Annotated in this window: 50 protein-coding genes (1 of these 50 cut by a window edge); 13 read left to right on the forward strand and 37 right to left on the reverse strand. The window is 48.1% G+C overall.

Annotated features, from left to right (window positions below; all coding sequences use genetic code 11):
- Positions 1 to 172: 172 nt before the first annotated feature.
- Positions 173 to 2,641, forward strand: a complete 2,469-nt coding sequence (locus tag SY83_RS23140; RefSeq protein WP_157279887.1) for a fibronectin type III domain-containing protein — start codon at positions 173 to 175, stop codon at positions 2,639 to 2,641.
- A gap of 108 nt (positions 2,642 to 2,749) precedes the next feature.
- Positions 2,750 to 3,322, forward strand: a complete 573-nt coding sequence (locus SY83_RS18150; protein WP_068609096.1) for a hypothetical protein — start codon at positions 2,750 to 2,752, stop codon at positions 3,320 to 3,322.
- 27 nt (positions 3,323 to 3,349) lie between these two features.
- Here SY83_RS18150 and SY83_RS18155 read toward each other — a convergent pair whose 3' ends face one another.
- Together SY83_RS18155 and SY83_RS18160 are read right to left on the reverse strand one after the other, a co-directional pair.
- Positions 3,350 to 3,547 (reverse strand): hypothetical protein, encoded by a 198-nt coding sequence (locus SY83_RS18155; protein WP_068609098.1) that lies wholly within the window; start codon positions 3,545 to 3,547, stop codon positions 3,350 to 3,352.
- A gap of 24 nt (positions 3,548 to 3,571) precedes the next feature.
- Positions 3,572 to 4,468, reverse strand: a complete 897-nt coding sequence (locus SY83_RS18160) for a sensor domain-containing diguanylate cyclase (protein WP_068609100.1) — start codon at positions 4,466 to 4,468, stop codon at positions 3,572 to 3,574.
- Positions 4,469 to 4,686: 218 nt separating this feature from the next.
- On the opposite strand from SY83_RS18160, the gene SY83_RS18165 reads away from it, so the two are divergent.
- Positions 4,687 to 5,550 carry a class I SAM-dependent methyltransferase gene (locus tag SY83_RS18165; RefSeq protein WP_068609102.1) on the forward strand — a complete coding sequence of 288 codons (864 nt, stop codon included), beginning with the start codon at positions 4,687 to 4,689 and terminating at the stop codon, positions 5,548 to 5,550.
- A gap of 2 nt (positions 5,551 to 5,552) precedes the next feature.
- Positions 5,553 to 6,278: an RluA family pseudouridine synthase gene (locus SY83_RS18170; RefSeq protein ID WP_068609104.1), complete on the forward strand. Its 726-nt coding sequence runs from the start codon at positions 5,553 to 5,555 to the stop codon at positions 6,276 to 6,278.
- Here SY83_RS18170 and SY83_RS18175 read toward each other — a convergent pair.
- The 15 genes from SY83_RS18175 to leuC all read right to left on the reverse strand — a co-directional run bounded on the left by SY83_RS18175 (position 6,248) and on the right by leuC (position 27,718).
- Positions 6,248 to 6,655 carry a MarR family winged helix-turn-helix transcriptional regulator gene (locus SY83_RS18175; protein WP_068609106.1) on the reverse strand — a complete coding sequence of 136 codons (408 nt, stop codon included), beginning with the start codon at positions 6,653 to 6,655 and terminating at the stop codon, positions 6,248 to 6,250. The two genes, SY83_RS18170 and SY83_RS18175, sit on opposite strands and share 31 nt — an antisense overlap.
- Before the next feature lie 249 nt (positions 6,656 to 6,904).
- Positions 6,905 to 9,346 (reverse strand): DNA gyrase subunit A, encoded by a 2,442-nt coding sequence (gene gyrA, locus SY83_RS18180; protein WP_068609108.1) that lies wholly within the window; start codon positions 9,344 to 9,346, stop codon positions 6,905 to 6,907.
- 21 nt (positions 9,347 to 9,367) lie between these two features.
- Positions 9,368 to 11,344: a DNA topoisomerase IV subunit B gene (gene parE / locus SY83_RS18185; protein WP_068609110.1), complete on the reverse strand. Its 1,977-nt coding sequence runs from the start codon at positions 11,342 to 11,344 to the stop codon at positions 9,368 to 9,370.
- A gap of 93 nt (positions 11,345 to 11,437) precedes the next feature.
- Entirely contained in the window at positions 11,438 to 12,421 is a 984-nt protein-coding gene (locus SY83_RS18190; protein WP_068611186.1) for an ABC transporter permease, read from the reverse strand.
- Position 12,422: 1 nt separating this feature from the next.
- Entirely contained in the window at positions 12,423 to 13,433 is a 1,011-nt protein-coding gene (locus SY83_RS18195; RefSeq protein ID WP_082882608.1) for an ABC transporter ATP-binding protein, read from the reverse strand.
- Positions 13,434 to 13,456: 23 nt separating this feature from the next.
- Entirely contained in the window at positions 13,457 to 14,281 is an 825-nt protein-coding gene (locus tag SY83_RS18200) for a GDSL-type esterase/lipase family protein (protein ID WP_068609112.1), read from the reverse strand.
- A gap of 206 nt (positions 14,282 to 14,487) precedes the next feature.
- Positions 14,488 to 16,344, reverse strand: a complete 1,857-nt coding sequence (locus tag SY83_RS18205) for an ABC transporter ATP-binding protein (RefSeq protein WP_068609114.1) — start codon at positions 16,342 to 16,344, stop codon at positions 14,488 to 14,490.
- Entirely contained in the window at positions 16,341 to 18,107 is a 1,767-nt protein-coding gene (locus SY83_RS18210; protein WP_068609115.1) for an ABC transporter ATP-binding protein, read from the reverse strand. Before SY83_RS18210 ends, SY83_RS18205 begins: the two co-directional genes overlap by 4 nt.
- A gap of 347 nt (positions 18,108 to 18,454) precedes the next feature.
- Positions 18,455 to 22,132, reverse strand: a complete 3,678-nt coding sequence (locus SY83_RS18215; RefSeq protein ID WP_068609117.1) for a dynamin family protein — start codon at positions 22,130 to 22,132, stop codon at positions 18,455 to 18,457.
- A gap of 63 nt (positions 22,133 to 22,195) precedes the next feature.
- A complete protein-coding gene (locus tag SY83_RS18220) occupies positions 22,196 to 22,468 on the reverse strand; it encodes an NAD/NADP transhydrogenase alpha subunit (RefSeq protein ID WP_068609118.1) in 273 nt (90 codons plus the stop codon).
- A gap of 59 nt (positions 22,469 to 22,527) precedes the next feature.
- Positions 22,528 to 23,172 (reverse strand): endonuclease III, encoded by a 645-nt coding sequence (nth, locus tag SY83_RS18225; protein ID WP_068609120.1) that lies wholly within the window; start codon positions 23,170 to 23,172, stop codon positions 22,528 to 22,530.
- A 271-nt stretch (positions 23,173 to 23,443) separates the two neighbouring features.
- Positions 23,444 to 23,989: a GerMN domain-containing protein gene (locus SY83_RS18230; protein WP_068609122.1), complete on the reverse strand. Its 546-nt coding sequence runs from the start codon at positions 23,987 to 23,989 to the stop codon at positions 23,444 to 23,446.
- Positions 23,990 to 24,005: 16 nt separating this feature from the next.
- Positions 24,006 to 25,424, reverse strand: a complete 1,419-nt coding sequence (locus tag SY83_RS18235) for an N-acetylmuramoyl-L-alanine amidase family protein (protein WP_068609124.1) — start codon at positions 25,422 to 25,424, stop codon at positions 24,006 to 24,008.
- Positions 25,425 to 25,661: 237 nt separating this feature from the next.
- On the reverse strand, positions 25,662 to 26,267 hold the full coding sequence (gene leuD / locus SY83_RS18240) for a 3-isopropylmalate dehydratase small subunit (RefSeq protein WP_068609125.1): 606 nt from the start codon (positions 26,265 to 26,267) through the stop codon (positions 25,662 to 25,664).
- Positions 26,268 to 26,296: 29 nt separating this feature from the next.
- A complete protein-coding gene (leuC, locus tag SY83_RS18245; RefSeq protein WP_068609127.1) occupies positions 26,297 to 27,718 on the reverse strand; it encodes a 3-isopropylmalate dehydratase large subunit in 1,422 nt (473 codons plus the stop codon).
- A gap of 134 nt (positions 27,719 to 27,852) precedes the next feature.
- Between leuC and SY83_RS18250 the strand changes: the two genes are divergently transcribed.
- Entirely contained in the window at positions 27,853 to 28,788 is a 936-nt protein-coding gene (locus SY83_RS18250; protein WP_068609129.1) for a LysR family transcriptional regulator, read from the forward strand.
- Here SY83_RS18250 and SY83_RS18255 read toward each other — a convergent pair.
- Complete coding sequence (locus SY83_RS18255; protein WP_068609131.1) at positions 28,785 to 29,591, reverse strand: carbon-nitrogen family hydrolase; 807 nt, start codon at positions 29,589 to 29,591, stop codon at positions 28,785 to 28,787. The genes SY83_RS18250 and SY83_RS18255 overlap by 4 nt on opposite strands.
- A gap of 154 nt (positions 29,592 to 29,745) precedes the next feature.
- Between SY83_RS18255 and SY83_RS18260 the strand changes: the two genes are divergently transcribed.
- From SY83_RS18260 to mtnB, 7 genes are all read left to right on the forward strand, one after another.
- A complete protein-coding gene (locus SY83_RS18260) occupies positions 29,746 to 30,933 on the forward strand; it encodes a pyridoxal phosphate-dependent aminotransferase (protein ID WP_068609133.1) in 1,188 nt (395 codons plus the stop codon).
- A 409-nt stretch (positions 30,934 to 31,342) separates the two neighbouring features.
- Positions 31,343 to 32,440 (forward strand): glutamate 5-kinase, encoded by a 1,098-nt coding sequence (gene proB, locus SY83_RS18265; protein WP_407944597.1) that lies wholly within the window; start codon positions 31,343 to 31,345, stop codon positions 32,438 to 32,440.
- Between the two features lie 22 nt (positions 32,441 to 32,462).
- Positions 32,463 to 33,710, forward strand: a complete 1,248-nt coding sequence (locus tag SY83_RS18270; RefSeq protein ID WP_068609136.1) for a glutamate-5-semialdehyde dehydrogenase — start codon at positions 32,463 to 32,465, stop codon at positions 33,708 to 33,710.
- A gap of 22 nt (positions 33,711 to 33,732) precedes the next feature.
- Entirely contained in the window at positions 33,733 to 34,584 is an 852-nt protein-coding gene (gene proC, locus SY83_RS18275) for a pyrroline-5-carboxylate reductase (protein WP_068609138.1), read from the forward strand.
- 3 nt (positions 34,585 to 34,587) lie between these two features.
- Positions 34,588 to 35,856 (forward strand): 2,3-diketo-5-methylthiopentyl-1-phosphate enolase, encoded by a 1,269-nt coding sequence (locus SY83_RS18280; protein ID WP_068609139.1) that lies wholly within the window; start codon positions 34,588 to 34,590, stop codon positions 35,854 to 35,856.
- 1 nt (position 35,857) lies between these two features.
- A complete protein-coding gene (locus SY83_RS18285) occupies positions 35,858 to 36,568 on the forward strand; it encodes a 2-hydroxy-3-keto-5-methylthiopentenyl-1-phosphate phosphatase (RefSeq protein ID WP_068609141.1) in 711 nt (236 codons plus the stop codon).
- 24 nt (positions 36,569 to 36,592) lie between these two features.
- Positions 36,593 to 37,237 carry a methylthioribulose 1-phosphate dehydratase gene (gene mtnB, locus SY83_RS18290; protein ID WP_068609144.1) on the forward strand — a complete coding sequence of 215 codons (645 nt, stop codon included), beginning with the start codon at positions 36,593 to 36,595 and terminating at the stop codon, positions 37,235 to 37,237.
- Positions 37,238 to 37,330: 93 nt separating this feature from the next.
- Here mtnB and SY83_RS18295 read toward each other — a convergent pair whose 3' ends face one another.
- The 10 genes from SY83_RS18295 to SY83_RS18340 form a co-directional block, all read right to left on the reverse strand.
- A complete protein-coding gene (locus SY83_RS18295; RefSeq protein WP_068609146.1) occupies positions 37,331 to 38,602 on the reverse strand; it encodes a molybdopterin-dependent oxidoreductase in 1,272 nt (423 codons plus the stop codon).
- Between the two features lie 137 nt (positions 38,603 to 38,739).
- On the reverse strand, positions 38,740 to 38,964 hold the full coding sequence (locus SY83_RS18300) for a hypothetical protein (RefSeq protein WP_068609149.1): 225 nt from the start codon (positions 38,962 to 38,964) through the stop codon (positions 38,740 to 38,742).
- Between the two features lie 86 nt (positions 38,965 to 39,050).
- Positions 39,051 to 39,746 carry a DnaD domain-containing protein gene (locus SY83_RS18305; protein WP_068609151.1) on the reverse strand — a complete coding sequence of 232 codons (696 nt, stop codon included), beginning with the start codon at positions 39,744 to 39,746 and terminating at the stop codon, positions 39,051 to 39,053.
- Between the two features lie 24 nt (positions 39,747 to 39,770).
- Positions 39,771 to 41,066 carry an asparagine--tRNA ligase gene (asnS, locus tag SY83_RS18310; RefSeq protein WP_068609153.1) on the reverse strand — a complete coding sequence of 432 codons (1,296 nt, stop codon included), beginning with the start codon at positions 41,064 to 41,066 and terminating at the stop codon, positions 39,771 to 39,773.
- Between the two features lie 66 nt (positions 41,067 to 41,132).
- Positions 41,133 to 42,341: an acetate/propionate family kinase gene (locus SY83_RS18315; protein WP_068609155.1), complete on the reverse strand. Its 1,209-nt coding sequence runs from the start codon at positions 42,339 to 42,341 to the stop codon at positions 41,133 to 41,135.
- Complete coding sequence (locus SY83_RS18320) at positions 42,338 to 43,210, reverse strand: 3-hydroxyacyl-CoA dehydrogenase family protein (RefSeq protein ID WP_068609157.1); 873 nt, start codon at positions 43,208 to 43,210, stop codon at positions 42,338 to 42,340. Before SY83_RS18320 ends, SY83_RS18315 begins: the two co-directional genes overlap by 4 nt.
- A gap of 217 nt (positions 43,211 to 43,427) precedes the next feature.
- Positions 43,428 to 44,930 (reverse strand): AAA family ATPase, encoded by a 1,503-nt coding sequence (locus tag SY83_RS18325; RefSeq protein WP_068609159.1) that lies wholly within the window; start codon positions 44,928 to 44,930, stop codon positions 43,428 to 43,430.
- Positions 44,923 to 45,456, reverse strand: a complete 534-nt coding sequence (locus SY83_RS18330; RefSeq protein ID WP_068609161.1) for a hypothetical protein — start codon at positions 45,454 to 45,456, stop codon at positions 44,923 to 44,925. Before SY83_RS18330 ends, SY83_RS18325 begins: the two co-directional genes overlap by 8 nt.
- 182 nt (positions 45,457 to 45,638) lie before the next feature.
- Complete coding sequence (locus tag SY83_RS18335; RefSeq protein ID WP_068609163.1) at positions 45,639 to 46,130, reverse strand: cell wall elongation regulator TseB-like domain-containing protein; 492 nt, start codon at positions 46,128 to 46,130, stop codon at positions 45,639 to 45,641.
- 4 nt (positions 46,131 to 46,134) lie between these two features.
- A complete protein-coding gene (locus SY83_RS18340; RefSeq protein ID WP_068609164.1) occupies positions 46,135 to 47,433 on the reverse strand; it encodes an amidohydrolase in 1,299 nt (432 codons plus the stop codon).
- Positions 47,434 to 47,614: 181 nt separating this feature from the next.
- Between SY83_RS18340 and SY83_RS18345 the strand changes: the two genes are divergently transcribed.
- The gene (locus SY83_RS18345; RefSeq protein ID WP_068609167.1) at positions 47,615 to 48,238 is read left to right on the forward strand and encodes a DUF47 domain-containing protein; all 624 of its coding nucleotides are present in this window, start codon (positions 47,615 to 47,617) and stop codon (positions 48,236 to 48,238) included.
- Between the two features lie 57 nt (positions 48,239 to 48,295).
- On the opposite strand, the gene SY83_RS18350 is transcribed toward SY83_RS18345, so the two are convergent.
- The 9 genes from SY83_RS18350 to bshA all read right to left on the reverse strand — a co-directional run.
- On the reverse strand, positions 48,296 to 48,934 hold the full coding sequence (locus tag SY83_RS18350) for a redox-sensing transcriptional repressor Rex (protein ID WP_068609169.1): 639 nt from the start codon (positions 48,932 to 48,934) through the stop codon (positions 48,296 to 48,298).
- A gap of 29 nt (positions 48,935 to 48,963) precedes the next feature.
- Positions 48,964 to 51,819, reverse strand: a complete 2,856-nt coding sequence (gene dinG / locus SY83_RS18355; protein WP_068609171.1) for an ATP-dependent DNA helicase DinG — start codon at positions 51,817 to 51,819, stop codon at positions 48,964 to 48,966.
- 65 nt (positions 51,820 to 51,884) lie between these two features.
- Positions 51,885 to 52,556 carry a tetratricopeptide repeat protein gene (locus SY83_RS18360; protein ID WP_082882610.1) on the reverse strand — a complete coding sequence of 224 codons (672 nt, stop codon included), beginning with the start codon at positions 52,554 to 52,556 and terminating at the stop codon, positions 51,885 to 51,887.
- Between the two features lie 110 nt (positions 52,557 to 52,666).
- A complete protein-coding gene (gene panD, locus SY83_RS18365) occupies positions 52,667 to 53,047 on the reverse strand; it encodes an aspartate 1-decarboxylase (protein ID WP_068609173.1) in 381 nt (126 codons plus the stop codon).
- A gap of 3 nt (positions 53,048 to 53,050) precedes the next feature.
- Positions 53,051 to 53,935 carry a pantoate--beta-alanine ligase gene (gene panC / locus SY83_RS18370; protein WP_068609175.1) on the reverse strand — a complete coding sequence of 295 codons (885 nt, stop codon included), beginning with the start codon at positions 53,933 to 53,935 and terminating at the stop codon, positions 53,051 to 53,053.
- Positions 53,932 to 54,777 carry a 3-methyl-2-oxobutanoate hydroxymethyltransferase gene (gene panB / locus SY83_RS18375; RefSeq protein ID WP_068609180.1) on the reverse strand — a complete coding sequence of 282 codons (846 nt, stop codon included), beginning with the start codon at positions 54,775 to 54,777 and terminating at the stop codon, positions 53,932 to 53,934. The genes panC and panB overlap by 4 nt, the downstream gene beginning before the upstream one ends.
- A 274-nt stretch (positions 54,778 to 55,051) precedes the next feature.
- Positions 55,052 to 56,056, reverse strand: a complete 1,005-nt coding sequence (locus SY83_RS18380) for a biotin--[acetyl-CoA-carboxylase] ligase (protein ID WP_068609182.1) — start codon at positions 56,054 to 56,056, stop codon at positions 55,052 to 55,054.
- Complete coding sequence (locus SY83_RS18385; protein ID WP_068609183.1) at positions 56,053 to 57,423, reverse strand: CCA tRNA nucleotidyltransferase; 1,371 nt, start codon at positions 57,421 to 57,423, stop codon at positions 56,053 to 56,055. The genes SY83_RS18380 and SY83_RS18385 overlap by 4 nt, the downstream gene beginning before the upstream one ends.
- A protein-coding gene (bshA, locus tag SY83_RS18390; protein WP_068609185.1) for an N-acetyl-alpha-D-glucosaminyl L-malate synthase BshA crosses the window boundary here: on the reverse strand, positions 57,416 to 57,671 show its 3' portion. It continues 905 nt past the right edge of the window; only the last 256 of its 1,161 coding nucleotides appear in the window; its start codon lies off the right edge, out of view; the stop codon is at positions 57,416 to 57,418. Before bshA ends, SY83_RS18385 begins: the two co-directional genes overlap by 8 nt.

Raw genomic sequence — 57,671 nt, forward strand, 5'->3', positions numbered from 1 at the left:
ATTGTTGCAATTGTTCCGACATCGCCGTGATCCCCTTGGTGTTTTTAACACTACAAAAAACTATAAATAGCGGAATTATCTTATAGAAGAGAACTAAGTTAACGTTTAAGATCTACTTAAGCGCTTACAACAAATAATGGAAGCGCTAAACCAAATCTGAAAGGATGAAATTATGATGATTTCTAAAAAGTTCTGGTCAGTAACAGTCGGAGGATTATGCACTCTCGGTCTATTGACTGTTTCCGCGGAACCCGTACAAGCAGCGAGGGATCCATGGCTCCAACCATTTGCACAGGGCAGTATATGGAATTTACCGCTAGGTTCCGGCGCTGATTATCAATCCAAAGGGCATTTCCCTGTAGGCTCTTACGTTCATGCGGATCCTGAATTTCATGTCAAAACTTCAGCAAGCGACCCGGTGCGCAATATATACGGCGTTCCGAATTGGACCAGCCGCTGCAGTGACACTTCCACTCCCCAAGGCACTATTAATATCCCGGATGACTTTATAGTTCCGGATGCCATCACTACCGGCGGTGTATATGAAACTCCGAATAATGTGGCCGCTTTTCTGAAGCCTGACGGAAGGTATCTGATTCAGTTAGAACCGCTTACCCGTTGTACAGCAGGTGGAAATGTATTCGGTTACCGCTGGCAAGAGGATCTGGATATACAAGGACCGGGCATTGGCGGCACGCATTGGGGTTCTGGCCTTTCAGCGATCGGCGGCTCGATACGCCACGGTGAACTGACAGGAACTACCCCCATCAAGCATGCATTGAAGCTTAACGTATGGGGAAATTATTTGCACTACAACGCGGCGGACGCCACGAAAGGTTACCGCTGGCCTGCGGACCGGTCGGACGCGAAATCAGCCAACACTTATTTTGGAGCAAATCCGCGTATTGAGATGGGAGCACTCATGGCTTTGCACCCGACAGAAACGGAATCAAGCTTGGGACTGCAAACAGAGGCCGGCAAGAAGCTGTTTCATGCCTTGCAAGACTACGGAGCCTATATTGCTGATGACACAGGTTGGGATGCCTATGCCTTCTCCCTTTCCAACGAAGCGATGTTTGAATTTCAAGAACATTACGGATATTCCTTTAATCAAAGTTCCGGGGCTTCAGGCGAAGCTAAGAAATACTTCGATGACTTTAATAAATTAATTACGAGTCTGTATGTCGTTGATAACAATACATCGGGGAACATCGGCGGCGGCGGTACAAGACGCGCGGCATTGGCGGATCCCGTCTTTGGGGCTATGGATACGACAGCTCCGACCGTACCGACGAATGTAGCCGTCACAGGTCGTTCCACAAGCAATGTATCCCTTTCGTGGACGGCTTCGACGGATAACGTTAGAGTGATGGAATACGAAATCTATAACGGAACCACTTATCTAGGCTCCACCTATGGAAACACAACGTTCACCGCATACAATCTTGCCCCCAATTCAACTTTTTCCTTTAAAATTCGGGCTAAAGACACGAACACGAATCGATCCGCTTTCAGCAGCATTGTGAACACGAGCACATATGACGGGTACACGGAAAATTTCGATGACGGAGCCGCTCAGAACTGGGTGCTCAGCAGCGGCAGTTCCGTTGAGTACGGCCGGTTAAAGATGGTGAATTGGGGAGGTTCCGAATCAGGCATCTATAATAACCGCACATTCTCCGCACCGAATACTGGCAACAACTATGTATACCGTGTGAGGCTTCAAACCGATTCAGCCGATAACTACGGCAAGACCAAGGTATATTTTAACTGGGGAGACGCTTCCAACACCTACTTTGTTCAATTCGGGGGCGGAACTTCGAACTCAGTGGAATTGAAGAAGTTAATTAACGGAACGGAAACAACGCTGGCAACCTATAGCGGCTCCTACGAAATTAAAAACGGGAGCTATCCTGTCATTGAAGTGAAATATGAGAACGGCGGTTACATTAGCGTATCCGGGAATCGAAACGGCACGGCTACAACTTTGTTTAACCGTATTCAGGATTCGGCCCGCACTTCCGGTAAAGTGGGAACGGGTGTTCAGGGAACTCAGTCTTTCGCGGAAGATGTTGAAGTGGTGATCAACGCCGGTTCAACGGGGTCTGGCTCCATCATTCCTTATGCCGAAAATTTCGACGACGGCGCCGCTCAAAATTGGTCACTGACCGGATCAATCATCGAATACTCCCGGCTCAAAATGACCAACTGGGGAGGTACGGCTGGGGGCCATTATACCGGAGCAAGCTATTCAGGTAATTATAGTTATAAAGTGGCGCTTCAAACCGACGCAGCTGACAATAACGGCAAAACAAGAGTTTACTTTAACTTTACAGATGCAAATAATACGTATTATGTAGAGTTTGGCGGGGGCACGACCAACACGGTCTCATTGAAAAAAGTCGTAGGCGGCACGGTAACCACAATCGCCACGTACGCTGGAAACTATACCATTAAAAACTGGGATTGGCCTGTTATTGAAGTACTGTACAGTTCAGGTACAATTACAGTAAAAGGTACTAGGGGCAGTACGGTAACCACTTTGTTTAACCAGTTGTCAGATGCTTCGCACACTTCAGGTTACATTGGCGTTGGCGTGAATAACACTCAATCTTTCGCTGATGAAATTTCAGTTAATTAACCTCTTCCCGTCGAATTCGTTCGGCGGGTTTTCTTTTTTCACTATGTTGGTGGTATAAAATGGATTGAAACTTCTCACAATATAGCGACTACTGTGAAGAGGTGAATTATGAAATCGAAATGGAAACAAACCCTGTGTACGGTATTTCTGGGTGTAAGCATGCTAATGTTGACTGTAACAAGCGTTACTGGAGCACCCCAGGAAGCCGGTAGTGTTATTCTAGATGACGCCAAGGCCGCCACACCTTCCCAACTGGAGGCACAGTCGGCTATTATCGCTCTCGGGAAGTTTGAACCAGGGTTGCGGGAATATCCTACTTTACGGAACGTACCGGGTGGTAAACTTGTTAACTATGTTCAAAAATTTCGGATTTTGAAATCTTACAAAGGCACATCCGTTACCGTTGTGAACGTAATCAATACTGGCGTATTTCCGAGACCGGCCACCACCAACCCCTTAAACCTGATTTATCCCGGCGCTTTTGCGGAGAATGAGGACTATATTGTCTTTCTTAAGCCTATTAGCGGTACGAATTATTACTCGATAGCCGGGATCCTGCAAGGGATCTATCCCATTGTCAGTGGACGTTCCATAGCTTTTGAAGGTTTTGGTTTCAAGGAATTTCAAGACTTGCCTCTGCAGCAAATGGAACAACGAATCCGGGGACTGTTAACCCGGTAAAAAACCGGAAAAAGCTAGAAAAAACCTCTACGGATGATCCGTAGAGGCAATCACATATATTCTAGAGCAAAACTTGCACTGCACCTTCAGCCCTCTGGCGTCCGTTGTTAATTTGAAACGGTCGTCATCTTCGATTTCGACCCATTCCGCGCGATCTTCGGTTTCCTCTCCGGCAGAGAAGAATCCGGTTGTGTTTCCGCACTCGCAAGTCATAGATATATTCATTAGAAGCACCTCCCCAATCGGCAATTATACCACAATCGGAGAATAATAATGATACTGGTTTCCGCCTCTCTGCTTCGACCGATACATAGCTATATCCGCGTGTTTGATTAACGCCTTCGCTTCCTTCCCGTGGTGGGGAAACACGGCGATGCCAATGCTTGGAGTAAGGCTAATCTGCGCGCCGTCTATGCTCCAAGCATCCCGCAAGGAGTGTACGATTCTCTGTACAACAAGATCCACAGCTTCCAAGGAATCCATTTCTGTAAGCAAAATAATAAATTCATCTCCGCCCACCCTGGCAAGGGTGTCCGTTTCTCGTATACAATGCCGCACCCGCTCTGTGAAAGCTTTAAGCAGCTCATCACCGATATCATGACCCATGGAATCATTTACGAGTTTAAAATTATCGCAATCCATATAAATCACGCTCACCAGGTGTTCTTTGCGTTTGGCTAGAGCTATCGCTTGAGCGGCCCTTTCATCAAAGAGCCTGCGGTTCGGCAAATCCGTCAGAACGTCATGTAACGCCAAGTGTGTCCATTCATTTTCAATTTTCTTGCGAGTGGTGATGTCACGGACTACGGCCACCACCCTTTCTAATTGGTTGGACTCTTCAAACACCGCGTTCAAAGATGCCTCCATCCAACGAGCTTCTTGATTCGATGAGATCGGCTCCAATTGAAATTGAACCACGGTATGCTTGTTTACAAGAGACAGTTCCCTCACAGCTCTTGTTACACGGGAGCGGTCTTCTTTAACGATCGATTTAAGCATTCCATGATGTGTTAAAGGAAAATCGCAGAACAATTGCTTGCATGAGGAGGATATATAATCAATTCTCCCCTTTTTGTTTATCGAAATAACCGCATCCGAGATTTGTTCAAGTAAACATGCCGTAAGGGTGTTGTTATTGAATGCCATGCGCTTCCCTCTTCCGAATCAGTTATCACCGCAGGTACTTGTTCATCTATGAATGAATCAATGATACATATGTATTTGGGAAATATTATATTCGTTTTCGGTAAATATATCCAGTTCATATTCCTCACTGGCGCAACTTAAGGCACAAAACTGGATAAGTAGCCCGAAGGTGTTGTAAAATAGATAGAAATCATCTCAAGGAAGCAGGTACATACCGTATGTTTGCAGCTAAAGATTGGATCGATTATGAATTGTTAGACACAGGTGACGGTGACAAACTCGAGCGATGGGGCGATATTATTCTTCGCAGACCCGACCCTCAAATCATCTGGCCGATTAGTCAGGAACGTCAACATTGGAAGGCAGCGGATGCTCACTATCACCGTAGTTCTTCGGGCGGCGGACAATGGGATTATAATAAAACACTGCCTGAACGATGGAAAATATCTTATAAAGAACTTTCCTTTCATATAAAACCTACTAACTTTAAACATACAGGGCTGTTCCCTGAACAAGCTGTAAACTGGCAATGGATGATCGACAAGATTCAAAGCGCGGGACGTCCGATTAAAGTATTGAACTTGTTCGCATATACAGGTGGGGCGACTGTAGCTTCCGCTTATGCCGGTGCCGAGGTTTGCCATGTGGATGCCGCCAAAGGCATGGTGCAATGGGCGAAGGAGAATGTGCAGCTATCTGGATTGGAAAGCAGACCGGTACGTTACATCACGGATGATGTATTTAAGTTCGTGCAACGTGAACAAAGACGCGGCAGTAAGTATGATGCCATCATCATGGATCCTCCTTCATACGGACGCGGACCAAACGGAGAAACATGGAAACTTGAAACCAGCTTGTATCCGTTCGTAGAGTCATGCCTGAGCATTCTCTCTGACAATCCCCTGTTCTTCCTGATTAATTCCTATACAACAGGCATCTCGCCGACCGTATTAAAAAACATTATGAATATAACCTTGAAGCAAAAATGGGGCGGAACCATTACCAGCGGTGAGATCGGCTTGCCTATTACGAAGTCGGGATTGATGTTGCCTTGCGGAATCCTTTCCCGTTGGGAGGCTTAACGATGTCAGGAACCTCACCGCACATTCAGGTGATCTATGAAGACAATCATGTATTGGTCGTGGATAAACCTGTGAATATACCTTCCCAGGAAGATGATTCAGGCGATCTGGATATGTTGCGGTTGTTGAAGCAAGATTTGAAGATTCGTTATGATAAGCCCGGAAATGTATATCTGGGCTTGGTTCAACGGTTGGACCGCCCCGTCGGCGGCGTTATGGTATTTGCCAAAACCTCCAAAGCCGCTTCGCGGCTTTCCGACCAGGTCCGCACACGTGTCCTGCACAAAGAATATGTAGCGGTTGTGCACGGGCTACTCCCCCAACAAACCCAATTGAAAGTAACACACAGCTTACTAAAGGACACTTCTGTTAATACAGTTAAAGTGGTACCTGCAGGAACTGAAGGCGCCAAAGTGGCGGTGTTGGACTACATGGTACTCGGGGTTTCTGATGGGTTTAGTTTAGTAAAAATTACGCTGCACACAGGTCGTCCACATCAGATTCGCGTTCAGATGGCAGCCCTCGGTTGTCCTTTGTACGGAGATCAGAAATACGGAGCAAGCGTCAATAAACCAGGTCAACAAATCGCATTGTGGTCCACCTTGCTCTCATTCCCTCATCCGGTAACGAAGGAACAGCTTGTACACCGGTCATACCCCCCTCAAGAACATCCTTGGCGACTATGGAAACCGGATATTTATAAATTCGAGACTTTTCCCAATAAATAAATAAGCAACTGCTGGTTGTGTGACGAAATCCGGTTCAGGTAAGACTCAATAAACTTGTCCCGGATTTCCATCCCCCGGCGGGTTTCACTTTCCCCCTTGGGTGTTACATGAATCCATACAATTCTTCGATCGTTAGCATCTCTTTCCCTGCGTATCAAATCATTCTTTTCCATGCGATCCAAGATGGTCGTGATCGCGGCAGGTGTAGTCGCAAGGTGATGAATTAAGTCCGATGGCTTAACACTAGGCTTTGTAATCAAATATTCCAATACATGAAGCTGGCCCTCCGTAATAGAAGGAGCGAGTTGATTTTCCATATGTGTTTTTAGGTCTTTAGATAATTTAAACCAGTGCTTGGCAAACTCTTTCGAGAACATTTGACACCTCCGACTGTTTTTCGAAACCCCTTACATTTACTAAATTATACCACTTCCTTAAAGCTTAATACAATTAATAGTTTAAGACATTAATCGCTAATATAGTGAGCGTTTAGACAACAATCTACAATCTAAACTAAAGGATAACCCGATTTCGACAACATAAAAAAAGACCCGGAGAGGTAATCACTTATTAAAGCGATTTTTATCCGCGGGTCTTTCTTTAACTCACTACTCGGTTTTCTTGGATTAGGTAGGTCTAACCGCCATGATTTCTAGCACTTTCTCTGATTTCTCCAACGAAACCATCGACTTTCCGAAAGATTTACGATCTTCAATTGGAGATTGATCGGTTGAGAATGAAACTTGTTTACCTGTATTGGTCAGCAACGTTACGTTCATTGCTTCTTTGCATGCGAACATACCGATTAGGGATATCCCGTTCGATTTTACGCGCTTGCCTTCCTTGAATTCGAAGGTAATGATTCCTTTACCCCCGCGTCCTTGAATCGGATAATCAAACAAGAACGATCGTTTGGCATAACCCGTATCGGAAACAACCATAATTTCACCTTCATCGCCTGCTACCCACTCCGCCGCAATCACTTCATCGTCTTCCTTTAATTGAATGCCTCGTACACCGCCGGAGACACGGCCCATCGGATTCACTTCGGCTTCATGGAACCGGATGCTCATGCCTGAACGGGTGGCGATCAACAGATCATTAATGGAATCACTCAGCATGACGCGGATAATTTCATCCCCTTCGCCAACTTTACAAGCAACAATACCGTTGGAACGAGTTGTGAAGTATTCTTTAAGTTCCGTGCGTTTCACTTGACCTCGCTTCGTAATAAACACCAAGCATCGTTCAGGCTGTTCGAAATCCTTCACAGGAATCACGGAAACAATACGGTCTTCCTTGGCGATCGGAATAATATTAACGATGGCCGTACCGGTTTCTTTCCACTTGTACTCCGGTATCATATGAACCGGCAACAGGAAATACTGTCCCTTCTGCGTGAAAATCAGCAGTTTCTCAATGGTGTTCACTTCTCGGTGATACTTGAGACTGTCGCCCTCTTTTAGTCCTGTGCTTTCAATCTCACCGCCGGAACGAGTAAAGGATAACAAGCTTGTCCGTTTAACATAACCCTCTTTGGAAAGAGTCACATAAACGTCTTCCGGGGTAAATGTAACTTCAGGATTCAGCTTAATTTCTTCAACTTGTCCCTGAATAACAGATCGGCGGTCTACTCCGTATTTCGCGCGAACTTCACCGAGCTCCTCTTTAATGACCGCGATCAGCTTCTTCTCGCTGGATAAGATGCCTCTTAGGTAAGCAATTAACTTATTCGCTTCTTTAAGTTCCTTCTCTAGCGAGGTAATTTCCAGGTTCGTCAGGCGATACAATTGCAATGTCAGAATAGAGTCGGCTTGACGCTCGGAGAATTGGAACTGTTGAACCAGATTGTTCTGAGCATCCGCTCGGTTCTTGGATGCTCTGATGGTTTCAATGACCGCATCCAATATATCAAGCGCTTTAACTAAGCCTTCGAGCACATGCGCGCGATCTTCAGCCTTCTCCAAATCATACTGGGAGCGGAAAGTGACTACTTCCTTCTGATGCTCGATATAAGCCTTCAACATCTCTAATAGGCCAAGCTGCATCGGCGTTTTATTTACAATCGCGACCATGTTGAAGTTATACGTCACCTGAAGATCTGTTTTCTTCAAGAAGTACGCCAGAATACCCTGGGCATCGGCATCTTTCTTGAGTTCAACCACAATGCGCAGACCGTTCCGTCCACTCTCATCCCGAACTTCTGCTACCCCTTCAACCTTCTTCTCCAAGCGAATGTTTTCCATGGCTGTAACCAAGCGGGACTTCACGATCTGATAAGGCAATTCGGTAATCACGATCTGTTGCTTACCGCCCCTTAGCTCTTCAATCTCGGTTTTGGAGCGGATATAAATTCGGCCTTTACCCGTCTTATAGGCATCTCGAATACCGTCTTCTCCCATAATGATACCGCCGATCGGGAAATCCGGACCTTTGACAATATGCATGATGTCTTCGACGGTTAGATTAGGCTGTTCCATAAGACGGATACATGCATCAATGACTTCTCGAAGATTATGCGGAGGAATTTCAGTAGCGAAACCCGAAGAAATTCCGCTAACACCGTTTACGAGTAAATTCGGGTATCTGGAAGGCAAGACGACAGGTTCTTTGGTTGTATTATCGAAATTATCCTTAAACAACACAGTCCGTTTCTCGATATCCCGTAACAATTCAAGCGCGATCGGAGACAACCGCGCCTCAGTATAACGCATAGCGGCAGCGGGATCATCATCCATGGAGCCCCAGTTTCCGTGACCGTCTACCAGCATATGACCCATCTTCCAATATTGGGCCATACGCACCATACCTTCGTAAATGGACGCATCCCCGTGAGGATGGTAGTTACCCATTACGTCACCGACCGTCTTCGCCGATTTACGGTAAGGCTTGTCCGGTGTATTCCCGGCATCGTACATAGCGTACAAGATACGCCGTTGCACCGGTTTAAGTCCGTCCCGAACGTCAGGAATGGCACGGTCTTGAATAATATATTTGGAGTAGCGGCCGAATCGGTCCCCTACGACTTCTTCTAAATAGGCGGGAAGAAAATTCTCCAGCACGTCCATGCTTTCACCTTCTATACGTTTCTATTCTACATATTCGGTAAAATCTACATTCTCGATAATCCAACGTTTCCGCGGATCTACTTTATCCCCCATCAGGGTAGATACTCTTCTCTCCGCTTTAGCCGCATCTTCAATCTGCACATGAAGTAAAATACGCGTTTCAGGATCCATAGTCGTTTCCCATAGCTGGTCAGGATTCATTTCCCCTAAGCCCTTATAGCGCTGAAGTTCAATGTTCTTACCCATTTCCTTAGAGTACTCTTTCAATTGATCATCCGTGAAAGCATACTTCATTACGCTATTTTTGCCTGCTTTTTTTGTCATTTTGTATAAAGGCGGCTGTGCGATATAAATTTTACCGGCATCCAGCAGAGGCTTCATATATCTGTAGAAGAAAGTAAGGAGCAGTACCTGAATATGCGCACCGTCCGTGTCCGCGTCTGTCATTATGATGATTTTGGAATAATTGCTTTCTTCCACTTCAAATTCAGAACCGACGCCTGCGCCGATTGCGGTAATGATTGCGCGATATTCTTCATTCTTCAAGATGTCCGGCAACTTTGCTTTTTCGGGATTCATCGGTTTCCCCTTCAACGGCAGAATCGCCTGATGCTTGGAATCCCGGCCTTGCTTAGCCGATCCTCCCGCTGAATCACCCTCAACGATGAACAGTTCGTTCTTAGTCCGGTCCTTGGATTGCGCCGGAGTCAGTTTGCCGCCAAGATTAGAACTTTCACTCTTGCCTTTCTTGCCGGTTCGCACTTCTTCCCGCGCTTTACGAGCCGCTTCTCTTGCTCTGGAGGCTTGCACGGCTTTCTTTACCAACGTCTGGGCCACCTGCGGATTCTCTTCCAGAAATACCGACATCCGGTCGGTTACAATGGAGTCCACAGCGCTTCTCGCGGCCGCGCTGCCCAATTGGTCCTTCGTCTGTCCGACGAATTCCACTTCGGACATCTTGACGTTAATAACCGCCATCATCCCTTCGCGTAAATCGCCGCCGTCCAGATTTTTATCTTTCTCTTTAAGAAGCCCCGTCTTTCTCGCGTATTCATTCATGATCCGGGTATATGCAATCTTAAAACCCGTTTCATGCGTACCGCCGCCACGGGTGGGGATCGAGTTCACGAAAGAAGCGATCGTCTCAGTATAGCCGTCGTTATATTGCAGTGCTACTTCAGCCTCAATATCGTCTTTCTCCGAATGAAAATGAATGACTTCATGCAACACCGCTTTATCTTCGTTTAAATACTGAACGAAATGGCGTGCTCCGCCGTCATATTTAAACGTCTCTGCCTTGTCCGAACGTTCGTCTTTCAAGTTAATCAGAAGACCCGAATTCAGAAATGCGAGCTCTTGCAAGCGTTCATACAACGTGTCGTAGTTCATTGTGATTCCGCCTTGAAATACGCGAATATCGGGTTTAAACGTAACTTTCGTACCGGTCTTATTCGTATTACCGGCTATCTCAAGTCCTGTGACCGGTTCTCCGACATGTTCTTTACCGGCATCATCTACCCAGTATTCGAAGCGCTGCTTATGAATTTTACCATCCCGGTATATTTCAACTTGAAGCCATTCCGACAACGCGTTCGTGACGGATGCGCCTACCCCGTGCAATCCTCCGGATTTCTTATATCCCGATCCTCCGAATTTCCCGCCCGCATGCAGGATGGTAAAGACAACCTGAGGGGTTGGAATCCCGGTTTTGTGCATACCTGTAGGAATTCCGCGGCCGTTATCCGTGACGGTAACGGATTGATCTTTATGTATAGTGACATCTATGCGGGAACCATGTTTGGCTAAGTGTTCATCCACCGCATTATCGACAATCTCCCACAACAAGTGGTGCAAACCGGATGTACTGGTACTGCCTATATACATTCCCGGACGTTTGCGTACCGCTGTTAAACCTTCAAGGACCTGGATATCATCCGCATCGTAGTCGGTTTTTTGCTGTGGCGTTTGGTTTGTAAACAAGTCCATGTGCTCGACCATCCAAGCGCCTCCTTTAGGCTCATTATAAACTTCATCATTATAACATGGTTTTTTAAAGTTGCACTTATTCTTTTGCGAACGGTTGTACCCAGATTAGTTCAGTATATCCTGCTTGGTAAATACGCGGTACGCAATCACCAATGCCGCGACAGACCATACAGACAGTACCGTGACGGAAAACATCAGGTTCATCCCTTCAATCGGCGGCGGTGAACCCTGCAAGTAATTGGCCAGGTTTAAATTGACCATAAATAAATATTTAGCGCTGGTCCAGGCCGAAGCCATATTGGTCAAAATCGTTCCCGCAATGATCACCGCCATCATGGTGACTATGCTCGCAGCCGTACTGCGAACCAATACGGAAACCATTAACGCAAGACACCCTACCGACAAGGCCGAGAACCATATTAAACCGGATTGCATGATCATGTAAAGCCATTGGGGTACCGCATGGACATTGGCCGTATCCACCGATGCGCCGACGGTCTGGAACCCGGTAAACACAGGCTCGGTCCATCCTTTATATCCAAATACCGCACCGGAAATCACATAACTCATAACCGCGGCAATGGTGACAATCAAAGAAATAAACAATGTCGTTGCGATCAACTTGGAAGTCAGAATCTTCCACCGTCGAACAGGACGGGTCAGCAGCATCTTGATGGTCCCTCCCGAACGTTCGGAGGACACGATATCCGAAGCGACAGCCATGACCAATAAGGGGAAGAAGAGGGTGACCGAATTACTCATAAATTCGCGGGCAAACGTTACACCGTTCGGCGAATTGGGATTTACATCATGATCAAGGTAATATTGCAGCTGCTGAACGGCTACTCTGCGCCATTTTTTAAACTCTTCGGGCGTTCTGTTGCTGCTTAACGTATTTTGATAATCTGTAATTTGCTGTTGAATCTCCAATCGCCAATCCGATCCGATTTTCTCAAGCGCATTCTGCGCGACAACCATCCTAGCATATGTGAAGATTGGGATCAATACACCAAGGATCAAAACAATGACCAGGATCCGCTTTTTTTTGAGCATTTTGATAACTTCATTCCGAACTAAAGCAACCATCATGTTATGCAATACCCTCACTCTCCGTCAATTGCAGGAATAATTCTTCAAGTGATGGATGAATCAGCTGAATGGAACCCACACGAATTCCGGATTTCACCAGGGCATCGTTGATTTCAGGTATCAGTTCCGGGTTCATTTGTGTAATCATGCCTTGTTTACCCGCGAGAACAGCTTCATCCATCATCGGATGATGGTCTGGCACAAATTGAACACCAGGCGTCTGCTCCAGAATATATCTGCCTTCACCAGCAGGATCGATATCCCACACCACATAGGTTTCGGCGCCTTGAATCAGCGTTTCCACTTCGCCGACGGCAATCACTTCACCCTTGGAGATAATGGCCACGCGGTCACACATCAGTTGAATTTCACTCAATAGGTGGCTGGATATAAACAAGCTCATGCCTTCATCCGCAAGTTTGCGTATAAATTGACGCAGCTCTTTAATTCCCTTGGGATCCAACCCGTTGGTAGGCTCATCCAGGATCAGCAACTTCGGTCGGCCCAATAAGGCTTGCGCGATCCCTAGCCTTTGGCGCATACCCAGAGAATAGGTTTTTACTTTATCATGAATACGTTGGTCCATTCCGACAATATCTACAACTTCCTGTATTCTAGCTTGTGAGATACCTGGCTGCATATCCGCAAAATGTGCTAAATTCTCCCAACCGGTAAGGTATGGATACATTTCAGGATTCTCTACGATACAACCCACATGGGTTAATGCTTTCTCGGGCTCCTTCTGAACATCATGACCACAAATGTAAACTTCGCCCTCACTGGGTTTGATCAAATCTACCAGCATACGGATCGTTGTCGTCTTACCTGAGCCGTTAGGACCCAGAAACCCGAAAATCTCACCTTCCCTGACGTCAAAAGAAATGCCTTTAATGATCGTCTTCCCGCCTATGCGTTTCACCACATTTCGTACCTCCAGAACGGGCTCTGCTGTTGCCGTTGACTCAGTAACATCAGCGAGAGGAGCACTCGATGCCTGACGTTGATTTCTCATCTGTTAAACCTCCTTTGGTTCGCTTATTCGAGTGCCTGAACTACACGATCCGCTATTCGCTCGTAGCCGGCCCCGTTCGGATGAAATTGATCTCCTGCTAAATATTCAGTGGGTTGACCTTCAAATAAATCTTGGGTAGGCACTAATGTCATATTAGGGAACTGATTCAGCGTTTCAAATACTCCGCTGTTCCATTGCTGAATAACAAGCGAGCTGCGTTTGCTCTCGTCCGCCTCGTAATAAGGGTTATAAAGTCCGATGTAAACAATCTTCGCCCGCGGATTGATTTTGCCGATTTTTTCAATAATTTTTTTCACATTCTCTTTCGGTTCCTTAAGTTGCTTCTCCAGCTTTTTGGGATCAATATCGGACACTTCATTAAGGTTATTACCTCCTCCGCTTTGCTCCAATGCCGCATAGGACAAATCATTGCCTCCGATCGTCAGCAACACAAGATTGGCTTGCTTTAGCGCGTAGGCTTCACCTTTTTTGTTATGCAGGTCATAGAGTAACTGATCGCTTCGATAGCCGTTAACTGCCAAGTTCCCAACCAGCTTCACCTTTTTTCCCGAAGCTTTGGCTAACTTCTCCAACAGATGCCCCACATAACCTTTGCCCGTTTCATCCCCGGTGCCACGAGTTAAAGAATCGCCGAGCGCGACAATATGAATCTCTTCTTTTGTTACCAAAGGTTCCTCAAGTACATTTAATTCAGGACCATCACCCACGGATACGGCTGTCGGATTTAGTATATCTTTGACTGCGTACCCAAAACCGAATATAAAAATAAGTGTGGATAAAAGTGAAATGATGCCTACCAGGCCCCACATCCATCGCGATTTTCCCATATTTGCTGCATCCTCCTGCGGAAGCCCATGCCATAAGTATTTACGGCATTCAGGCAATATTAGTTAATACTTAGAGTAATTCTTATGCAATCAATTTGCAAATGAAGAACTTGATTAAGAACATATGTTTGGATTATAATCTGTAAAGAGGCATATAAATAGGCCCAAGCATCTGTTAAGATACCTGGGCTTTTCTATACATCGTATTAAGCTGAAAGGAATTTAAACTGAGCATCAATTAATCCCCGATAAATGCCCGCGTGCCGCATTAACTCTTCATGATTCCCCTGCTCCATAATCCGGCCGTGATCCATAACCACAATATTATCCGCATGACGAATGGTAGACAGGCGATGGGCGATAATGAAGGAGGTTCTTCCGAACAAGAGAGTTTTCAAAGCTTCTTGTATTTTCAACTCTGTCTCCGTATCGATGCTTGCTGTCGCCTCATCCAGGATCAGAATTTTCGGATCCGCCAACAGAGCCCTCGCAAACGATATTAACTGTCGCTGTCCCATGGAGAGTACGTTGCCTCGCTCCTGTACTTCCGTTTCATAGCCGTCCGGTAAACCGGCAATGAAGTCATGCGCATTGACCGCTTTTGCCGCGATCTCTACTTCCTCATCCGTGGCGTCCAATCGTCCGAAACGAATGTTATCGCGAATCGTTCCCGAGAAGATGAAGGTATCCTGCAACACGATACCAACCTGTGAACGCAGGCTTTCCAGCCGGATATCCCGGATATCATGTCCGTCGATCAGCACCCTGCCCTGGACAGGATCATAGAATCTGCACAGCAAGTTGATCATCGTGCTTTTACCCGATCCCGTGTGACCGACAAACGCGATCGACTGACCTGCTTGAACATCCAAGGATATTCCTTTCAATGCTTGGCGGCCTTTCTCATACTCGAACACAATCTGATCAAAGGTAATATCGCCTTCAATGTTCGACAGGGACACCGCTTCCTTCCGGTTATCGACTAAAGGCTCAATATCCATAAATTCGAAGATGCGCTCCGATGAAGCCATGGCGACCAGCACCTGTGAATACATTTGTCCTAGCCTGTTGATAGGTTCCCAGAAATTCCCTACATAGCTGGCAAAGGCCACGAACAAACCAATAGTAATTTCTTTGGATTCAATTAAGTGAGCTCCATAGAAGAACAAGATAAAGGCGCCGATCGCCCCGGTTATTTCAATAACGGGACCGAAGGATTGATTCATCATTGATGCCTTGTTCCAAGAAAGCCGGTTGAACATATTCATCTCGTCGAAGAATCCGATGTTCTCCTTCTCTTGGGTGAACGCTTGCGTTACGCGTATTCCCTGGATACTCTCACTTAAATGAGCGTTAAGTCGCGCCTGTTTCGTGCGAACATCCTGCCAGGCTCTGCGGATGTGTTTACGCAGCGAGGTAGAGACAATAAACATTAAAGGTACAGTTATCATCACGGCTAATCCAAGCTTAAAATTCAACGTGAGCAAGATGATAATAATCCCTACCAGCTGTACACAATCAATGAGGACATTGACAACACCGTTTGTGAACAAATCCTGTAGCGAATTGACATCATTCGTTACCCGCACAAGCACGGAACCCGCGGGGCGTTTATCAAAGAAATTAAAGGAGAGTTTTTGAATATGCTTAAATATATCATGCCTGATGTCATAAATTACACGTTGTCCGATAATATTGGTGTACCGGATTCGATAGGTGTTAGCTCCCCACTGAATCAAGTAAAGTACCATCATCGTAATCGCATAAATCCATAGGAGTCTTACATTCCCCCCGCCACCGGCAACAGGTTCAATGGCTTTATCAATCGCCTGGCTGATGATAAACGGCACGGCAAGCCGTGTAATCGTTCCAAGGACCATCATGATAATGATAACAGGCAGAAGTTGTTTAGCGTAAGGCTTCAGGTAGACACCAAGACGTCTTAATTGTCCCCAGTCAAACGGTTTCTCCATAATTTCATCATCCTGATAAACGAAACGATCTTGATTTGTTATCGGTTCTGCTTGATCCTGGTCTTTAGGTTTCTGGTTCTTGTCGCTCAATTCGCCAACCTCCTGGCCGCCGCGGCTGCGTCGGGCGCATCAGCATATTGGATTTCATAAGTTTTTCGGTAAGGACCTTCCATAGCGAGCAGTTGCTCATGCGTCCCTCGCTGCACCGTGCGTCCTTCATCCAGAACGATAATTTCATCAGCATGGCGGAGAGAGGAGATCCGATGGGCGATAATGAAGGTTGTGCGCCCTTTCATCAGTTCCTTGAAACCTGCTTGGATTTCATGTTCAGTTTCCATATCCACCGCGCTTGTCGCGTCGTCAAGAATCAATACTCGAGGATTCTTTAACAGAGCTCGGGCAATCGCAATTCGCTGCTTCTGTCCGCCGGACAAACCCATACCTCGCTCACCGACTACCGTGTCATAGCCGAGCGGCAACTCCATAATAAATTCATGCGCTTTGGCCAGCTTGGCGGCATACATAACTTGCTCATCGGTCACATGGCGCAAACCGTAAGCAATGTTGTTACGAATCGAAGAAGAGAAAAGAAAGGTTTCTTGGAACACCGTCGCGATCTGTTTGCGTAAACTGTGAATGGTTACGTCATCAATGGCATGACCATCCAACGTGATCGAGCCGGCTTGAGGGCTGTAGGCCCGCATTAACAATTGGATAACGGTTGATTTACCTGCACCCGTTCCCCCTAACAATCCAATGACACTGCCGGGTTTGGCGTCCACATGGAATTGACGTAGCGCGGGCTTTTTATCCGGATAGGCGAATGTTACATCAGTGAATACTACATGACCTTGAACATCTTCATCCGAGAGCTCAGTCGCGTTCTCTTTATTCTTCACATGGATATATTGGTTTAAGATCTCAAGTATACGTTCACCTGAAGCTTTGGACTGTGTATAGTTGTTAATGTGGAACCCAATCTGCCACATAGGCCCGATAATGTACCAGATTAAACTAAAGAATGCGACCAGTTCGCCCAGCGTCAAGCTGCCGTTAATGACCATCGTCCCGCCGGAAGCCAACAGGATTACGACGCACAGACACGCGAACAGCTCCATGACCGGGAAATATTTGCCCCATATTGAAGCCGCTTCAATCTGATTCGCTTTATAGTTTTCATTCCGGGAGGAGAACTTTTCTACCTCGTAAGGCTCGCGGGCGAACGATTTTACGGTTCGAACACCTGTGATATTTTCTTGAACTGCTGTGGTTAGATTACTCATCGCGAGCCGCATTTCCCGAAAGGCCGGATGAATCTTCTTCTCAAAACGTATAGCCGTATATGCAAGCAACGGAACAGTTACAAATGTGATGAGGGTAAGTTGCCAGTTCATATACAGCATAAGGGCCGAGCCAAACGTAAACATCAGGAACATGTTTAGAACTTGTGCAAATCCAAAGCCTATAAACTGTCGAATGGCCTCCAGGTCTGCCGTTAATCTGGACATCAAGTCACCGGTTTTGGCAGTATCATAATACTGAAACGATAAATATTGCAGTTTCTCATATAACGCATTTCGCATTGAATAAGCTACACGATTGCCAACGCGTCCCCCGCTTAATCCATGGAGAAATTGAAAAATTCCCTTTACCGTTGACACTACAAAAACCCCGATGGCCAGAGCAGGTACAATGGCGTAATTTTCTTGCTTAATGACATCGTCAATTAAAATTTTTAACAGATAAGGATATACAAGCCCTAATGCCGTTGCGACCATCAGACAAAAAATCGATACGGTGAGCAGCCTCTTCTCAGACCAGTAAAACTGCTTCAATTGCCTGAATACTTCCACCCTAGTACCTCCCAGTTGTGAATCCGGTTACAGCCGGACTTCTTAGCAATATAGTTACCCCTGTGATTCTCTACACACTATTCCCGTCTAAAGGCGAAAATCAAGATCTCCTTCCCCTTTACTATTGAATCTTTTATGAATATTAGCACCATAGAATTTATCCTTCAATCAGTGGAATAACGCATATTTCCTCATATAACCACCTCTGCCTTCATAAGGAGGAACTAATCCTCTGAAATCACTTAAATCATCGAAAATCATTCCATTTGTTACCTGTACGAAAAAAAGCCCTTTCTCCACGGGAATTCCCGTATTTGAGAAAAGGCTAATGTCTGCTAAAAAGAGGCTTATAAAGGTTTACTTAAGGCGATAAGTTCCCGATGTCTCGACAGAATGTCAGGCAGATCGAGCTTCATCTCTAAAGATTCCTGCATACCTTGAGCATATTCGTTCCACTCTCTAAGCTGTTGTTCCGCCAAAGAGGCAATCGTGCGCTGTAGCTGACCGTGATATGCATCCATCAGCAAGAGTTGATGACGCTCCGTGAACGCATCTAACATGCTCATCAGAATGGTTTCCAACTCCGCCTTCAACCGTTCCTTGCCCGCACCCTCAAAAAATTGTTTGGCATTACGGAAGTGCTCAAGGAGAACCTTCTCAACGTCGGGTGAATCCGGTAAAGACTCCTCCACAGCAGGCGTAGCAAATGCCTGTGGGGCATAGGGTTCCGCATGGAAGCCTTCCATCTGTTGTTCCAGCAGCCTTGCAAACTCCGTATACAACCCTTCCGCTTCCCGGTTCAGGAAGTTTTCAATTCGTAACGTCGTTGCTAACACTTCCTGTGACAAATCATAAGAGATCGAGCGCGACAGCTCCTTCCAGGAAGCGCGCAACGCCTGTTTGCGGTCCCTGCCGTCATCCTGCAGGGACGCCGGATTAAACGCGGCGTTATAGAAGCCGCCGAAGCGGAAGACGGCCCGTTGCTTCACATAGTGAAGCAATTCGCCGACTTCCTGGCGCAGCTCGCGTTCCCGCGAACGGCCGCTGAGTTCCGCCAGCAGCCGCTCGCCTCCCGCCCGCGCCTCGCTCAGCGCGGCGAGCTTGCTCTGGCGCGCATCGTCACCTATGCGCGCATCGTCCAGCCATTGGCCGAGCCGCGTCGCGCCGCGACGAATCTCGGCCTCGGCCGCGCCGACGGCGAGCGACGCCAGCTCGCCGAACGCGAAGGCATAGAACGCGCGCTCGAACGCGGATAAGCCGGAGCGGCTGATGAGGCTCTCGTCATCAGCCGTCTTCGCCTGCACGCCAAGCTTGCTCGACAGCGGGAAGATCCGCGGCTTACGGATCCCGTACTGCAGGAGATTGTCTTTCACGTGCGTGACAACACCCGTGAGTTCCTCTTGGGAAGCGGCCAAGTCAGCCGCGTTGACGATAAAGAACATTTTGTCCAGCTCAAAGCTTTCTTTCACCCTACCCAGCTGCAGCAGGAATTCACGGTCCGCTTGGGAGAACGCATGGTTGTAATAGGTCACAAACAGAATCGCGTCCGCGTTCTTGATATAGTTGAAGGCAACCCCAGTATGCCTTGCATTAATGGAATCCGCTCCCGGTGTATCCACCAGCACGATCCCTTGGCGGGTTAGAGCGCAATCATAATGTAGCTCAATCCACTCCACGAAGCAGGATTGCTCCTCTAGCGCCACATAGGCCTCGAAATCGGGAAGAGTCTCGGTACGCAACTCCATGCCCAACTGCTTCTCCGCAGCTTGCCAGCCCCGTTCCACAGCCTTTAAGAAGGCATAATGAGGCTTACCTCTCGGTGTAAGTCGATCCGGTGTCAGGCGGGCAATCGTTCTCAACCAATCTTGTGTATCCGAAGCCTGATATCCCAGCGTTTCCAAAGAGAAGCGAACGTCATCCAATACAGCCTCTCTGGTTTTTAGCTTTACTTTAGCTGTACCATGAGGGAAACCGACTACTGGCGGAACAATCTTGTTAATGGCGGCTGTTGTCGGATTGGGGGATACCGGCAATACCCTTTCTCCGACTAGCGCATTTGCGAAGGAAGACTTTCCTGCGGAGAAAGCTCCGAATAAAGCAATCGTGAAGCGATTATCACGCAGCTGTGCCGATTTCTCCCTCATGGAACGAGCAAGAGAACCCATGGAGGTGATCCCGTCGATCAGTTCGCCCGCCCGATTCAGTTTCTGTACTGTCTCGTCCAGACGTTCACGGATCTGGGTTTGATCGGTCGCGTCGTCGGTTCGGTCTGCTATTCCCGTGTCAGCCGCTACAGTGAAATCTACGGGAGCTGCTTGTGTACCGCCAGTAACCGCTTCTTTCCATGAATCCGCTCCAGTCTGCTGTGCCTTCTTCATAAACAATCCGAGATCCGGCAGTGTAAGCACATTCATGGACGGGGTCGGATGGAGCCGGTTATCATCTAACAAGGTCTTCACATACGCTTGCTCCCGCTTTTCTAAATCATGCAATCTTTGGTACGCTTCCAGTTGAGTTCTTAGGGAATCCAAACGAAGCCTCTCCGCCTTTAATTCCGCTTCCACGTGATCCTCGGTATGCCGGATAAGATGTTCCAGAATCTCCATCCCGGCTTTGCGATACACACCCTTCATATCGTCGCTAAGCTTCCGCGAATAAGTCATCGTATACTCCGAAGTAAAGCTTGCGCCGGTTTGGATCAAGTCCGCCAGCTTGGCTACAGTTACTTCGTCCCGCGCTTCATCCAACAATGTTAGGTAATCTTCATAAGCTACCGACGCCTCTTCGCTGCTTTTCCGAAGCCAGTCTCTCATATGCCAATCCACATTCGCTGTGACCTGCTTCAACACATCCTGATAAAACGCGTTTTCTCTGCGTTCCTTCTCGGAAGCCGTCTTTCCGCTTGCAAAAAACAGTCCTGTCTTAAACCCCGGCTTTCGGCTTTCTAAATAGGCTTCGGCTAACTCACGAGTGGATGCAGGCGTCAAGTTAGCATTATCCAAAATCAATGACATTTCTCTCTTCCATCGCTGTCCCATTTGTGAAGGCTGTTGTGCTAGTTCATTTAACTGAAACTCAGCCTTCTCGACCGCCTTCATCTCGGCCTTTGCCTCCGAAAGATTGCCGACCTCAAGCAGTAACCGTTGTTTTAAACCAATATTACGCGATTCAAGCAGCTTCCCGTGCTCGCCGATCAGATGCGCAGCGGACCGCTCCATACTAAACATCCTCAACTGTTCACCTTTTGTCTTCAATTCCTCTAGTAGCCACACCAACCTCTCCCAGTCGTTATGCATATGGCTAAGGTCTCGCAATGAAGTAAACAGAATGCCGTTCGGATGGATGTTCCAGCCGGCAAACGCTTCTTCCACACTTTTTATGTAGTCTTCGAATCGGAGTTCGTCTTCCGAGTGCTTGTCAATTTGATTCACAATTAAATAAAGAGGTTTTCCCCAATCCTGTAACTGCTTTGTAAACTCGAAATTCACCTCGGACTGAACATGGTTGTAATCCATAACGTAGAATACAACATCGGCCAAGTGCAAGGCGGACTCTGTCGCCAGCTTATGGGCATCGTCTGTGGAGTCAATTCCCGGCGTGTCGAGAAACATCATGCGTTCTCCGAGCAATGGGACCGGATAATGAATCTCAACGGCTTCGATATCCTCCCCATTCTTGCAATAAGATTCCAATTGTTCCAACGGAACAGAATGGACTATGGAACCGTAGCCTGTTGTATGCCGTCTTACCTGTGCTTCCGCCTCGCCACTGCGGATGGTGACCAGATTCGCGCTTGTTGGAATAGGCGAAGAGGGCAGTAATTCAGCACCGCATAACCGGTTCACCATCGTCGATTTCCCTGCGGAGAAGTGACCGCAAAACGCCACAGCCAAAGGCTCGCTATTCAATTTATGTAATAATTGCTCTATTTTGTCCGCATGTACGCGATCGTCCGCGTCTAGCATTACCCGCTGCAATTGGATCAGAGATTGTTGCAGGGGAGTTGTCGTTAACTGTGCCGCCATATGTCGATATCCTCCCGAAATGAATCAAAAATGAACAAAAAAAAGAACCGATAGACTCGGTCTTTAGTTTAACACATTTTCTTTTTCGGGAATAAGAATTTCGAACAAATTCCCGTGTTGCAGAATCGTGATATCGGAATCCTTTACTTTCATAACTACTACTTCAAGCTTCGAACGCATACGCTCCAAATAATTTTCAGGCACTTCGCCGGATTCGGTTACCGTGATGCCTTCCATGACTTTCTCTTCATTCTCTTCCAGTTTGGTATTAAGAATTTCTTCAAACAAGTCGGAGAATACTTCAAAGTTGCTTGTGTATACAGATACGCATTTCATATTAATCCCATCCTTCTGATTCTATAGTTTTAAATCCGCTATTTCTAATCATTTCTAAATTAGCGCTTTTTCATTCGTTTCTGTCCTTCACGACACATCGGAAGCAAAGGGCAGATTTCACATTGCGGGTTCTGAGCCTTGCAGTGATATCTTCCGAAGAAAATAAGACGATGATGCGTTAAAGTCCATTCCTCACGAGGAACTTGCTTCATCAGCTTACGTTCAACTTCAAGTACGGAATCTTTCCAATTCGCCAGCGCTAATCGTTTGGAAACACGTTCAACATGAGTATCCACAGCGATAGCGGGTTCATCAAACGCGTTGGATACGACTACATTCGCCGTCTTGCGTCCTACGCCCGGAAGCTCTACCAAGCGTTCATGCTCTCTGGGAATTTCACCATTATAACGTTCTAGAAGAATTCGGCATAGTTGTTGAATATTTTTGGCTTTGTTACGGAATAACCCAATGCGTCTGATGTCCATCTCTAGTTCTTCCAAGGGGACAGCGATATAATCTTCGGGTTTCTTATACTTGTGAAATAAATCTGCAGTCACCTTGTTCACCGTTTCATCTGTGCATTGTGCAGAAAGCAGCACAGCGATCGTCAGTTCAAAAGGGTTCTCGTGCCGCAGCTCACAATGAGCGTCCGGAAACATGGTGCCAATAGTGTCCAGCACATGCCGGACTTGTGTTCGATTCATGGCTTAACGGACCCCACTTCGACAAGAACGTTAATGCTTTCTAATTGCTTAAAAAACATTCGAAACCCAGTGTAACCAATCTGGAAACATTAATCAATCTGTTCCTGAATGTTTTTGCGAACTTTTTAAGAACAATTGCCGGAGAAGAACAACTTGTAATTCAGTTTCCATAAAAAAACCGCCTAGCCCAGTGGTTGTCCACAAAGGCTTAGACGGTATGTTTTCGAAAAAGTTACAAAAAAAGCATGTCCAATTGTTACTAAATATTTTTTTATTTTCTCATGATCGGCTGTTGTAAATCAACATGGCCCAACAACGTTTCGACCGCTTTTCCTTCTTTCAGTAACGAAATCGACGTAACTTCATTGAACTGAAAAAGGGTTTTTTGAAGAGACTGGATCGCTAATTGCTCTCCGGGTGCTCCGAGTCCCGCGAAGTCCTCCCCCATTCTAAGGTCAATCGTTAATTGTCCGTTCTCAAACTTGGTAATCGAGAACTCCACATCTCTCCACAAAGCGAAATCAGCGGATTGATCCGATTGTTTCAACGTGTTAAGTGCGGCAAGATATTTATCCTTCTCAGACTTAAAGGTAATGTTACTGTCGCGCTCTACAAGCTCCAGAATCTCATCATCCGTATAATAGGATTTAATCGTTAATTCTGTATTTTTCGCATTGGGAGAAGTGGTCTGGCTACCGCTTACAGCCTTATTGTTTGAATCGGCTGATGCGCTGTTTTCATTCGCCGGCTTGTCCCCGCATGCTGTCAACAATAGGGTGCTAAGAGACAACGCTATACCTAGGTTTCGCTTGTTCATTGGACATCCCTACCTTCTATAGTTTGTAGTACTCTTTAATGGATTTAACAATTGCCGCCGCGCAACGTTGTTGATATTCTTCGTTGAACATCTTGCTTTCATCCGAGGAGGATGACAAGAACCCAAGCTCCAACAATACAGACGGCATCTTGGTCTCGCGTACAACGTGGAAATTTTCTACGCGCACCTTACGATCTTTAATATTGGTAGCGGAAAGTAGATTCTTATGAACAATGTTCGCGAATTCAGCTGAATTCTTATGCAAGTAATATGTCTCTAGTCCATTGGCGGAACTCCCTTTGAGGCTGTTTCCGTGAATGGAAATAAATAAATCCGCATTGACATTGTTCGCCAAACTGCTGCGATCGCTCAATGAAGGATAGGTATCTCCGGTCCGTGTCATGACTACTTCAATCTTCGATTCCTTCAACAACAGTACGTTCACCTTCGATGCGACCGCCAGGGTAAAGTCCTTTTCCCTGCGTCCGTTAATACTCGGGGCGCCGGGATCGGTTCCGCCGTGACCCGCATCGATGATCACCTTATACCGGGCATCAGCCGGCGGGCTTACAACGCTTGTCAAGGAAATCAGCACCTGCTGCAAATTGCTGTCATACGTAACCGAATACCCCGAAGCACTCTTCAAATCTACCACGACGCGGATTGTCTGATCTTCGCTGGAGAAGAGCGAATACCTTACTTTAGAAATTACCGGGTGATCCGCAAGCATCTCGCCGGACAGCGGCGCTAGCTGAACTCCGGAAGTATTCTGTTGAAAGAAATCCGGCATGAAATCCGCCGCAGGCAAATCGACAACAATCCGATCAGGAGAAGTTAACAGGAAGGAAGTCGGTGACAAAGCACCATCGGTTTGAATCACTACGGAATCATCCTGCAAATAGATGGAATGAATCTTGGCTGTTCCGGCTTCCGGATTGGCAGGCTCTCCCGGTTCCACGGGCTCAACGCCTTCTCCTTCTCCAGTTTCAGGAGGCGCAGGTTCAACAGTCACAGGCTTGGACAACATCACCGAACGATTCGGTTGGTCCCAGTACACATCCAACCCCATACTTTGTCCGATGAAGCGTAATGGTAACAGCAGTGAACCCTTGTCCGCTACCGGCGCAGTAGGAAGCGTGACAGCTTGTCCGTTGAGAGTTGCCCCCTTCTTACCGATATTCAGAATGATTTCAAGACTTTCATTGTAAATACTCACGGTATTCGCGCTCTTGTTCCAGATCACGTCAGAGCCGAGTTCTTCCCCGACGACGCGAACAGGAACCAGAACCGAATTATTCACGACTTTAGGCGGAACGTTCGATTGAAGCTCTGTACCGTCCAAGTACAATTTGATTGGCGTGTTTGCGCCGGCCATGACAGGCATCAGCATAAACAGCATGGACATAAAGAAAAATACAGCAACTACTTTTTTCATGATGCACCTCTTCTTCCTGTTTGGTAGGTCACTGTCCCTTCTGACTTGAGTAGTGTTTCGAATCTGCAGATAAAGGGTAAAATTAGACAGTAAAACCATTCTTTCGACTTGTCAGCCTTTTAGTTAGACGTATAGGGATGTAAAAAGTTGCGGAAAATGATAGAAAAAAAGAGTCTTCCCTCTTTCCTGTGATCAGGTTAGGAGATAGACTCTTTTTTTGTTACTGAACTACGAAAGTTATTTATAGGCCAATCGAGATTGATGCTGTTCTTCATATGCCGTAATTGCATCCGTGTGTTGCAGAGTAAGACCGATATCATCCAGACCTTGCAGCAGGAATTGACGGCGATGCTCATCCAAGTCAAACGGAATTTCAAGACCTAGGCTGTCTGTCAGCTTCTTGCCTTCCAAATCTACCGTCAATTGGTAGCCTGGATTTGCCGAAGTCCGCTGGAATAATTCTTCCACTTGCGCTTCCGAGAGTTTAATTGGGAGGATCCCGTTTTTAAAGCAATTGTTATAGAAAATATCCGCATAAGACGGAGCGATAATGACTTTAAAGCCGTAATCGAGAATAGCCCACGGCGCGTGTTCTCGCGAAGATCCGCAACCGAAGTTGGCTCGCGAAAGCAGAACGGATGCGCCCTGATATCGTTCCTTGTTCGGTTCAAAGTCAGGGTTTACATTCCCCTCTTCATCAAATCGCCATTCATAAAACAGAAACTGTCCGAACCCGGTACGCTCAATCCGTTTCAAGAACTGCTTCGGTATAATGGCATCTGTATCCACATTCACCCGGTCTACGGGTGCGGCTAATCCTGTATATTGCTTAAATGGTTCCATCTGTGCAGCCCCTCTCCCTCTATCCGGCCTTATGCCGTAACCTCAGTTTTAAATTCCCATTCACGCACATCGACGAATCTGCCGTGGATGGCTGCAGCGGCGGCCATTGCCGGTGAGACGAGATGCGTGCGTCCTCCGCGCCCCTGACGACCTTCAAAGTTCCGGTTCGAGGTGGATGCACAACGCTGACCTGGCGTCAGTACGTCGGGATTCATGGCAAGGCACATGGAACAACCGGCGTCACGCCATTCAAAACCCGCTTCGATGAACACTTGATCCAGGCCTTCCTTCTCCGCTTGCAGTTTCACGCGGCCGGAGCCGGGTACAACCATCGCCTGAACGCTCGGGTTAACTTTATGCCCTTTGGCAACAGCTGCCGCTGCGCGTAAATCTTCGATACGTCCGTTTGTACAAGAGCCGATAAACACAACATCAATCGAGAGCTCCGTCATCGGAACGCCTGGTGTTAACCCCATATATTCAATGGCTTTCTCAGCGGCTTTACGCTCGTTCTCTGTAGTAAAGGATGCAGGATCCGGTACATCGGCGGTAACATCTGTACCCATACCCGGACTAGTTCCCCAGGTCACTTGAGGTACGAGTTTCTCGGCATCAAATTCGATAACGGTATCGTATACCGCGCCTTCATCCGTGTTCAGCTGTTTCCAATCCTCAACGGCTTGTTCGAATGCCTCGCCTTGCGGAACATATTCGCGACCGCGTAAATAGTCGAAAGTCGTTGCGTCCGGCGCAATTAGTCCCGCTCTGGCTCCGCCCTCAATGGACATGTTGCAAACCGTCATTCGTTCTTCCATAGTCAGACTGCGAATCGCTTCGCCTGTGTACTCAATAACATAGCCTGTCGCGAAATCCGTGCCGTATTGTGCGATGACGCCCAGTATTAAGTCCTTCGCGGTAATGCCTGGCTTCAGAGCGCCGTTAATGCGCACTTCCATCGTCTTCGCTTTGGATTGTTGCAGACATTGCGTAGCCAACACATGCTCTACTTCACTCGTGCCGATCCCAAATGCCAACGCGCCGAAAGCGCCGTGTGTAGACGTATGGCTGTCGCCGCAAACGATGGTCTTACCCGGATGAGTTAATCCGATTTCGGGACCCATCACGTGCACGACACCTTGATCAATGTGATTCAGATCGAACAGTGTTACACCGAAATCCGCACAGTTCTGTGCGAGTGTGTCAATCTGTTGCTTGGAAATCGGGTCTGTGATGTTAAAGCGGTCTTTCGTGGGCACGTTGTGATCCATCGTAGCGAACGTCAAATCCGGACGGCGTACTTTGCGACCTGTCAGACGGAGACCTTCAAACGCTTGCGGCGAAGTCACCTCATGCACCAATTGAAGATCAATATAGATAATGCTCGGTTTGCCTTCTTCCTGATGGATAACGTGTCTGTTCCAAATTTTCTCGAATAATGTTTGTGCTGACATCTTCATCACCTCATGTAAAGTGATACGCTCACTTTAAAATTATTAAACTTAATGTAACATTCCTTTCTTCATTGATCCAAGATATAATATCTATAAGCATGATAGGTATTAACTATAATATTGCGAGGTGCATCATGGAATTTCGCCAACTACAGTATGTCATTCAAATTGCCGCCGAAAAAAACTTTTCCCGCGCCGCCGAGAAACTGCATATCGCCCAACCTTCCCTGAGCCAACAACTTTCCAAACTGGAGAAAGAAATCGGCGTGCTTCTCTTTAGAAGGAGCACTAACTCCGTAGAACTTACCCACGCCGGTGCAGCATTCGTGGAACAAGCGCAAAAAATCATAGATGCCGCCGAGCAGCTTAAACTTGCGATGGCGGACATTTCGAATATGCGCAAAGGCAAGCTCGTAGTCGGTTCGCTGCCGATTACAGGTTCTCACATTTTGCCGCTGGTATTGCCCGTGTTCGCACGTAAATACCCCAATATCGAGATTGCTCTTGTCGAGGATACAACCAACAATCTGGAAGCCCTCACTTCCGCCGGCAAAACGGATTTATCGCTTTTGACCTTACCATTGCTTGAACAATCATTGACATACCAAACCTTGATCCAGGAAGAAATATGTTTAGCGGTACCCCATTCCCATCCCTTGGCCGAAATCGCGAATAGGCTGCCCGTGGATGTAAGCAGCCTTAAAGATGAACCGTTTATCGTTCTGAAAAGAGGTCAAGGCTTCCGCCAAATCACACTGGATCTCTGTGAAGAAGCCGGATTCTCTCCCCGTGTGGTGTTTGAAAGCAGCAATATCGAAACCGTGCAATCCCTGGTTGCCGCCGGAATGGGCGTTGGTTTCGTGCCTCATATGATGACACGTTCCCAGAGCGGCGATTTCATCCCCGCGTACCTGAGATTAGCAAGCCGAAACGGCTCAGCCCCCTCCAGAACGCTGGTTATCGCCTCACGTAAAGGACGTTATCTGTCCAAGGCGGCCGAGGCGTTCATCGCAACCCTGATGGATGTCATGAAAGAATACGAAACAGATCGGTTAGGAGGGAACCCTTAATACAGCGTAGGACGGCGATCTTCAAAGACGGGAATCCGCGCGCGTACTTCATCGACTAATGAAACATCAATGGAGGCGCGAATAATCGCCTCCTCTTCTCCGCCTTCCGCAATGACTTCGCCCCATGGATCAATGATCATGGAATGTCCAAAGAACGCGGTTGTTCCGCTGACCCCGACGCGATTACAGGCAATAACGTACATCTGATTTTCAATAGCTCTCGCGGTCAACAATGTTCTCCAGTGATGCAGACGGGGGTGCGGCCATTCCGCGGGAACAAATACCAGCTTCGCACCGCCCAAAGCCAGTTTGCGCGACAGCTCGGGGAAACGAATGTCATAGCAAATCATCGCTCCTGCCTGCACACCTTCAACTTCGAACGTTCCCTCCTTTTCGCCGGCTGTCAGATACTTTTCTTCTTCCATTAATCGGAACAGATGAATTTTGGAATAATCCGCGATCCGCTTCCCTTTTCGATCAAATCCGTACACTCTGTTCTTTACATCTTCCCCGTCCGTATCCGCTACGGAACCCGCGATGATATTCACGTTATGCTTCAGGCAAAATGCGGAGATTAGCTTTGACGTCTGCTCTCCGTCTCGGTCCGCCAAATCATGAATCCGATCTAAAGCATACCCCGTGTTCCACATCTCGGGCAGGACGATCACATCCGGCATAACAGCTCCCGAGACGGCCTCCTCCAGCAATTGCCCTGCTCTCTTAATATTCAATTCCGGTTCACCAATGGCAATATCCATTTGCAGCAACGCAATTTGTAATCTTTGTTCAGTCAACGACATCATTCCCCCTGTGTGCAACCTGATACTTTCTATCTTAAACTGTTGACGCCTCATGTCAATAAACAAGCGGCCCAGCAAGAGATAAGGCTCTATACTTTGCCGGTTTTTCATGATACATTGATTCTAATATTTTGCCAAGAAAACGGAGTGAACCTATATGAATACTTCCCATTTTCCCATCTCGCCTGCCAAACGCATGCAGCACTTGCCTTCGCAATTTTTTGCGGGTCTGGTTCGTAAAGCCAACGCTCAGATTGCGCAAGGTCATGATGTGATTAACCTGGGTCAAGGCAATCCGGATATGCCTACCCCTTCGCATATCGTAAGCAAGCTGCAGGAAGCTGCCACGAATCCTCTTTACCACAAATATCCCCCGTTCAGCGGATACAGCTTTCTGAAGGAAGCCATCGCCTCTCGATATAAGGCTGATTACAATGTGGATCTCGATCCGGAGACCGAAGTCGCTATCTTGTTCGGAGGAAAGACTGGTCTCGTTGAAATCAGTCAATGCTTGTTGGATCCGGGAGATGTTTGCTTAGTTCCCGATCCGGGATATCCGGATTATTGGTCCGGTGTCGCTCTTTCCGGAGCCGAAATGGTAACGATGCCGCTCAAGGCAGATCATGCCTTCCTTCCGGACTATTCAGCGTTGTCCGTGTCCGCGTTGGAACGGGCCAAGCTCATGTTCATCAATTACCCGAACAACCCTACAGGGGCGGTCGCGGACCGCGGCTTTTATGAAGAGACAGTACGCTTCGCGGAAAAGAACGGTATCGTTGTGGCCAGTGATTTCGCGTACGGCGCAATCGGCTTTGACGGACACCGCCCCGTATCGTTTCTGGAAACGCCGGGCGCGAAGGAAGTGGGCGTGGAATTCTACACGCTTTCAAAAACCTACAACATGGCCGGTTGGCGCGTCGGCTTCGCGCTGGGCAACAAAGAAGTGATCCGGTTGATCAATCTGATGCAGGATCACTACTATGTTTCGCTGTTCGGCGGCATTCAAGCCGCCGCAGCGGAAGCGTTGACCGCTTCGCAAGTCTGCGTGACGGAGCTGGTCGGGGTGTACGAACAGCGCCGGAACGCGCTGTACGGTGCGCTCGGACGCATCGGCTGGGATGCCAAGCCGTCGCCGGGTTCGTTCTTCACGTGGTTGCCCGTGCCAAACGGGCATACCTCCGTGTCCTTCGCCGATCTGCTGCTGCAGGAGGCGAAGGTGGTTGTGGCGCCGGGCGTAGGCTTCGGGGCGCATGGCGAGGGCTATGTGCGCGTAGGGCTGCTTGCGCCTGAAGCGCGTCTCGAGGAAGCCGCCGAACGGATCGGCAGGCTGGGTCTTTTCGGCTGAAGCATCAGCCAAAAGCTGTCTTTACAAACAATACCAGCCGTGCTATTCTATTGTACAAATGTGAAACGTATTGACGGGGCCAGTAGATGAGACCGGCATGCTGCAGAGAGTAAATTTCCGGTACGCCGGGCTGAAATAATTTACCTTGCCTCTCCTTGAAACCTACCCCTGAACGGTCAACGGAAGTTGAACAGCGCCTCCTGTTACGAGGCTCCAAGTTGGATGACCCTGCCCTGCGTAACAGGAGTCATCAATGAAGGTGGTACCGCGGAAGCAACAGACTTTCGTCCTTTGATTAAGGACGAGGGTCTTTTTTGTGTACGCGGATCCTTTATTTCCTGTAAAGATGCGTTCGGCGTTATATTTCAGCAAGACCCATAAGGCCAAGTTAAAGAAGGAGAGGATGAACATGCGCCTCATTGTCGTAAAGATCGGAAGCTCCTCCCTGACCTCGGATGAGGGAGGATTGAATCGCGAACGCATCGGATTTTTCGCCGACGAAATTACCTCGCTGATACGTTCAGGAGCCCATGTGCTGCTCGTGACATCCGGCGCGGTAGCCGCCGGCTTCCGGGCCATCGGTTACACAACTAGACCGAAAGCTCTGCACGAGAAGCAAGCAGCGGCAGCGGTCGGTCAAGCGCTCCTGATGCAGGCTTACAATCAGGCTTTCGGCTTACATAATATCCCCACTGCCCAGATTTTACTGACTCGCTATGATTTCTCTAACCGCCGCAGCGTTCACAATGCCCAGATGACGATCGATGAATTGCTGCGCCGGGGCGTTGTTCCCATCATTAATGAGAACGATACGGTTTCGGTGGATGAACTCAAGTTCGGCGATAATGATACCCTGTCCGCACTCGTTGCCAACCTCTGCAAGGCGCAGCAGCTTGATATAATTACGGACACGGACGGCTTGTATACCGCGGACCCGAGGCATCATTCCGATGCCCGGCGATTGGACCGGATCGATGCGGTAACCGATGAGATTTTTCGGATTGCCGGCGGCGCGGGTTCTTCTGTCGGAACCGGCGGCATGCGCTCCAAGGTGGAAGCCGCGCGAATTGCTATGCGCGGAGGTGTACCGGTATTTATAGGACGTGTGACGGAGCCGGGAGATTTACGAGCTGCAGTGGCGGGAACCGGGAAAGGGACGTATTTCGAGACACGTCAGCATAGCCTTTCTATGAAGAAGCAGTGGCTCGGTTTTCATTCCCTGCCCAAGGGTACCGTGCTTGTGGACAGCGGAGCCGAAGCCGCGCTTCGATCCGGCGGGAAAAGCTTGCTCCCCGTAGGCATATGTGAAGTGGAGGGTGATTTTCACCCGGGCGACGTCATTGAAGTCATCAACGGCGAACGCTATCCCATCGGCCGCGGTGTATCCAATTATACTTCCGCACAAATCAGGGCGGTTGCAGGGTTGTCCACCGATGAGGTACAGAAACGGGTCGACGTTCAACGGATTGAAGTGATTCACAGAGATGAGTGGGTAACGCTGAATTAATATTTTGGAGGAGGACATAAAGATGAGCGAAGTTAGGGAGAAAGCAACTTTGGCCAAGCAAGCGGCCGCTGTATTAAACAATGTGACAACGGACCAGAAGAATGACGCCTTGGTGCGCATGGCGGAGCGTTTGGTGGCAGACACGGCAGCCATTATTGCCGCGAACGAACTCGATCTGCAGCGTGGACGCGATCAAGGGATGAGTGTTTCCTTGCAAGACCGGCTGGCTCTCACCCCTGGACGTATCGAATCTATGGCGCAAGCGTTACGGGATATCGCCCAGTTGCCGGATCCGATTGGCGATGAACTGGATTCATTTTCACGTCCGAACGGGATCCGGATTCAGAAGATTCGCGTACCGATTGGCGTGGTAGGCATGATCTATGAGGCGCGTCCGAATGTGACCGTGGACGCCTCCGCCTTGTGCCTCAAGACGGGCAACGCCGTCGTGCTGCGCGGCGGCTCCGCGGCGCTACACACGAACGCCCGCGTCGTAGAGTCGCTGCACGCCGCGCTCCGCGGTTCCGCCGTGCCGGCCGATGCGCTTCAGCTCATCGAGAACGCCGACCGTTCCTCGGTCGACGAGATGCTGAAGCTGAACGGCCTGCTCGACGTCGTCATCCCGCGCGGCGGCCAGTCGCTGATCACGAACGTCGTGATGAACGCCACGGTGCCGGTCATTGAGACCGGCGCGGGCGTATGCCACACGTTCGTGGATGCCTCGGCGTTGCCGGCGATGGCGGAGTCCATCGCCGTCAACGCCAAAGCGCAGCGTCCATCGGTGTGTAACGCGATGGAGACGCTGCTTGTGCACGCCGCCTACGGCGAGGGCGATTTCGCCCGCCTGGCGGAAGCTTTGCGCGCCGCGGGCGTCGAAATCCGCGGCTGCGCGGAGACGGTCCGCCGGCTGCCGTGGGCGTTGCCGGCGACCGCGGAAGATTGGGGCACAGAGTACAACGACTACGTTGTGTCTCTGCGCATCGTGTCAGGGCTGGATGAAGCGCTTGCGCACATCCGCCAGTACGGCACGATGCATTCGGAATGCATCGTGACCGAAGATCACGCGAACGCTGAGCGTTTCCTGCAGGAAGTGGATGCGGCTGCTGTCTATCATAACGCCTCCACCCGTTTCACCGACGGATTCGAATTCGGATTCGGCGCGGAGATCGGCATTTCCACCCAAAAGCTGCATGCCCGCGGCCCGATGGGTCTGCCTGCCCTGACATCCACGAAATATCGAATTTACGGCAACGGCCAGATCCGAAACTAACCTAATCACGGAGGAACCAGCGATGAGTGCATCCATTATAGAGAAACGCATTGCCTTTTACGGAGCAGGCTCCATTGCGGAGGCATTGGTACGCGGCCTGCTGGCCAAGCAGAAAGCATGGCCGGGCAACCTGTCCCTGCTTAACCGCGGCGGCAAATCGGAACGATTGCAAAATTTAAGAACAACCTACGGGGTGCGCGTGAGCGGCAATCCTGAAAGCAAACAACGTTTCGTGCAAGAAGCCGATCTGATCGTTCTGGCGGTTAAACCGGTGGATTGCGAGACGGCATTGCTGGAGTTAAAGCCTTTATTAAATGAAAATCAGATGATTGTTTCTGTTGTGGCGGGTTTAACGATTGAAACCATTGAGGGTATACTTGAAATGTCTATGCCTGTTGTGCGTACGATGCCGAATACATCCAGTACAATCGGTTTTGGCGCAACCGGCATCGCCTTCTCGGAACGTGTGACGGACCATCAGCAACAGACGGCACTGGAAATGTTTGAATCCATCGGTACCGTAACGGTTGTGGAAGAATCGCTGCTGAACGTGGTGACAGGCGTTTCCGGGTCAGGCCCAGCTTACGTATATTTCCTCATGGAGCAATTAACAGCGGCTGGCGTGCAAGGCGGCATGGATGAGGAAACAGCTCGCACTCTCACCGTACAGACTTTTTTGGGAGCCGCCCAAATGGTACAATTAACGGGTGAGGATCCTGCAGACCTGCGCAGAAAAGTCACCTCTCCGAACGGAACTACTCAGGCAGCGCTTGATGTTCTGGCCGAATATCGGTTTGCGGAAGGCTTTAACCGCGCTGTATTGCGAGCAAGTGAGAGAGCCGCGGAGATGGGGGCAACGATTGGGAGGAAATAAAAGTTGAATGAGTATTGTTTAGCGGTATATCGCACATATGATGACAAGGCTGATTTTGCCAAAAAAGCGCAAGGTATCGCCATAGGTTTAACCGTAGGAAGCTGGACGGATCTGCCGGAAGCGCAAAAAGCCACGATGGAGAAGCATCTGGGTCAAGTGGTTTCTGTAGATGTATATGAACGCCCCGGAGAGGATCGTTACGCTGACATTGCCATTGCTTACCCGGACGTAAATTTTAGCCGGGACCTTCCCGCTCTCCTTGTTACCGTATTTGGCAAATTATCAATGGACGGACGCATCAAGCTGATCGATCTTAGATTCAGCAACACTTTTCTTGGAGCGTTTCCCGGGCCTAAGTTCGGCCTAGCCGGTGTTCGAGAGCTGCTAAACGTTAAGGACAGACCTCTGTTGATGAGTATTTTCAAAAGTGTGATCGGCCACGATCTTCAAGGGTTAAAGGATCAGTTCTATCAACAGGCTTTAGGCGGCGTGGATTTAATCAAGGATGATGAAATTCTGTTTGAAAATCCGCTTACCCCGTTGGAGCGGCGGGTGGAAGTCTGCATGGAGGCCGCGCGTAAAGCAGAGGCCGAGACAGGTCAGAAATTGCTGTACGCCGTTAATTTGACAGGTCCCACTTCCTCCCTGGCCTCTCAAGCGAAGAAAGCTATTCAAGCAGGTGCCAACGCATTGTTATTCAATGTATTAGCCTATGGCTTTGATACATTGCACGAATTGGCGGCGGACCCTGAAATTTCGGTTCCGATTGCAGCGCATCCCGCTATGGCCGGCGCGATGTATCCTTCGCCGCACTACGGGATCGCACCGAGCGTCCTTCTCGGAAAGCTGATGCGCTTGGCCGGGGCGGATTTGGTCCTGTTCCCTTCTCCTTATGGCTCCGTAGTTATGCCTAAGGAAGAGAATATGGCAATTAAGCATGCATTGCTTACCGAGAACCTGATTCAAGATTATGTGTATGCCAACCATGAACTTTCTCAGGCGGACTTACAGCTTAAACCTTCGGTTCCTGTACCGTCCGCAGGCATTCATCCAGGTCTGGTTCCTTGGATATTACGTGACTTCGGTCCAGATGTGGTTGTTAACGCAGGCGGCGGGATTCACGGTCACCCGATGGGGACGGCGGCCGGCGGCAGAGCTTTCAAACAGGCCATAGATGCTGCGTTGTCCGGCGAAACTTTGGAAAATTACGCACATCAACACCAATATGCGGAGCTTTCCGCAGCTATTCAAGCTTGGGGGGTTAAGCAATAAGATGAGCAACTTAGATATCACAACACATGTAACCTCAGTAGAAGCAGGCTCTAAAGCACCTGTATTATTCTGTGACTTTGACGGGACCATCACCGAAAATGATAACATTATTGCAATCATGGAGCACTTTCAACCTGAAGGTTGGAAAGAGCTGGTTGAGCAATTGACGGCAAAGCAAATTTCACTCCAGCAATGCGTAGGTTCCATGTTTCGGTTATTTCCTTCTACCATGCGTGACGAGGTTGCTGACTTCGCCATCGCCAACGCCCGGATTCGCGAAGGCTTCGAGGAGCTTCTAACCTTTTGCGGAGAGCAACAAATACCTTTCTTGGTTACATCCGGAGGGATTGATTTCTTCCTGCAACCGATTCTAAAGCCCTTCGAAGGCCGGATTGACCGAATATATTGCAATGGAAGTAACTTTAGCGGAGAACAGATGGAAATCACCTGGCCTTATGCTTGTGATGAGCACTGTGCGAACGGAGCTTGCGGGATGTGCAAAACTTCGATTATTCGCGGCTTTGATGCGGACAAGCACTATCGGATTCTGATTGGCGACAGCATATCGGATTTCGAAGGCGCCAAAATTGCGGATCTGGTATTCTCTCGTTCACATCTTACCGAACTTTGCGAGGAACTTGAACTGCCGCATATTCCGTTTACCACCTTTCACGATGTGCTTCGACATTTAAAGCCGGCTGTGACTCGTTAAGTTTAAAGAAAGGAGTATCACCTAATGAATCATACCTCCATAACTTTGGAACAGAAGCAATTTGCATATTCCCAATTGACAGAAGTCAAGACGTTATTCGCAAACCGCGGTTGGTTTCCGGGTACCAGCGGCAACTTATCTGTTCGTGTCGGGGATTACACCCCTCAAGATTTTACCTTTGCGGTGACCGCCAGCGGTAAAGATAAATCCGTGAATACGCCAGAGGACTATTTACTTGTGGACCAAACCGGCAAACCCGTTGAAGCAACCCATCTGAAGCCTTCGGCGGAAACTTCCATTCATTGTGAAATTTATCGTTTAACGGGTTGCGGTGCGATTTTTCATGTGCATACCGTGTTTAACAGCCTAGTCTCCGAATTATTCTGGGAGCGCGGGAGCATCCCCGTAGACGGTGTTGAGCTAATCAAAGCATTTAATATCTGGGATGAAGACGCGCAGATCGACATTCCGATCGTTCCTAATTATACGAATGTACCGACGATTGTGCCTCTGCTTGAAGGCTCGATCCAACCTCGGATTCCCGGCATTATGCTTCGAAAACACGGGATTTACGCTTGGGGCGCGAACGCGTTTGAAGCAAAGCGTCACTTGGAAGCTTTCGAATTCCTGTTCGAGTATGTATATCGTTGGTACTTGCTGAAGAAATGACAGTTCACGCCCAGATGAATGAAACGTTCTGATATTTCCCCAAAAAAACCTGTTCAATCGACCGAATGGCCGAAATGAACAGGTTTTATTTGTTTAAGCGTTGACCCAAGCATCATTATCATACCCGCGCTCTTCCCAATATCCGATATGCGGTTCCGCGATCAATTCTATGGATTGAAGCCACTTCACCGATTTATAGGCGTACATCTGGGGAACAACCAGTCGCACCGGTCCCCCGTAATCGGCGCCGATCGGTTTACCGTCATGTAACACCGCCACGATTACATCTTCCATTCGGGCTTGTTCCAAGCTTAGCGCATCGGTATACACCCCGTCACCGGAATAAAACTTGACGAATCTCGCTTCTGATTTAACGCCTGCTGCTTTCAGCAATTGATGTAATGGTATGCCTTCCCACGTATTACTGTACACAGACCACCCGGTCACACAATGAAAATCGCTGACCTGTACCTCGCGTTTCAATGCCAGAAAGGCGTTCCAATCGAGTTCCATGGGCTTGTCGACCAAACCTCCGACAGTAAATTTCCAATCGTCTGATGTAAATGAGGGGATCGGCGTTACAGTATACACGCGGAAATCTCCTTTAGCCCCTCCCCCAATCACTGCGGTGGAATCGGGTAATGGTGTCGGTGCGGGAAGCATCCGATTCGCGTCCGTACCTGGCATGGCCGCTGGTTTACCGCTTCCTCCGCCTCCGTTGCCCAAAGAATCTCCCAGCCAACGGATGAAGGAAGGTCCGAAAACCGCTGCAATTCCGGCTCCGATTCCCCACCGCAGGAATACTCTGCGGGAGACTCTCGGCTTTCCTGTTATAGGCGGCAATGGCTTGACTTTGTACTCCTCGTCGTTAATCACTTGCTGCGAAGTTTCCGAAACAATCGTCCGTTTCGCAGGTTCCTTCATCCATCGCATTCTTGTAATCGAGTGGTATAGGATATAAGGAATTCCGACCCAGGTTAACAAGTCATGGATCCAAAGCGCCGTATTGCTCCAAGCCGGAGGGAAATGGCGAAATAACCACAGCACAATGCCGGAAAGAATCCAACCCACCGTGAGTCCCAGCACCAACCCAAGGTTCCATTTCTGTGCGGGTTTCTTTCGGATTTGTTTTACATGCTTGCGGATATAAGGTAAATAGAACAGGATCAATATGACGGAGGCGAGCCCTACCCAAGTGTGAATATTTTTGAGCCAAACCCGTATCATACCCAAATCTCCGCGGATCGCCCCAATCGATAGTACGACACCGGTTAACGCAAGAAGCAACACCGACCAAGCATTCCACCGGTGTAGTTTAACTAACAGCCTTCCCATCGCAGGCTTCCATTGGTTTTTTAAATTCATGACCTTTCCCCCTCTCGTTAGCATTCGTTCTGCATTACATTACCCACAATATAACATGCAAATCTTAAATTCATCTTAACAGCGTATAAAATAAAAAACTGCCTGCAATTGCAGACAGCTCAAATTTTCTCGATTATCTATTCCAAATCCCGTTGATGTCTCGGATGCCGACCGTCTCTCGGATTGGTGTAATCCATATTTTTAAGCCAACTGTCCACATACAGAAATCCGAATACCGGGATTACAGAGGCCATCAAAACATAATACCAAGTATCCGTCTTTAGTCCATAGATCAAACTGAACATTACAAAGCTGGCTACAAACGAAACGAGTGCAATTAAGCCTCTTGCCTTGCCTGACATATTCTTTCACCTCTCTAAACCTCTTCTATAGGAAAAAGGGACATCCACCGTTGGCTTTTGTCCCTTATCCCTATTATAACATATATTTATCTTGTTCCTGAACGAAATTTCTGGGAATACTCCTTGGCTTGTTCGGCTGTAAACACCCGATTACGACTCCATTCCAAGAGAATACGATCAATATATCTGAAGTTGAGCTTACCGGCAAAAACGGATTCTTTCAACGCAGCAGTGATTAACTCTAACGAGTAGCGGTCCAAGTCCAACCAACCGGATATCGTTTCACATTCCATCGGTGACAGAGGCCTGGCAAATTCCCGCTCAAACATGAGAAAGACGTTATCCTCTTTCTTCTTGACCGAAACTGAAGAATCTTCTTGTTTAGGGGAAAGATTCAGCGGCTTCACCTTGGACTGTTCTTCCAGTAACAGTGCAGCGATTCTGGTATAGAGCGCCGTGAAATTATAACGCTCCGACTGAATACCCGATTCCCTGTCGAAATCCTCTTCAATGGTTATAATCCCGCCCATCACCAGCTTCTGAAGCCCTTTAATCACGACTTCACCTGAAGAAGTCATTCTCTGTTGGATATCTTCATGCGTCGGAAAATCCATCATTTCCTTTTCTTTGAACGCAATCATTTGGATTAGTATCATCGCTTCTACATCCGTCAGATTTAACTTCCGGTAATATTTAATCAGCAGATAAGGAACCGAAACGGATCCGCTCATCATCCCCGCAAGCATACCATCCGTCCAGGATTTCTTTGCATCGTTGTTCATTTCCGCACCCCATTCGAAATCACTTTACGGATACAAACGGTTCAATAAGCGAGGGAACGGGATGGTCTCCCTGACGTGATCCAGTCCGCAAATCCAGGCCACGGTACGCTCTAAACCTAAACCAAAGCCGGAATGCGGTACGGTCCCGTATTTACGCAGATCCATGTACCATTGGTAAGCTTCCATCGAGAGTTCATGCTCCTTGAAACGTTCTTCCAGCAGAGCCGGATCATCAATACGTTGAGACCCTCCGATGATTTCACCGTATCCTTCCGGAGCAATCAGGTCTGCGCACATAACCACTTCCGGACGATTCGGATCGGGCTTCATATAGAAGGCTTTAATCTCTGTCGGATAATGGGTGATGAACACAGGCTTATCATAATGCTCCGCAATAGCCGTCTCATGCGGCGCGCCGAAGTCTTCGCCCCATGCGATTTCGTGGCCTTGCTCTTGCAGGAATTGAATCGCTTCGTCATACGTAATTCTTGGGAAGTCACCTTGTACGTTCTGCAATTTCGTAATATCCCGTTCGAGTACCTTCAGTTCTTTGGCGCAGTTCGTCAGGATCGTCTGTACAACATGGGACAGCATCTGCTCTTGCACCTGCAGATTTTCTTCATGTTCAACAAAAGCCATCTCGGGTTCAATCATCCAGAACTCGATTAAATGACGACGTGTCTTGGATTTCTCCGCACGGAACGTAGGACCGAAAGAATACACTTTGCCGAGAGCCATAGCCGCCGCTTCCATATAAAGCTGTCCGCTCTGCGTTAAATACGCATCCTCATCAAAATACTTGGTCGCGAATAAATTCGTCGTACCTTCACAGGAGGAAGGCGTTAAAATCGGCGGATCGACAAGATGGAAGCCTCTGTCGTCAAAAAATTGTTGAATGGCCCTAATAATCTCGGCACGAATGACAAGAACGGCGCGCTGACGCGGTGACCGAATCCATAAATGACGGTGGTCCATCAGATAATCCACACCATGTTCTTTGGGAGTAATCGGATAATCCTGAGTAATATGAATAATTTCGATCCCTTGTATGGTAAGCTCGTACCCGCTCTGACTTCGATCGTCTTCACGGACCGAACCTGTAACCCACAGAGAGCTCTCTTGTGTCAGTTCTTTAGCCGCTTCCCAGATGTCTTCGCCTACTTCGCTCTTGACAACGACGCCTTGAATGAAACCGGAACCGTCACGAAGCTGCAGAAATTGAATCTTGCCGCTGGAACGCTTGTTATGAAGCCAACAGCCGATTCTAACCGTCTGTCCTACATGATGTTTAACTTCTTGGATCGTACTTTTCACGGTCACTGCACAAACCTCTCCCTTATAAACGAATGCTGTGTAATTGTATGATGTGCTTTTCTATTATACAGCCTACTTACCCGCTTCATCAATGAGACGATACGTGTCCCGGGCAATAACCAGCTCTTCATTCGTAGGGATCACCAATACCTGAACTTTGGAATTCGCCGTGGAAATACGACGGTTGTCGCCTGATCGAATCTTGTTCGCTTCTTCATCCATTTCTATTCCTAGGAAGCTTAAGCCTTCGCATACTTTAGCCCGGACATTCGACGCATTCTCGCCAACGCCCGCAGTAAAGACGAGCACGTCTATTCCGTTCATAGCTGCGGCATAACCGCCAATATATTTCCGAATACGGTATTCGTACATCTCGAATGCGAGGGTTGCATTCCGGTCCCCTTCGTTCATGGCCGTTTCGATTTCCCTCATATCGCTGGAGATGCCGCTAATCGCTTGCAAACCGCTATGCTTGTTCAGCATGGAATTGACTTCATTAATCGTTAAATCTTCTTTGCCCATAACAAAAGGTACAATCGCCGGATCCAGATCACCAGAACGGGTACCCATCATTAATCCTTCCAACGGCGTCATACCCATGCTTGTATCAAAAGACTTGCCGTCCAGAATCGCTGTCACGCTGCCTCCGTTACCGATATGACAAGTCACGACTTTCAGCTCCTCCAGAGGGCGTTCCAGAAACTCCGCGGCTTGGCGGCTCACATAAAAATGAGAGGTGCCGTGAAAGCCGTAACGGCGGACTTTATGCTTGGTATAAAGCACGCGGGGAATCGCGTACATATACGACTTGGCGGGCATCGTCTGATGGAACGCCGTATCAAATACCACGGCCTGAGGAACACCCGGCATGTTCAGTTCAACAGCCTCGATACCCATCATGTGAGCCGGGTTATGCAACGGCGCCAAGTCGAACAGGCGCTTGATTTCTTTCTTGACTTCCGGTGTAACAACAACGGAGGAGGAGAACGTTTCGCCGCCATGCACGATGCGGTGACCTACAGCGTCGATTTCATTGATAGAACCTAGGACACCATGTTCCGGGTGTGTCAACATATCGACCACTTTACGGATTGCCGTGCGGTGTTCCAGAATTTCGCTGACTTCCGTAACATCTTGCTTGTCCGTCGGTTCATGTACAAGTATTGCCGAATCCATACCGATTCGCTCTACGCGGCCTTTAGCCAGAACAGACTCATCCGTCATATCGTACAGTTGATATTTAAGCGAGGAGCTCCCCGCGTTAATGACTAGAACTTTCATACTCTATCACCATCCTTATCGTAGCGGAAAAAGCCTTCGCCCGTTTTTACGCCAAGATGTCCGGCACGAACCATTTTCTTCAGCATCACCGAAGGACGGTACTTGATGTCCCCGTATTCCCTGAACATACGCTCCAGGGCGGCCAGCACGGAATCCAAGCCGAAACGGTCACACATTTCAAGAGGGCCGTACTTAAAGTCGTAACCGATTCGCATCGCGGCGTCGATATCTTCCGCGGAGGCAACCCCTTCTTGCAACGTATGTAAAGCTTCATTAATTAACGTACAAATCAACCGTGTCGTTACGAATCCAGGGGATTCATAGACCATAACGCTTTTCTTCGAAATGGTTTCTTCAACGAAATGCTTCGTTGCCGTAAAAGCCGCCTCGGATGTCTTTAATCCGCGGATGATTTCAACGAGATCGATTTTGGAAACAGGATGAATAAAGTGAAGTCCGATGACTCGTTCAGGTCTTGTCGTAACGCCTGCCAGTTCTGTTAAACTTAATGTAGATGTATTACTTGCGAGTATAATATTCGGTCCGCAGATCGTATCCAGTTCGCGGAAAATGTCCTTCTTGGCATCCAAGTCTTCTGTAATCGTTTCTATGACAAGATCGCAATCGCTAAGATCCGCGAATTGATCTACTTTATGAATTTTGGCCATAATGAGCTTCTTTTCGGTTCCCGTAATCGCCCATTTCTCCATTTGCTTATCCAAGCTCAATTCAATCATATCAAAAGCATTGTGCAGCTTTTCCTTCGTCTTTTCAGCTAACAGCACATCCAGGCCTTTGCGCGCCAACATCTCCGCAATCCCTTGCCCCATTGTACCGCCGCCGATCACGCCGATTTTTTTAAAACTCATGTTTGGCTCCATCCTTTTTGTCTTTGTCTCTGTGTTTGATCTGTATAGTTTCTAAAAGTCCAATGAAAATAATACAGCTTTTTTTCAAAAAATGCACGCTTCTAATACACTTTTCACACCATTTCCATAATTTGAACTGTTTTTATCCCATGAAAAAAGCCTGCGGCCACGGCCGGAGGCTTAACTTCATATTTAGAAAATAAAATATAAATTCAAGTTATGCTGTTACAAGTTCTCTTGTCTGCTCAAGAAGCTCACGGAATTGATCGCCCGACAGAACCTCTTCCTTCATCAAAATACTCAAAGATTGATCAAAAACTGACCGGTATCTTTCTAATAACATCTTGGTGGAACCGAACAGTTCGTCCAGAATAGCTGTCGTTTCCTTCGAATACTCGTCTTTATTTAAGACATCCGGATTCACAATTCCGAGTTTCGTGAGTCCACAATCAATCATCGTGCGAACCATGTTAACGGATTGCTCAAAGTCATTCCGGGAACCTGTGCTTCGGGAGTTGTAGAATATCTCCTCCGCTGCGGCGCCGCCCAGAGCAATCATGATTTGTCCTTCAAGATGGTCCTTTGTGTACAAATATTGGTCTTGCTGCGGGTTATGACGCACATAACCCAACGCTTGCCCGCGAGGGCTTAACGCTACTTGCGATACAGAACCCGGACGCACTACTTCCGCCGCAATGGCGTGACCCAATTCATGCAACGCCACTCGTTCTTTCTCTTCCATAGTCGATTCACGATCTGTTTTCTCGCCCATCAGCACTTTGTCGACCGCACGGGAAAGATGAGATTGTTGGATAAGATCCAGGCTGTCGCGCATCGCGTAAATGGCTGCTTCATTCATCAAACTCTCCAATTGTGCTCCTGAGAACTGGAAAGCTTCTTGTGCAATACGATCCAAATTAACATTCTCAGCTAAAGGCTTGTTCTTAGCATGAATATTAAGGATGTGCAGACGGCCTTTCTTATCAGGCAAATCCACTTGAATGTGACGGTCAAATCTGCCCGGACGCAATAATGCGCTATCCAGCATTTCTTTCCTGTTGGTTGCGCCAACGATCAGAATTCTTGGAGATTGTGAAGTATGCATGCCATCCATCTCCGTTAAAAGTTGGTTCAGGGTCTGATCATATTCACGTTGCTGACCGCCGTCACGCTTACCTCCGATGACATCAATCTCGTCAATAAAAATGATCGCGCTGTCTTTCTTCTCTTTCTCGGCCCGGCTTCTCGCTTCCTTAAAGAGGTCACGGATCCGGCTGGCACCGACACCGACATACATTTCTACGAATTCCGAACCGGAAGCCGACATGAATACGGAGTTCGTATAATGAGCTGAAGCTTTGGCAAGCAGTGTCTTTCCTGTCCCGGGAGGCCCTGTTAACAGAATCCCTTTCAGGGGACGAATGCCGAATTTCTTAATTTCCTCATGTTTAATCAAGAAGTCCAATGCCTCAACCAGTTCTTTCTTCGCGCTGTCCTGACCCCCGATATCATCAAAAGTCATGAAGCCGGGAGATTTACCTCTGTTCTTGGAACCGCTGGCCACGCCGACACTGCCCGTGCGAGATTTAGTCATGAAGTACAATGCGGCTACAAAAGCTGTCACCATAATTAGCGGTACTATATTCACGTTAATATAGAAGAGAAATGCAAAAATAACAGGTATTATTCCGATTAATATTTCCTTCGCATATTTACTCATTCGACCATACCCCCATCTGTGCAGGAATGCGCGGAAGAACAACAAACTTGCTGGATTTGCCTTCAGTCAAACGTACATAAACGTTATGTTCGTCCATCTCCGTAGTGACCTGCATACCCGGGCGACTCTTCGTCATTTGTTCCAACGCCGCCGGGATATCGGCGTACTTCTTCGTTTCCATAGCTTCTGCTACGCGGAACAGTCCCTTGGACCATACTTCATCTAGAGCAGATGAGCTTTCATTAACGATATCCAATTTTAAATCTCGGTTCCCGATAATCGACTCGCCTTCCCGGGAAATTCGTTGATAGACTTCACGAATATTAGCATCTTTTGAGAGTTGCAGTTCCACACGTACCGAAGTATCCCCAAAAAAGGATTGAGATTTCTCTACGCCCGGTGTGTTGTCCACGACTTCAGCCAGGGGATTTTCAACAGCGACACTTTGATATATAAACCATCCGCCAAACAATAAACCGGATGCTACAATTGCAGTAATAACAATAGGCATGAGACGCAGTTTCACATCAAACGCATCCTTTCTGTGAATGTAGTATATACATGATTACGTATAGTAAGTATATCACATGTGATGTACGGAGAGCGAATCGAATTGTGACAACATCCGTAAAAGCGTCGTAAAACTATGAAGAAGAAAAGAGGGCAAACCACTCCGAATTTCGGAATCATTTACCCTCCCTCCTAACTTTAGTGGATACTCATATTATAGGTAACAATATATCTGCCGTCTTTCCATTGATAAAAGTCGTAAAAATGTCTTTCTTCCGAACCGTCAACTTTCGTGTAGAAAACTTCCCAGATTGGCGCACCCTTCATCTTCCCCGGCAAGATCCGCAGAATTTCCGCATCAGGCGAGCGCTCCTTAGTCAAGGCTGCAATTCGTTCTTTACTTACGCCGTCGGACATCTCCCGAGTTTCGACTTCTTTACCGTCTTCAGGAATCCATGTCATCACTTCGACACCGGCTTTATTTTTTCCGGATACCACATAATATGAGTCGTCCCAGATGTAAGGATTGGCCTGGTCCACTTCCGTTATCCCCGCTTCCTTCAAGGCCGTTTCAACAGCGGCATGCCTTTCCGTCCAATGATCTAGTTGCATATAATAGTAAAAGCGGTTTAAACCTATTACTAGTAAAATCAGCGCTATAATGGAATAAAATATATACTTCTTTTTCATATCTTTAGCCTTTCGTGAGGCGTTCGTATGAAGCAGTGAACTCAGCCTTCACCTTTTCTTCATCCAGTGTGAGGCATTCACCTTTACGCACCAACTGCTTGCCGTCTACCCACACATCCGTGACATCTTTGGCTGATGCTGAATATACGACATGAGAAACAAAGTGCGTTCTGGGATAAAAATGAGGCTGATCGGCATCTAAAGCAATAAAATCTGCTTTCATTCCGGCTTTAAGCATCCCGGTTTCTTTCAGCCATATGGATTTAGCTCCGTCGATCGTACCCATACGAAGCGCGGCCATTGCGGGAACCGCTGTCGGATCTCCGGAAATTCCTTTGTGAAGGAGAGCCGCTAATCTCATTTCCTCGAACATATCCAAATTATTGTTGCTTGCTGAGCTGTCCGTACCCAAGGATACCAACACGCCGGCCCTCAGCAAATCAGGAACGCGGGCAATGCCGCTTGCCAGCTTCAGGTTGCTGCCTGGGTTATGAGAAACACGTACATCATATTGCTTCATAATATCAATTTCTTCGTCGGTAAGATGCACGGCGTGGGCCACCAAGGTTGGACGATCAAATACCCCTAGTCTGCGAAGATGTTCCACGGGACGATCCCCGTATTGCTTCACATTGTCTTCAACCTCCGCTAAAGATTCCGACATGTGTGTGTGAAGCGGTAAATCAAGATCATGGGCAGCCTGTACAATCTTAGTGATATAATCCGGCGGACACGTATAAGGCGCGTGCGGCGACATCATCGTGGTGATCCGGCCGTTCGCTTTCCCGTGCCAGTCTCTGGCGAAGCTCATGGCATCCTCCAGTTTGGCTTGTTGAACGTCAGGAGGAACCAAGCCGATCACACCGCGAGTCAAACATCCTCTCATGCCTGAAATTTCGACTACTCCGGCTACTTCTCCCATATGATCGTACATATCTACAAAAGAAGTGGTGCCTCCTTTAAGCATTTCAATGACGGATAAGGAAGTTCCGACTTGAACATCCTGCGATGTAAATTTACCTTCAATCGGCCACATCTTTTCCTGCAGCCATACTTGCAAATTTAGATCGTCCGCATATCCTCTCAGTAAAGACATGGCGGCATGGTTATGGGTATTCACCAAACCGGGCATAATAATCTTGTTCTTGCCGTCAATAATCTCTTCCCAATCTGTGGCAGGATCCGGCGATTCCGTTCCCACATATGTAATCCTATCGTTCTCAATAACCATATGTCCGGTTAGGAAGGGATTTTCTTCGTCCATTGTAATAAAGGAAGCATTGCGTATCCATCGTTTCTTCATATTCTCGCCTATCCTTTCCTTGACCAATATACATTTACAAATGTACATGGTTCACCATTCAATTGCAAGGCGAACAAATGCGTTGATGTTTAAGGGCGTCTATGTTAATTTATTCCTTAGCATCATTTCACATTTACATACCATTCACAACCTACTATTTACTACGAAATGAGGGTTGAATATGTTTCCGTTTAATAAGAAATCCGACGTTAACTACTTAAATTATCTGATTATGAACTCGGAAAACGCGCTGAAATGCGCTCAACTGTTTCGCAATGCCATGATGGGAACGAAACCTCCGGCGGAACACCAAGAAGAGATTAAAGAGCTTGAATCCAAGGGGGACTCCCTGACTCACGAAATTTACAAGGGATTAAATGCCGCCCATCCTGATTTTTTGAAACGCGAAGATATTTTGGAACTCGCTACACGGATTGATGATGTGCTTGACGGCATTGAAGCGTCCATTGCCCGGTTTGATTATCTGGGTATTGATTTTACCGATAATTATATGAAGGATTTTTCTGAGGTGCTGGTTCAATCCTGTGAGCACATCCTCACCGCGATGAAGCTGCTGTCCGAAAGAAAATTTGTGCAAATGCGGGAGCATATCGTCATTATTAACAGTATGGAGAATGACGCCGACCGGATCATGCGCGAAGGGATTCGCCAAATTTTCAGCAATCCCACCGATCCTTACACGGACTTCAAGCTTAAGGAAATATACGAGCGACTTGAAGAAACAACAGATGATTGTGAGAATGTTGCCGACATCCTGGAAAGCATTGTGCTTCGTTACGCATAAACTTCATGAGAAAAGGCTGTCCTTTCGTAACCTTCACGGTTGCGGCAGGACAGCCTTTTATACTTGTTCTTCGGCGTCATCTATATAATAAGCCAGGCTCAATAAATCCGTTGTGAAATCGGCATGATGAATACGGATACCTTGCGGCACTTTAATAATAACGGGCGCAAAATTCAATATAGCTTCAATGCCCGCATCGACAAAACGGTCGGCTACAACCTGAGCTTCCGAAGCCGGAACGGTTATAATTCCGATGCGGATAGACCGTTGGTTTACCGTTGCATTCAGCTCTTCCATCGATTGAACAGAAAGGTTATTAATGACCTCTCCTACCTTCCCCGAATGCGCATCAAAAATCGCTACGATTTTCATATTATCTTTCAGATATGCGTTATAGTTGCTTAATGCGCGTCCTAAATTACCAGCACCGACCAGAGCTACATTAATGACTCTGTCGATCTTTAAAATAGACCTGATTTTCTCGATCAGATATGAGACATCATAACCGATTCCCTTGCGGCCGAATTCTCCGAAATGAGCTAAATCCTTTCGAATTTGCGCCGGGTTGAGGTCAAGCTTAAGGCCCAAATCCTGGGACGATACCGTAAGCACGTTGTTAGCCTTCAATTCACTTAAAAACCTCAGATAGACCGGCAACCTTCGTACTACGGCTTCAGAAATTTTCGGCGTTTTCAAAGACTTGCTCCCCCTGTCTTGTCTAAAGTCTACTCTCCCGTTTCCTGCCAATCCCTTATGCGGGGCACGAGTTGCTCTAAACGCATATGTTCGATGCGCGGACCCGGCAACGAATAAAGAAAGTGTTTTCCGTAATACGTATCTAAAACACGGGTGTCATATATGATTACGATGCCTTTATCCTGGCCGGTACGCACTAACCGGCCGAAACCTTGTTTAAACCTTATGACGGCTTGGGGCACCGACAGCTTCATAAATGGATTCTTATTCTGACGTTGAAGCATCTCCGACTTCGCTTCCACAAGAGGATGATTAGGCGGTTGAAAAGGCAGACGCACGATGACCAAGCAAGTCAACGCGCTGCCTGGAATGTCTACCCCTTCCCAGAACGAGCTGGTTCCTAATAATACAGCTCCTGAACTGTCCTGGAACATCCGGGTCAACTTTGAACGGTTACCGCTGTCGATCCCTTGTCCAAGCACTTGTATACCTTGACTGCCAAGCTGTTCTTTCAATTTTCCGTGCACCAGCTTGAGCATGCGGTAGGATGTAAACAGCACTAACATACGCCCTCGGGTTTGCAGAGCTACATCCCTTAACGAATCAGCCAACATATCTGTAAATTTTGTTTCACCGCCCGGCCCTCGAACACCCGGAAAATCCCGCGGGATGCATACTAGCGCTTGCTTACGATAATTGAACGGAGAAGCCAGTAGCTTCGTGCGAACTCTACCGCTTTCGGTCATCGTATCCAAACCGAGTTGTTCGGCCGCATATTGAAACGATTTATCTACAGATAACGTAGCTGAAGTAAGAATAACGCTATGCTTCGGTTCAAAAAAATGTTCTCTCAGCTTACCGCTGACATCCGCGGGTACGGCCATAAGCGAAAGTGACTTTCCTTTGTAGTAGCTATTAGCCTCAAGCCAATACACATAGCCCGGATCGGACAACTTCATAAACATGCGAATATCATCCCGAAGACCCAATAAGTCACGTACTGTCGAATTCATATCTACGCCTAATTGGGAAATATCACTGTCCTCGTGCTCTTTCACTTCCGAGATGATCTTGTCCAGTTTCTTCAGCGCATCGCTTAATTCAATATACAAGTTATTCTCTATCCCCGCAAGCGTATCCCACTCTGCTGGAAGTACATCCGTCTTTAATCGATACACCATTTGTCCGGTTTCGCCTTGTCCGGGATCTTGCGACGCTGTGGCGGTAGTTAGTTCGTAAAGAAGCTCCGTAAGCTTGTCCCAATGCTCTTTAGCCGATATGATCTTAGGGATAACGTCATCTATTATAGACATCCATTCAGAACTCTTGTCGTCGTCTAACTGCTCAAGCTCATTCCGCAGATGTGGAATTTGTCCGCTTCGGCTATCCTTCAGAAGTATCAGCATAGGGTTAACCAAAGAGAAATAATTCACATTCATCCCCATATGTTTGCCTGCGACTTCTTCGAAATGATGAGCTTCGTCGACGACCAAGTGATCATAAGAAGGAAGAATACGATGATCCGCTTTAACATCGGTAAACAACAATGAATGATTAGTAATAACTACATCGGCGATATTGGCTTCATGGCGCGCACGATGATAGAAGCAACGACGGAACCAAGGGCAGGAACGGTTAAGACACGAATCTGCATCACTGGAAACGGAATGCCAGAAATCCGATCCCTTATTGCCGAAATGAATCTCTTCTTCATCACCGTGCATGGTTTCACTAAGCCAAACAATCATTTGTGCGGCAGTGATAACATCCTCTTTGGGACTCTCAAAGTCGGAACCGTTTATTTTGTGCTCGAATTTACGTAAACAAAGATAATGGCTACGGCCTTTAAGAACGGAAGCCCGGAAATCCACAGGGAATATATGTTCAAGCAAAGGCAAATCTCTTTCCCTCAGTTGCTCTTGTAAATTAATGGTATGCGTGCTTACAATAATCTTCTTCTCACGGCGTATTGCATAATACAACGATGGAATTAAATAACCCAAGGATTTGCCTGTTCCTGTGCCTGCTTCAATTAACAGATGCTTGTCGTCTTCCAATGAATCATAAACCTCATGAATCATCTGTTCCTGAGCGGACCTGTCTTCGTATTGCTTTAACCCGCCTTGCAAGCGTGCTTTGAGATCCTTATAAAACTCCTCAAAGGCGATGCCTTTCAACGCAGGATCAGGGTCGTCTTCCCGCGCGGAGGTTTCTTCGGGCCATTCCCCGACATTCAGTTCGAATTGTCTGTGATAATTACCGGATTGCTCATCTGAGGAAATATGGAGTTCTTTCCTGAATCGGTTTTCCTGCATAAACCAGGATAAATCTGAGGAATCATCCTCAAACAGAGCTGAGATTCGTTGGGTTGTGAGCAATGAAAGATCTTCTAATTTCTCTAAACACCTTATCCAGATTAATGCCGTAACTTCCGCATCGCTGTCCGCTTGATGGGGTCGGTCATGATGAATGTTCATTTCCTTGCACACCATGGAAAGTTGCAGACTCGGCATAGACGGAAAAAGGATACGCAGTAAATCCAGCGTATCCAGCACTCTTCCTGAGAAAGGCAAATAACCGCATTGTTCCAGTGACCGTTGCAGGAACGAAACGTCAAATGCAGCATGGTGCGCTACTAACACCGCATCATCCAGCAACGGAATCATATGAAGCAATACTTCGTCCAGAGGTGGTGCATCCTTGACCATGTCTTCCGTAATTCCGGTTAGTTGCGTAATGAACGGAGGAATCTCCACCGTAGGGTTTATATACGAAGAAAACCGTTTGGTAATCTTTCCGTCTTCTACAATAACAAGACCCGCTTGAATGACTTCATCCGTCATACCGCTGCCTGTCGTTTCAAAATCCAATACAGCATATTTCATGCTTAACTCCAATCCCCGTATGACACTGCACGGAACTTAACTTGAAGCTCCGTCCTGACCTTTACCTAATGATTCAATCCAGCACTGAGATTCATTGTGTCGGACTTATGCTGCACCATTTCAAGGTTAGACAACGGCTCCACTATAGAAGGATCCAATTGATAAGCCATTTTGAAATATTCGCAAGCTTTTTCGGTATTTTGGTTTCTGGCCTGGATGCAGCCCAAGGCGTTATATGAGATGGCTTTCATCATTTTGTTGTCTGTCATCGGGATAATCATCTGAAAGTGTGGGTAAGCTTCATTCATATCCCCTGTTTTCAGATAGGCAAGAGCTAAATACAGTCGGGCCAGTAAATAATCAGGCTGAGCGGCCACGATCGCCTTGAAGTAACCAATGGCTTCTTTAAACATGTATAATTTGAAGTAGCCTTGTCCTTTAATAAATTCCGAGGATTTCAACTCAGGCGAAAGCTGACCTCCTTGTTGTTCAAGCAATTGAGATAATGAGAATGGATGATGGCTGGAAACGTTATCAGATGAGTTTTGTTCCGAAGGCAAAGTCCTGATTTTTTCTTCAAAAAGCAACCATTCCTCAATCATTGAATCGCTCATCGCTTTCAGAACCTGAATCTTCTCGTTCAATTCCTCTTTCCGCGTTCCTGTTGCATTAGGAAAATCACGGATGATCTCATCCAAAACTTCATTCATTGAAGCGAATATCGGTTTGAACATCATGTCCCACCCCTCTTCCCCATGTCGTGCTTCATGTACCTCATTGTTTGTTTCCCGGGGTGTTTTCATACTGAGTTACTGAGTGGCATTGTTTACATGAGCCCTTTGGAGCTTTAAACCGTAACGCCGTGTTTCTCCGCCATCAGATCCAAGATCCGGTTATCTCCGTCCATTAATGCAACTTTAGGCTCATAACGTATGGCCTCGTCATGACTCATCATCGCGTAGGAAATAATAATCACGATATCTCCAGGTTGCACCTGTCTGGCCGCAGCCCCGTTAAGGCATATCGTGCCGCTGCCGCGCTCGCCGGGTATAACATAGGTTTCGAAACGCGCTCCGTTGTTGTTGTTAACGATCTGAACTTTTTCATTTGCCAAAATATCCGTTGCATCCATGATGTTTTCATCTATTGTGATGGAACCGACATAATTCAAGTTCGCTTCGGTAACGGTAGCCCGGTGTATTTTGGATTTCATCATATGTCTGAACATGATTTAAACCTCCCCTAATGGTTGTCGTACAATGGCATTGTCAATTAGCCGGGTTGCCCCGTATTTGACCGCTAATGCGACAATATAATCGAAATCTGCATCATGAACGGTGAAGTCCTGTGCGATGGGGAGGAGTCCGGGATAAGTTAATATTTCAATATAATCCACGTTGCCTAAAGGAGATTTCTGAATCTCATCCTTCATTTTATGGCGTAACTCCCCAAAGGTCAATTCTTCATTCACGCGCCACACCCGAAGGCGGGATAACGCTTTGGAAAGCGACAGCGCTTCACCACGCTCCTCCGGGCTTAAATAAACGTTACGGGAACTCATAGCCAGTCCGTCCCCTTCTCTCAGAATCGGGCAAGGCACAATCGCCACGGGCAAATTCAGATCCGCCACCATCTGTTCGATAACAGCTACCTGTTGCGCGTCTTTCTCGCCAAAATAAGCCCTGTGTGGATTAACAATGTTAAACAATTTGGAAACCACGGTAGCTACTCCGGCAAAATGGCCCGGGCGGGATGCGCCGCATAGTACATCGGTAATGCCCGAAACCTCAACTTGCGTGCGCATCGGCCGTGGATACATTTCCTCAACAGATGGCATAAATACGAAATCTGTTCCCGCTTGTTCAGCTAAAGCCAAATCCCGCTCTCGATCTCTCGGATATTTGTCCAGGTCTTCCGTTGGTCCGAATTGCAGCGGATTGACAAAGATGCTCAACACCACGACATCGCACTCTTGCCGGGCTTTTCGCAGCAGGGAAGCATGCCCCTCATGCAAATACCCCATGGTCGGTACAAAACCGACGGTACCTTCGGGATTTCGCTTACGAAACGTGGAAATCGTATCTCTTATTTGCTTGATCGTGTAGTTTACAATCATTTGCCGCCTCCGTATAAGTGAGGAATAAGCTCCGCATTCATCGGAAATACATGACTCTCATCCGGAAACTTACCTTCTTTAACTTCGCGGACATATTCAGCGATGCCTTCGCGAATCATTTTCTCTACGTTCGCGTAGGTTTTCACAAATTTCTTAGGTCTGTAATCAGGAGCATATTGGATGACATCATGATAGACCAGAACCTGACCGTCGCAATATCGTCCCGATCCAATCCCGATCGTCGGCACGGAGACGGATTCACTTACCCGTTTAGCCAGTTCTTCCGTTACCAGCTCTAGCACTATGGCATATACACCCGCTTCTTCCAACGCCTTCGCATCTTCAATGAGCTTCTGAGCCTGTTGAAGCTCGCGGCCTTGGACTTTAAAGCCACCTATTTGATGAACCGACTGCGGAGTAAGTCCCAAGTGCCCCATCACAGGGACGCCGGCGCGTGTAATCGCTTGTACATTCGCTGCAATCTCGGCTCCGCCTTCCATCTTTACGGAGTGAGCATGACCCTCCTGCATAATCCTTGCCACCTGTTGCAAAGCCGCATCCGAACTGCCGTGATAGGTTAGGAAGGGCATATCCGTGACGATAAAGCAGCGCTCCACTGCCCGCGCTACAACACGGGAATGGTAAATCATATCCTCAACGGTAACCGGAATCGTGGAATCGTACCCTAATACCACATTGCCGAGTGAATCGCCAACCAATAAAATATCCGCTCCGGCTTGCTCCGCTAATTTCGCAGATGGATAATCATAAGCGGTAATCATGGCAATCGGTGTTTTATCGAGTTTCATTTTCTTTAGTTTCGCTGTTGTTATTTTACTCATCTAACTCGCCTCCCGGGGAATTGCTAGCTGTATAAAACGATAAGTGCGCATAAAAAATACCCTTTAGCTCACAACTAAAAGGCACCTATCCCACAAGAATCCACTTCATATGATCCTTCTGTCTCGGTCCCTTCGGCTCAGAGCAGAATCCAACATACTACTTACGTTAGTATGAGATTGTTTTCAATCCATCCTTTGGAAAGTGCAGCTCTGACAAAGTCAAGATACCGCCTCACCTCTACATTATATCGCAATCATACCTTTGCAATCAATGTTATTTTGCACCTGGACCCGGTTGGCCCGGTAAATTCCCCGTTATCTGGACATCACCGGAATATACCTTTACCCGCTTGCCTGAGTTGTCCTTAATTAAAAGTGCCCCTAAATCATCGATTTCCATGGCTACGCCTTCTACCACTCCGGTTGCCCCGCTTATAGAAACAGGATGACCAAGTGTGACGTTTAACGCTTCCCAGAGCGATTTGATCGGGGCGAAGCCTTCCTCGGTATATAACTCATAAAGATATTCCAATTGTTGCAAAAAAGTTCGAATCAGCACGGCTCTGTCTACAGTCTCTCCGCCCGCTATCCGCAATGAAGTAGCAATTTCACGCAACTCCTGCGGATAATCGGTCGAGGTTAAATTTACACTTACCCCTATTCCGGCAACTACATACTGCAAACGTTCATCTTCAGCGCTCGATTCAAGCAAGATTCCCGCCACCTTGCGTCCTCCAATGAGGATATCATTCGGCCACTTGATGCCCGCATCTACAGGAGCAACGGCTTTAATCGCCCGGCATAATGCGACAGCAGACAGCAAAGTCAGTTGAGGAGTCAGGTGCAACGGAACCGAAGGTTTCAACACCAAGCTCATCCAAACTCCTTTACCTTGCGGGGAGTGCCAGGTTCTTCCCATTCGGCCTCTGCCGGCGGTTTGGCCTTCGGCAATGACCATAGCGCCTTCGGGGGCGCCTTCTTTCACCCACTCATGCGCTACCCGCTGCGTTGAATCCACCACATCCAGAAGCTTTATTTGCTTACCCAGCACGCGCGTGTTTAAATCCGTCAATAACGTCTGCATATTCAGTTTAGGAGGAGCTGATTTCAGCCGGTAACCTAAACGGGGTATCGCTTCAAACTCGTACCCCTGGGCCTTCAGCTTGCGGATATGCTTCCATACGGCAGTCCTGCTGCAATGCATACGCTCGCTTATGTATTCCCCGGAGACGAATTCCTCCGGATGTTCGCGAAGGATGTCCAAGATCGATAGGCTCATGGGAGGTCGATCTCCTTTCCGTACTGCGCTGCCCGGTCCAGCAGCGCTTCCTGTTCGTTCGGCACGATGCCTAGTGCCGCGTCCTCCAGCAGCCGGGCAAGCACCCGGCTGACCCAGGGCCCGCCCGGGCGCCCCAACACGCGGATCAGCTCCGCTCCGCCGAGCTGAAGGTCGCTCAGGGCGCGCACGGGCAGCTCGCGCAGCCAGCGCTCGCCCGCGGCGAGCAGTGCCGCGAGCCCCTGCGGGTCGCGCGTGTACAGCGCGCCCGCCGCCGCGGCCGGGTGCAGCCCGGCCACGCGCAGCCAGCCGAGCAGCGGCTCGCTGCCGAAGCGGAGCGCGCAGCGAAGCCACGCTGCGCGGCCGCAGCCCTGCTGCTGCAGCCACTCGCGCACGCCGAGCACGCCGCTCACTTGCCCTGCCTTCTCATTCGAGAAGGTTAGGGCGCGGAGCAGCGTGTTGGCCTCGGCTTGCGTGCTGCCTTGCAGCAAGAGCAGGTACGCCCAGCGCAGAGGAGCGGGCGTTAACTGCGCTAGCGGCGTGCTTAGGTCGGCGCCGGCGGCTTCAGGCTTGTCCGCATGCGCGGGTAAGCAGGTTCTTTCATCTGTTTCTAACGATTCAATTGTTCCAGCTCGCGCTTCCCCTTCCCTGCGTAACGCACAGGCAAACAGCGGCTCCAGCGGAATGCCGCCTTTGACATGGCTTAACAGCCCGCTCTCTACCAGGAGAGCTGAACCCCTTTCAGGCTGAGGGCCTTCGAGCGTCTTCTCTAATTCAACGCGTACCCGCTCACGCGCGATATGCTCCAGTAATCCATGGTGTCGCAACAAAGCTTCCCACGTCTCCGGGCTGATATCCAGAGCGTAAGACGCGGCAAAACGCACGCAGCGTAACATGCGTAGAGCGTCTTCCTGGAAACGGGCATCCGCGTCCCCAACACATCGCAGCTTACCCGCTTTAAGGTCAGCCAAGCCTCCCCAAGGATCAATGAGCTTCCCTCGGGCATCCAGCGCCATCGCGTTCATTGTGAAATCGCGCCGTCTCAAATCCTCATGTAAATCCGACACGAATACAACGGATGCCGGTCGTCTGTGTTGTTCATAAACAGATTCTTTGCGATATGTAGTCACTTCAAATGTCAGACGATCGCGAATGACTGTAACCGTTCCGTGCTGCAACCCGGTTGGCGCTGTTCTTGGAAACACTGCCATCACCTCTTCAGGCTTGGCGGATGTGGCAATGTCGATATCGTAGGACGGTTTATTCAGCATCTGATCCCGAACATAGCCGCCTACGATAACAGCCTCAAAACCTTGCGATTCAAGTTCCAGCAGCACTATGACCGCTTCGTCCCTTAAGAGATTATTCACACAGAACACGCTCCGCCGGCGCCTCTTTACCCAGCACCCGGTAATATATATTTTCGTATTCCTGCGTAATCAGGTCATTGCAGAACCGGAACCGGGAGCGATCCAGACACGCTTGCGAAAAGCGTTTATATAACGCTTCATTGGACAACATCGTGATGCAATATTGCGCCATTAATTCGGTGTCGCCGATCGGAGCAAGAAATCCGGTTTCGCCATGGGTTACAAGCTCCGGGATCCCTCCCGCGTTA

The sequence above is a fragment of the Paenibacillus swuensis genome (genome assembly GCF_001644605.1).
Classification (GTDB): Bacteria; Bacillota; Bacilli; order Paenibacillales; family DY6; genus Paenibacillus_N; species Paenibacillus_N swuensis.

What these genes read in the sequence shown, in the direction of transcription:
- SY83_RS23140 (WP_157279887.1), top strand. Translation starts at nt 173, where the DNA reads ATGATGATTTCTAAAAAGTTCTGGTCAGTAACAGTCGGAGGATTATGC.
- SY83_RS18150 (WP_068609096.1), top strand. Translation starts at nt 2,750, where the DNA reads ATGAAATCGAAATGGAAACAAACCCTGTGTACGGTATTTCTGGGTGTA.
- SY83_RS18155 (WP_068609098.1), bottom strand. Translation starts at nt 3,547, where the DNA reads ATGAATATATCTATGACTTGCGAGTGCGGAAACACAACCGGATTCTTC.
- SY83_RS18160 (WP_068609100.1), bottom strand. Translation starts at nt 4,468, where the DNA reads ATGGCATTCAATAACAACACCCTTACGGCATGTTTACTTGAACAAATC.
- SY83_RS18165 (WP_068609102.1), top strand. Translation starts at nt 4,687, where the DNA reads ATGTTTGCAGCTAAAGATTGGATCGATTATGAATTGTTAGACACAGGT.
- SY83_RS18170 (WP_068609104.1), top strand. Translation starts at nt 5,553, where the DNA reads ATGTCAGGAACCTCACCGCACATTCAGGTGATCTATGAAGACAATCAT.
- SY83_RS18175 (WP_068609106.1), bottom strand. Translation starts at nt 6,655, where the DNA reads ATGTTCTCGAAAGAGTTTGCCAAGCACTGGTTTAAATTATCTAAAGAC.
- gyrA (WP_068609108.1), bottom strand. Translation starts at nt 9,346, where the DNA reads ATGGACGTGCTGGAGAATTTTCTTCCCGCCTATTTAGAAGAAGTCGTA.
- parE (WP_068609110.1), bottom strand. Translation starts at nt 11,344, where the DNA reads ATGGTCGAGCACATGGACTTGTTTACAAACCAAACGCCACAGCAAAAA.
- SY83_RS18190 (WP_068611186.1), bottom strand. Translation starts at nt 12,421, where the DNA reads ATGATGGTTGCTTTAGTTCGGAATGAAGTTATCAAAATGCTCAAAAAA.
- SY83_RS18195 (WP_082882608.1), bottom strand. Translation starts at nt 13,433, where the DNA reads ATGAGAAATCAACGTCAGGCATCGAGTGCTCCTCTCGCTGATGTTACT.
- SY83_RS18200 (WP_068609112.1), bottom strand. Translation starts at nt 14,281, where the DNA reads ATGGGAAAATCGCGATGGATGTGGGGCCTGGTAGGCATCATTTCACTT.
- SY83_RS18215 (WP_068609117.1), bottom strand. Translation starts at nt 22,132, where the DNA reads ATGGCGGCACAGTTAACGACAACTCCCCTGCAACAATCTCTGATCCAA.
- SY83_RS18220 (WP_068609118.1), bottom strand. Translation starts at nt 22,468, where the DNA reads ATGAAATGCGTATCTGTATACACAAGCAACTTTGAAGTATTCTCCGAC.
- nth (WP_068609120.1), bottom strand. Translation starts at nt 23,172, where the DNA reads ATGAATCGAACACAAGTCCGGCATGTGCTGGACACTATTGGCACCATG.
- SY83_RS18230 (WP_068609122.1), bottom strand. Translation starts at nt 23,989, where the DNA reads ATGAACAAGCGAAACCTAGGTATAGCGTTGTCTCTTAGCACCCTATTG.
- SY83_RS18235 (WP_068609124.1), bottom strand. Translation starts at nt 25,424, where the DNA reads ATGAAAAAAGTAGTTGCTGTATTTTTCTTTATGTCCATGCTGTTTATG.
- leuD (WP_068609125.1), bottom strand. Translation starts at nt 26,267, where the DNA reads ATGGAACCATTTAAGCAATATACAGGATTAGCCGCACCCGTAGACCGG.
- leuC (WP_068609127.1), bottom strand. Translation starts at nt 27,718, where the DNA reads ATGTCAGCACAAACATTATTCGAGAAAATTTGGAACAGACACGTTATC.
- SY83_RS18250 (WP_068609129.1), top strand. Translation starts at nt 27,853, where the DNA reads ATGGAATTTCGCCAACTACAGTATGTCATTCAAATTGCCGCCGAAAAA.
- SY83_RS18255 (WP_068609131.1), bottom strand. Translation starts at nt 29,591, where the DNA reads ATGATGTCGTTGACTGAACAAAGATTACAAATTGCGTTGCTGCAAATG.
- SY83_RS18260 (WP_068609133.1), top strand. Translation starts at nt 29,746, where the DNA reads ATGAATACTTCCCATTTTCCCATCTCGCCTGCCAAACGCATGCAGCAC.
- proB (WP_407944597.1), top strand. Translation starts at nt 31,343, where the DNA reads ATGCGCCTCATTGTCGTAAAGATCGGAAGCTCCTCCCTGACCTCGGAT.
- SY83_RS18270 (WP_068609136.1), top strand. Translation starts at nt 32,463, where the DNA reads ATGAGCGAAGTTAGGGAGAAAGCAACTTTGGCCAAGCAAGCGGCCGCT.
- proC (WP_068609138.1), top strand. Translation starts at nt 33,733, where the DNA reads ATGAGTGCATCCATTATAGAGAAACGCATTGCCTTTTACGGAGCAGGC.
- SY83_RS18285 (WP_068609141.1), top strand. Translation starts at nt 35,858, where the DNA reads ATGAGCAACTTAGATATCACAACACATGTAACCTCAGTAGAAGCAGGC.
- mtnB (WP_068609144.1), top strand. Translation starts at nt 36,593, where the DNA reads ATGAATCATACCTCCATAACTTTGGAACAGAAGCAATTTGCATATTCC.
- SY83_RS18295 (WP_068609146.1), bottom strand. Translation starts at nt 38,602, where the DNA reads ATGAATTTAAAAAACCAATGGAAGCCTGCGATGGGAAGGCTGTTAGTT.
- SY83_RS18300 (WP_068609149.1), bottom strand. Translation starts at nt 38,964, where the DNA reads ATGTCAGGCAAGGCAAGAGGCTTAATTGCACTCGTTTCGTTTGTAGCC.
- SY83_RS18305 (WP_068609151.1), bottom strand. Translation starts at nt 39,746, where the DNA reads ATGAACAACGATGCAAAGAAATCCTGGACGGATGGTATGCTTGCGGGG.
- SY83_RS18315 (WP_068609155.1), bottom strand. Translation starts at nt 42,341, where the DNA reads ATGAAAGTTCTAGTCATTAACGCGGGGAGCTCCTCGCTTAAATATCAA.
- SY83_RS18320 (WP_068609157.1), bottom strand. Translation starts at nt 43,210, where the DNA reads ATGAGTTTTAAAAAAATCGGCGTGATCGGCGGCGGTACAATGGGGCAA.
- SY83_RS18325 (WP_068609159.1), bottom strand. Translation starts at nt 44,930, where the DNA reads ATGAGTAAATATGCGAAGGAAATATTAATCGGAATAATACCTGTTATT.
- SY83_RS18335 (WP_068609163.1), bottom strand. Translation starts at nt 46,130, where the DNA reads ATGAAAAAGAAGTATATATTTTATTCCATTATAGCGCTGATTTTACTA.
- SY83_RS18340 (WP_068609164.1), bottom strand. Translation starts at nt 47,433, where the DNA reads ATGAAGAAACGATGGATACGCAATGCTTCCTTTATTACAATGGACGAA.
- SY83_RS18345 (WP_068609167.1), top strand. Translation starts at nt 47,615, where the DNA reads ATGTTTCCGTTTAATAAGAAATCCGACGTTAACTACTTAAATTATCTG.
- dinG (WP_068609171.1), bottom strand. Translation starts at nt 51,819, where the DNA reads ATGAAATATGCTGTATTGGATTTTGAAACGACAGGCAGCGGTATGACG.
- SY83_RS18360 (WP_082882610.1), bottom strand. Translation starts at nt 52,556, where the DNA reads ATGATGTTCAAACCGATATTCGCTTCAATGAATGAAGTTTTGGATGAG.
- panD (WP_068609173.1), bottom strand. Translation starts at nt 53,047, where the DNA reads ATGTTCAGACATATGATGAAATCCAAAATACACCGGGCTACCGTTACC.
- panC (WP_068609175.1), bottom strand. Translation starts at nt 53,935, where the DNA reads ATGATTGTAAACTACACGATCAAGCAAATAAGAGATACGATTTCCACG.
- panB (WP_068609180.1), bottom strand. Translation starts at nt 54,777, where the DNA reads ATGAGTAAAATAACAACAGCGAAACTAAAGAAAATGAAACTCGATAAA.
- SY83_RS18380 (WP_068609182.1), bottom strand. Translation starts at nt 56,056, where the DNA reads ATGAGCCTATCGATCTTGGACATCCTTCGCGAACATCCGGAGGAATTC.